The organism is Serratia sp. Ser99 (assembly GCF_024519545.1).
GTDB classification, from domain to species: domain Bacteria; phylum Pseudomonadota; class Gammaproteobacteria; order Enterobacterales; family Enterobacteriaceae; genus Serratia; species Serratia liquefaciens.
Map to the genome: position 1 here is coordinate 1 of NZ_JALJRT010000003.1, position 54,791 is coordinate 54,791.

Sequence of the window (54,791 nt, forward strand, 5' to 3'; positions counted from 1 at the left end):
ATGGTAGTGTGGGGTCTCCCCATGCGAGAGTAGGACACTGCCAGGCATCAAATAAACGTTATCAGCCTGACAACTGGTAATGAGCAGGATCGCCAAGCGCGGTTTTGCCCACATCGAAAGATGTGACGTAAAAGAATCGGTGGAGCGGTAGTTCAGTTGGTTAGAATACCTGCCTGTCACGCAGGGGGTCGCGGGTTCGAGCCCCGTCCGTTCCGCCACTTATTTGATAAGCCCTGAGTCTATGACTCAGGGCTTTTTCATATGCAAAATTCAAGAAAATCCAAATCACTGCATGATTTATGCGGTGAAAATCTGCTTTTATAAATCATTATCTGAATTGTGCACCAATATAAAGAATAATATACCCGGCAGTACTATTCCTGTCGGGTAATTACTTTTGCTATTTAATATTCTGACGAACCAGTTCCAGTTGAATATCTTTATCCAGGTTGGCGACCCAGCGGTTATAATTCGGGTGAATACTTCCGTCTTTGGCATCCATATTACTGCTGGCAATATACTTAATCTGATAACTATTCGAATTGTAATTGATGCGAATATCGGCGCTATGACCACGTAGTAAGATCTTGCCATCGATCACACCGTCACTGACTGGGTTCATGATCCAACCACGGTTAAGCCCTGCGGCGAGAATGGCCTGACGCACCTGCGCATTACTGTGGCTACCCGCAACGTTTTGACTGACGTTTTTTACTGGCGCAGTGCCTGCACAGCCACTGACCAGAATCGCTGCGAATACGCCCGTTAAAATGAGTTTTAAAGGTTTCATACTCTTTTCCATGAGTGTTCGTTATTAAGATGTGTAATATTCATACATGAGATGTTATGTATGCTTACCCTCAATAAGATACTCCTCCGGGAGATTTTCGACAAATATTGCTGCTTTTCATTGTGATAATTCCCTCTGCGCTCAAGTCTCACGGCGTTATGTCGATAAATAACTCTAATCGGTTAATCGAGCATTTCAGCTAAAAATAGGAATTTTGGGAATGCAATCCAGGATTAAATATAATAGATTTAGCCACGGAATTTTTCTGACCGGTAATACCATTAATGGCGGGCGACATGAATATACTCAGTTGGTGGGCAATGGCTCCCGATCGTGGAACGCGTGAAGCATGGCGTCAATGGTCATCAGATGACTTTCTTGCCTCCGATTATCAGGGCTCGTTGCCTGCCTGTTCTCATATCCCCATGATGTCGCTGCGCCGAATGAGCGCCGGAACGCGTTTGGCAGTAGAAAGCGGGCTGATCTTATTGAAGGACTATCGGGCAGATATGGCGATCTTCACCAGTCGGCATGGTGAGCTGGAGCGGACGCACAAGATTCTTCAACATCTGCATCAGGAACAACCGCTATCGCCAACGGATTTTGCCATGTCGGTGCATAACACGGCGGCGGGATGGTTAACGATTATAGCGAAGAATACCTTGCCAACCACCTCGTTGGCTGCCGGCGAGGACAGTTTTCAGCAGGGCATGATAGAGGCTCAGGCCTTGTTAGCTACGGGCAGTGCGCAGCGGGTGTTATTAATTGATTTCGACGGTACCGTACCGGATGTCTATCGGCCTTTCGCGCCAGAAAATACATTCCCTTATGCCGTCGCCCTGTTGCTGGAAAACGGTGGCTCGTTACACTGCAAGGTTGCTGAGTCGGCGCAGGTTCAGGCTTGCATTCAGGAACCACAGAGTCTGGCATTTTTGCGCGGTTGGCTTGGCGCTGATGAGGAATTCACTGTCCCCGGTCAACGGCATGACTGGGCGTGGGGACGCTGATGGAAAAGGCGATGCCTGCAGAAAATACGCCGGAACAATCCTCATGGTTTAACCGTTGTTGGCGGGTGATAGCTACGGGTTTTTGTTTCTCGTTGTTTGGCCTGGGCGGTCTGTTATTGTCCGGTGTTTGGTTTAATCTTATGCGTCTTGCAGTGCGTGATCCTGCTCGTCGCAACCAACTGACGCAAAGTTCTATCCGCCACAGTTTCCGTTTCTTCCTGGCTACCACGAGGTTTTTCGGCGTACTGGACTACCATTTCGACAATGCGGAACGCTTTCGCGAAGATCGCGGTTGTTTGGTGATCGCCAATCATCCCAGCCTGTTGGATTACGTGTTATTGGCTTCGCAAATGCCACGTTGCGACTGCATAGTGAAAGAGGCTTTGCTGAGCAATGTGTTTGTCAGCGGAGTGATCAAGGCCGCCGGGTATCTGGCCAATGCGCACTCGGATATATTGTTGGAACAGTGCGGACAAAGGCTGGCTGCCGGGGGGACAATCTTAATCTTCCCGGAAGGCACCCGCACCACACCAGGCAAGGCTCTGGCACTGCAGCGAGGAGCGGCTAATATTGCGCTGCGCGGTCAGTGTAGTATCCGTATTGTGCATATCCACTGTCACCCCCCCATGCTGACGAAGCAAGGCAAATGGTATAAGATCCCGGCGGTAAAACCGCAATTCCGGATCACCGTTCAGGATAAGATCGACACCCGCGCATTCATTCATGCAAATGATGTTTCGCCCGCCCTTGCGGCAAGAAGATTAACCCAGCATTTAACTGACGCTTTACAGTCAGAACCTATAAATAATGAGAAATAGCGTAATGAATTTATTGAGCACCGAAATCAAGCAATTGATCATTGATACGCTCAATCTTGAAGGTATGACACCGGAGGAGATTGACGCCGAAGCGCCGCTGTTTGGTGATGGACTGGGTCTGGACTCCATTGATGCATTGGAACTGGGGTTGGCTTTAAAGAACCGTTACGGCGTAGTGCTGTCGGCTGAAAGCCAGGATATGCGCCAACACTTTTATTCCGTGGAAACGCTGGCGAAGTTTGTTTCTGCACAGCGTAGCCAATAAGGGGTTTTCATGGATAAGCAAGAAATTTACCTGCAAATTCAGGCGCTGCTGGTCAAACTGTTCGAGCTGGACGCCGATGACATCAAGCCAGAGTCCCGTTTGTACGAAGAGCTGGAGCTAGACAGCATCGATGCGGTGGATCTGGTGGTGCACCTGCAGAAAACGACCGGCAAAAAGATCAAACCGGAAATGTTCAAGTCGGTGCGAACCGTACAAGACGTGGTTGACGCCATTGATGAACTGCTGAAGTCAGACAGCTAAGGCTGCGGGCTAAGGTGGAGAGTCGTTGGCTGACCCCGATGTTGCGGTTGCTGCAGGGCGCAGTATGGCTGGTGCTGTTGCTGTATCCGCTGGCGGTTTGGGTCGGCCTGACGCATTGGGGAACCGCTCTCCTGGCACCGTTGTTGGTGGGAGTCTTTAGCTTGCGCCTGCTGATGTTGCGCGGGAAACTGCGCCAACAGATGTGGTTGGGGAAAGCCTTGGCCATAGTGGGCATCTTGCTGGCGCTCGCCAGTTGGGCGTTAAAGCAGAGCCACTGGTTGCTGTACTACCCGGTGCTGGTCAACGCAATACTGCTGCTGCTGTTTGCCTATTCGCTGTTTGCCCCGCCTACGGTGGTTGAGCGATTGGCCCGTATAACGGAACCGCAGTTGGACGCTGCCGGCATTGCTTATACTCGCCGGGTGACTCAGGTGTGGTGCGGGTTCTTTATTGTTAACGGTGCGATAGCGCTGACAACCTGTCTGTCCGGTGATATCACACTCTGGACGCTGTATAACGGCGGCATCAGCTATCTGCTGATGGGGGCATTAATGGGTATTGAATGGATAGTCAGGAAAAGGATCCGGCACGCCTGAGTTTGCCAATGAACCGCTGGCTCAGCACGCAACGCGATGATTCGGTGCCGATCGCCTGGCGTGGCGATCAGCTATTCTGTCTCGGCCAATTTCGCCGTGACGTTGCCGCATTGGCCGCGATACTGGCGAGTAGGGAAGAGCACCGCTGGGCGCTGTGCTTTGATGATAGCTATCGCTTTGCCGTCGCCTTGCTGGCGTCGTTGTATGCCGGCAGGCTGCCGGTGATTTTTGGTCACCAGCGAGAAGCTATCCTCAAAGAGCAACGAGCGGATTACGATGCGCTACTGACCGATTTGCCTCTCGATCCTGGCGTGCCCGTTTTGGCTGTGCGCGAGGGCGGTTGTGAGGATATCGCGCTACCCGCCTGGCCTCAGGATCCTCGTTTTATTCTTTACACTTCCGGCTCGACCGGCCAACCGCAGGCTGTGTGCAAATCCGTCGCCTGCATGGACCGTGAAAGCGAACTGTTGGCTGCCGCTTTTGGTGACGTCTTGCGAGGATGCTGCGTCGTCGCATCGGTATCCCATCAGCATATGTATGGCCTGAGCTTCCGGCTGTTTCTACCGCTGGCTTTAGGGCTGCCGTTTGATGCGCAGTTGACGCAATACCAAGAGCAGTTGATTGCCCGACATCAGGGCCGACGTTTGGTGTTTGTCAGCAGTCCGGCATGGCTCAAGCGTTTGGATAATCGTTTGACGCTCGCTGAGTGCGTGGAGGTTTTTTCCGCCGGCGGCCCGTTATCCGAAGTGGAAGCACAGCTTGCCCGGCAAATGCTGGGGGTATTGCCATTGGAAATCTACGGTACCACGGAAACCGGTTCACTGGCCTGGCGCAGGCAAAATCGGGACATTGCCCTGTGGCAGCCGTTTGCTTGCGTCAGGTTAAGGGTGGATTCAGACCACCGGATTGAGGTTATGTCACCCCTGATACCTGACACGGGTAAAACGTTGCTGAGCGACATTATCGAACTGGCGCCGGATGGTCGACAATTCCAGTTAAATGGCCGCGCCGACCGCATTATCAAGCTGGAAGAGAAACGGTTGTCGTTAACCGAGGTGGAACGTCGCCTGGTGGCCTTGCCGGAGGTTGCCGATGCTGCCGTGCTAACGCAGCAGCAAAGAGGGCGCACGCTGCTGGTGGCCGTTGTCGTGCTATCTCCGTACGGCCAGCTCCGCCGACAAACCTTGTCCGAAGGGGCTTTTACCCGTGAACTGCACCAGGCGCTGCGAGGCTGGCTGGAGCCGGTGGCTCTGCCGCGCAGTTGGCGCATTATCGATGCCATTCCGCTTAATCCGCAGGGCAAGCGCGCCTATGCTGAGCTACAGGAGCTGTTCTTATGATGCAACCTGAGGTGCTGCAACAGCAGGTGAGCGATGCCACCCACGCCAGCCTGCAGCTGCATTTGCCCGCTGAACTGTTTTGGTTTCGCGGCCACTTTCCGCAACATCCGATCCTGCCGGGGGTCACGCAACTGAACTGGGTCATGCAGTATGCCCGTCAGTTGCTGGCTATCGAGGCCGGATTCAAAGGGATCGAGGTGGTCAAGTTTCAACAACCGTTACTGCCGGGGCAGAGGGTGTTACTGCAACTCGAATGGCAACCGGAACGACACAAGCTGTTGTTCAGCTATCGCGTCGGTGAGGCGATCGCCAGCAGCGGCAAGATCTCGTTATGTCAGTAAGCGCCCCTTTTTCCCCCTGTCTTCTTATCCCTTGTTTTAATCACGGGCAGATGATGGCCGCGGTACTGACATCGTTGGCGGGTTATGGCCTGCCTTGCCTGGTTGTGGACGACGGCAGCGCTGCTGCCACCGCCGAAACGCTACAGCGGCTGGCCGCCGAACTGCCCTGGGTTAGCCTGTTGCGGTTGGAAAAAAACCAGGGGAAGGGCGCAGCGGTCATCGCCGGTCTGCAATTGGCTCAGCGACAGGGCTACAGCCATGCTTTGCAGGTGGATGCCGACGGTCAGCATCAACTGAGTGATATACCGGCAATGATTGCCGAAGCGCGCGCTCATCCGGACTGTCTGATTTCCGGCCGGCCAGTCTATGACAGCTCGGTACCCAAAGCGCGCCTGTATGGGCGTTACGTCACCCACGTCTGGGTGTGGGTCGAAACCCTGTCGCTGTCATTAAAGGACAGCATGTGCGGTTTCCGCGTTTACCCGGTAGCGCCGACGCTGGCGTTGGCGGCGCGCCAACCGCTTGGCAAACGCATGGATTTCGATACCGAAGTGATGGTCCGGCTGTATTGGCAGGGGGTGCAAAGCCGTTTCTTGCCGACGCGGGTTACTTACCCGATCGATGGCGTTTCGCATTTCGATGCGCTGCGCGATAACTTGCGTATTTCCTGGATGCACACCCGGTTGTTTTTCGGCATGTTGCCGCGGATTCCGCGTTTACTGCGTCAACGCCAACGGGCGAAGAAAGCGCAGCATTGGTCAGCAACTCAGGAGCGTCATGGCCTGTGGGGGATCCGACTTATGCTGCAGGTCTACCGGATGTTTGGCCGCCGGGCATTTCAATGGCTGCTGTACCCGGTGATCGGCTACTTCTGGCTGACCGGGCGTGCCCAACGTGAAGCTTCGCGTGATTATCTGCAACGTCTGCGGCAGTTTGCCCACAATCGACAGCAACCATTACCCACGCCGCTCAACAGCTTTCGGCACTTTATGCGTTTTGGCGATGCGATGCTCGACAAGCTGGCGAGCTGGCGTGGTGAACTTCGTGACGTTCGGCTGGTAGATCCCGCAGCCTGTGAACGGCAGATCGCTTCCGGCAGAGGTACGCTGATCCTGGCCTCGCACTTGGGGGATATCGAGTCTTGCCGCGCTTTGGGTGAGTTGAATTCTGGCGTCAAGGTGAATGCTCTGGTGTTTACCGAGCATGCAGAGCGCTTCAATCAGGTGATGAAAGAGGTCAACCCTCGTGCCAACCTTAACCTGATACCGGTGACTTCATTGGGGCCTGAAACCGCCATGCGTCTGCAGGACAAACTCGATGCCGGCGAGTGGGTGGCTATCGTTGGCGATCGCACCTCGGCCGGAAAACATCAGCGCGGTGAGCAACCGAGGGTGGTCTGGAGCCGCTTTCTCGGTCAATCGGCACCTTTCCCTCAGGGGCCTTTTGTTCTGGCCGCTGCGCTGCGTTGTCCGGTATACCTGATGTTCGGTCTTAAACAGCAGGGGCGTCTGAACGTTTATTTCGAACCGTTTGCCGATCCGCTGTCATTACCTCGGCAGCAGCGCCAACAGGCGTTGCAGGATGCGGTGGACCGCTATGCCGCCCGGCTGGAGCATTATTGCCTGCTGGCGCCGCTCGACTGGTTTAATTTTTTCGATTTCTGGCAGTTGGCGGCACCGTCGCCAACGCAACAGGGGCCTGAGACATGAAGCTTAAAGACAATCCGCGATTCTCCGTCAGGGTTGAAATCACCATCCCTTTCCATGATACCGATGCCATGGGCGTGGTCTGGCACGGTAACTACTTCCGTTATTTCGAGATTGCCCGCGAAGCCTTGCTCAAACAGTTTAATTACGGATACCGGCAGATGCAGGCGTCGGGCTATGTTTGGCCGATCGTAGATACGCGGGTGAAATACATTGCGCCTGTCCTGTTTGAGCAGCGCATCATCGTCTGCGCAGAGCTGGAAGAGTATGAAAACCGCCTGCGCATCGGCTACCGCATTCTGGATGCAGAGAGCGGAATAACCACCACCCGCGGCCATACCATTCAGGTCGCGGTGGACGCCGACAGCAAAGAAATGTGCTTTGTCTCCCCGCAAGTACTGTTGGATAACATCGAGGGGGCACAATGAAATTTTGGATGCTGGCTGTTGTGACCTTCTTCAGTCTGGGCGTGCAGGCGGTAACGCTGCCGGAGCTGCAGCAGCGGTTTAGCCAACAGCCGGTGCTGCGCGCCGAATTTGAGCAGCAGCGCAGTATCAGCGGCATAGCAAAACCGTTAAAGTCCAGCGGTGAGCTGTTGATTTCTCAGCAGAAAGGATTGTGGTGGGCGCAACAGAAGCCTTTCCCGCTGACCCTGCTGCTGGATGATAAACGCATGGTGCAAACCCTGGCGGGCCAGCCGCCGCAGGTGGTAACGGCGGACAACAACCCGCAGATGTTCCAGTTCAATCACCTGCTGACCGCGCTGTTTCATGCCGACAGCCAGGCGCTGGAACAAAACTTTGCTCTGCAGTTCACCGATTTGGGGCATAACCACTGGCGGCTGGTACTGACGCCGAAAACCACGCCGCTCGACAAACTGTTCAAGCGCATCACCCTCAACGGCGAACAGTACCTGGAAACTATTGATATCGACGATATGCAAAGTGACGCCACCCATATTCGCTTCTTTAATCAACGTACGGTGCCGCAGGCGCTGACTGACGAGGAGCAACAGCGTTTTGCGTCCTGAACTGCATCGGCGGCTGGCATTTGGCTGGCTGGCGATTTGCCTGCTGCTGATTGCGGCCTTGTGTTGGCTGTTGCCGCGCAGTCAAATCAACAGCAGCGTCCTGGCGTTATTGCCGAAACAGCAACTGGTTGGCGTGCCGGATGAATTGGCCGACGGCTTCAGCCGCCGCCTGGATCGTCAACTGATGTGGCTCGTCAGCCCGCCGCCAGGGGCGGACAACGCCGCAGTGGATTGGTGGTGGCAGCAGCTACGTCAGATGCCTGAGCTGCAGCGGGTTGGCGGGCCTATGGATGCACAACGTCAGCAGCAGTGGGGGCGTTTTTTCTACCAGCATCGCAATGTGCTGCTGGATGATGCCACGCGGCAACGTTTGCAGAAGGGGGCAGACGCGCAGAGCCAGTGGATCCTCGGCCAGCTCTACTCTGCTTTCGCCGGCGTCAGCGGCAAAGAGCTGGCGAACGATCCGTTGATGCTGGTACGTGCCTCACAGTTGGCGCAGCAACAGAACGGCGGCTTGCTGAGCCTGTCCAAGGGTTGGCTGGTGGCGCGTGATGCACAGGGGCGCAGTTGGTATTTGTTGCACGCCGAGCTTAGCGCATCATCTTATGACATCAGCAGTGCCCGGCTAACGGTAGATAAACTGACAGCGTTGCAGCAACAGCTGCAGCAGCGCTGGCCGGGAGCCGAAGTGCTCAGCCGCGGCACGTTGTTTTACAGCAACTACGCCAGCCAACAGGCCGAAAAGGATATTTCCACGATTGGCCTGGCGTCGGTGGCGGGCGTGTTTTTATTGGTGTTGTTTATGTTCCGCTCACCTTTGCCGCTGTTGTTGTGCGCGCTGTCGGTGGGTATTGGCGCTCTGGCCGGCACCGTCGCTACGCTGCTGGCCTTTGGCGAAATACATTTGATGACGCTGGTGCTGAGCATCAGCATCGTCGGCATTTCGGCTGACTACACGCTCTATTTCCTGACCGAGCGAATGGTGCATGGTCGGCAGTCGACGCCATTAGCCAGTTTGCAAAAGCTGTTGCCGGCATTGTCGATGGCGTTGCTGACCACCGTAGTGGCCTACCTGGCGCTGTTGATTGCGCCGTTCCCCGGTTTGCAGCAGTTGGCGGTATTTGCCGCTGCCGGATTGAGCGCCGCCTGCATTACCGTTATTTGCTGGTACCCGCAATTGTCGCGACGGTTGCCGGTACGCCCAGCGCCGGGGTTAACGCTGATCCTGAATTGGCTGCATGCCTGGCGCCATCGGCCGCTGTTGCGTTATGGGTTGCCCGGCGCGGTGCTGTTGCTGGTGGTCGCGGGGTTCAACCAGTTGAAGGTAGATGACGACATTGGCCAACTGCAGGCATTACCTGCGGCGTTACAGCAGCAAGAGCAGCGCATCGCCGCACTGACGGGCCAACATAACGATCAGAAGTGGCTGGTGGTCTACGGCGCCAATGCCGAGCAGCTGTTGCAACGTATCGAGTTGTTGCAACCCAAACTGGCTGAGGCCAAACGGCAAGGCGTGCTGGCGGATTATCGTCTGTTGCCTCTGCCTTCTCTCCAACGCCAGCAAGAAAACATCGCTTTATTGCAGCGCGTGGCGCCGCAGGTGATGAACAACCTGCAGCAGGCAGAGTTGGTATTGAGTACACCAGATTTAACGCCTGAATGGGTCAGCCCGCAGCAGTGGCTGGGCAGCGTGGTTAGCGAGGGTTGGCGTCTGCTGTGGCTGACGTTGCCCGATGGGCGCAGTGCGGCGCTGGTGCCCGTTAACGGCGTGAAGAACAGTGCGATGATGAAGACACTGGCGGAGCAGGTTCCCGGCACCGGTTGGATCGATAGGAAAACCGAGTTCAGTGACCTGTTTGGTCAATATCGCCTGTATCTTTCTTATCTGTTGGCATTGTCAGTTGCAGCGATTGCGCTAATTTACCTGTGGCGTTTTGGTCTGCGTCATGGCTTGCGCTGCATGGTGCCGACGCTATTGTCACTGGGTAGCGGTATTGCGGTATTGGCACTGAGTGGCCATACGCTAAATCTGTTTTCACTGTTGGCGCTGGTGCTGGTTTTGGGGATCGGCATCAACTATACGTTGTTCTTTACCAATCCCCGGGGCACGCCGACCACCTCGATGTTCGCCATTTTTATGGCGGTATTCACCACCCAACTGACGTTCGGCATGCTGGTACTGAGCCACACTCAGGCTATCAGCAGTTTTGGTATCGTATTGAGCAGCGGAATTGCCGTGGCATTTTTATTGGCACCGCTGACGTTAGTATCGAAAAGAAAAAGAGGGAAAGCCTGATGCGCGGCTTACGAATGGTGCTGTTAATGTGGATTGTCGTGCTGGCCGGCTGCGCTGGTTCGCAGGATCCGACGCTGCCGCAGGCGTGGCTAAAACCCGGTACGCAGGTGACCTTACCACCTCCAGCGCTGGCTCAGCCGATTAATCAGCAACAGTTGCTGACCGCCGAAGTCAAAGGGCAACAGCATTCGATGCTGGTGCTGCTCAATGCCGACGGCCAGCGTTTGCAACTGGTGGGCATGTCGCCGCTCGGTATCCGTCTGTTTAACCTGACCTACGATCGTCAGGGGATCCACACCGAACAATTGATCAAGGTGGGGGAACTGCCGCCAGCCGGCCAGGTGCTGGCGGATATCATGTTGAGCTACTGGCCGGAGAAGGACTGGCAACCCTTGCTGCCAGCAGGGTGGCGACTGGAAGACCAGGCGCTGGTCCGTCGCTTGTATGACGAGCATGGGGCGGTGATCAATGAAATCCGTTACCAGCAGATGGACGGAAGGCGAGAGCCGGTGTCGATCGCGCAATCCGCCTTCCATTACCGCATCATCATTCAAACGCTGGGGAACGAATAATGATCTATTTCTCCGCCGTAGGGATGGTGAATGCGCTGGGCAATGATCTGCCCCAGATTGCGCAAAACCTGACGCGCGGTATTTCGCCCGGCATGCAGCAGCAGACGCAGTGGCTGACGGGCGGCGCGCCATCCTGGTTTGGCAACGTACAGGGTGATTTACCCGCGATCCCCGAGTCGCTCAAGCGGCATAATTCTCGCAATAATCGCCTGCTGTTGGCCGCTTTTGCGCAGATCGAGACGCCGGTACGCGAGGCCATTGCCCGTTACGGCGCCGATCGTGTCGCGGTGATTATGGGCACCAGCACTTCCGGCATTCACGAAGGAGAACTGGCGCTGCAACAGTATCAGGCGGGGCAGTGGCCACCGGGTTACCATTATCACCAGCAGGAGCTGGGCGATCCGAGCCAGTTTCTCAGCGCTTTTCTCTCGACCCGCGGTCCGGCCTATACCCTGTCGACGGCATGCTCCTCAAGCGCACGCGCCATCATCAGCGGTAAACGTCTGATTGACGCCGGGTTAGTGGACGCGGCGATTGTAGGCGGGGCAGACAGCCTGTGCCAAATGCCGATTAACGGTTTCCACAGCCTGGAGTCACTGTCCGCGGAGCGTTGCACGCCTTTTGCAACAGGACGCAGCGGGATTAATATCGGCGAGGCGGCGGCGTTAATGCTGTTGACGCGGGAACCTGCGCCGGTGGCGTTGTTGGGCGTTGGCGAGTCTTCGGATGCCTGGCACATGTCGGCACCGCATCCAGCCGGTGAAGGCGCCGAGCGTGCAATGACCATGGCATTGCAGCAGGCCGGTTTGAGTACCGACCAAGTTGGTTATATTAATTTGCACGGCACGGCCACGCGGCTTAACGATCAGGTTGAAGCCCTGGTGGTGAATCGCCTGTTTGGCGAACAAACGCCGTGCAGTTCGACCAAGCATCTTACCGGCCATACGCTGGGGGCGGCTGGAGCGGTGGAGGCAGCGCTGAGCTGGCTGTTGTTGACCCAGTCATTGCCGCTGCCGCAGCAAGATTTCAGTGCAGTTTCCCGCGATGCCGAACTGGCGCCGATCGGTCTGGTGTGTGAGCCCCAGACGTTGGGAGCGCGCGCTATCCTCTCCAATTCATTTGCCTTCGGCGGCAACAATGCCTGCCTGTTATTGGGAGATGCTCCATGAATGCTTACCGGACGGCAGAATATTACTTACCTCATGCCTCACCGATGGTGCTGCTGGAACGGGTGCTGGAAGTGGGTGAAGAGCATGCACGCTGCGCGGTCAACGTCAGTGCGAATAGCGTGCTGGCGCCGTTTCTCGACGAGCAGGGGGCACTTCCTGGTTGGTACGGCATTGAGCTGATGGCGCAGGCGATTGGGGTTTGGAGTGGCTGGCACGGTCGCCAGAGTGCCAAGCCGCCGCAGCTGGGTATGCTGCTCGGCGGGCGGGCCATTCACTGCGAATTGTCCGCTTTTCCTGCCGGCAGCGAGCTGGTGGTTAGCGTGCAGCAGTTGTTGAAAGACGAGAAATTAGCCAGTTTTGAGTGTGAAATCAGTATCGATAATGTGCCGATCGCACAGGGCAGGCTGAACACCTATCAACCTGATCAACAAGAAATTATTCAATTGACGACCTTAAGGGGAGACGCATGATGCGTTCCGTTTTAGTCACCGGCGCCAGTAAAGGGATCGGTCAGGCCATAGCCTGCCGCCTGGCTGCGGATGGCTTTTTGATTGTAGTTCACTACCACAGCGATAAGATCGGGGCAGAACACACCTTGCAGCAAATTGTCAGTGCCGGCGGGCAAGGGCGATTGATGCAGTTTGATATCAGCAACCGCATTCAGTGCCGTGAGGTGTTGGAGCAGGATATTGAAACCCACGGCGCCTACTACGGCGTGGTGAATAATGCAGGGATCACCCGCGACGGCGCTTTCCCGGCGTTAAGCGAGGAGGATTGGGATGGGGTGATCCATACCAATCTCGACAGCTTCTACAACGTGCTTCACCCCTGTGTCATGCCAATGATTGGCCTGCGCAAAGGCGGGCGGATCATCGCGCTGTCGTCGGTGTCGGGCGTCATGGGCAACCGTGGACAGGTAAACTACAGTGCGGCCAAGGCAGGCGTGATCGGTGCCTGTAAGGCGTTGGCTATCGAACTGGCGAAACGTAAAATTACCGTTAACTGCATCGCCCCGGGTTTGATCGACACTGGTATGATCGACATCGAGCCGGCGGCGCTGGATGAAGCGATGCGGGCAATCCCGCTTAAGCGTATGGGTTCGGCGGAAGAGGTGGCGGGGTTGGCCAGCTACCTGATGTCGGATATCGCCGGCTATGTAACGCGGCAGGTCATTTCCATTAATGGAGGAATGGTATGACGCAACGAGTGGTCGTCACCGGCATGGCGGGCGTTACGGCGTTCGGCAATAGCTGGGCAGAGGTGTCCAGCCGGTTGAAGCAGGGCAAGAATGCGGTGCGTTACATGACGCAATGGGAAGAATATCAGGGGTTGAACACCCACCTCGGTGCCCCGATCGAGAATTTCATACTGCCGGATCACTATACGCGCAAGCGTATTCGCTCCATGGGCCGTGTTTCGCTGTTGGCGACCCGAGCGACGGAACTGGCGCTCGAACAGGCCGGGTTGCTGGGCGAGAAGGTGCTGACTAACGGTGAGACCGGTATCGCCTACGGTTCTTCGACCGGCAGCACCAAGCCGGTCAGTGAATTCGCCACCATGCTCACCGAGAAACACACCGGCAATATTACCGGCACCACCTATGTGCAGATGATGCCTCATACCGCGGCGGTAAACACTGGCCTGTTCTTCGGCCTGCGAGGCCGGGTGATCCCGACATCCAGTGCCTGTACCTCCGGCAGTCAGGCGATTGGTTATGCCTATGAGAGCATCCGCCACGGTTATCAGACGGTGATGGTGGCCGGCGGGGCCGAAGAGCTGTGCCCTTCGGAAGCGGCGGTGTTCGATACGCTGTTTGCAACCAGCCAGCAGAACGATCGCCCCGAGTTTTCGCCACGGCCCTTTGACCGTCAGCGAGATGGGTTAGTGATTGGCGAAGGGGCAGGTACGCTGATCCTGGAGTCGCTGGAACATGCACAGGCGCGTGGTGCGACCATTTACGGCGAGGTTATCAGCTTTGCCACCAACTGTGATGCGGCACATATCACTCAACCGCAGCAGGAAACCATGCAGATTTGCATGCAGCAGGCGCTGAAGGCTTCCGGGTTGGCAATCGGTGATATTGGCTATATCAGTGCCCACGGCACGGCGACCGATCGTGGCGATATCGCGGAAAGTCAGGCAACGGCGGCGATTTTCGGCAATCGAACGCCGATCTCCTCGCTGAAAAGTTATTTTGGCCATACGTTGGGCGCCTGTGGTGCGTTGGAAGCCTGGATGACGTTGGAGATGATGCGCGAAGGCAGCTTCGCCCCTACCATCAACCTCAGCGAACCGGACAGCGCCTGTGGCGACCTGGACTACATCATGGGCGGCTATCGTCAGATTGATACCGAGTTTGTGCAGTCGAATAACTTCGCTTTCGGTGGCATCAATACTTCACTGATCCTGCGCCGCTGGGCGTAATCTTGCACTGCCGGAGGTTTTCCTCCGGCAATTGTTGCTATCTAATCAAAAGTCTTATGCACAATAGGGCGTTTTTGATCAACAAAACAGTTGCCATAATCCTCCCATATCGCTTCAACATCCTAATGAGAGAATAAAATTATGAGCATCCCTGCATTTGGTTTAGGCACCTTCCGTCTCCAGGATCAGGTGGTGATCGACTCGGTCACTACGGCACTCGAGCTGGGATACCGCGCGATCGATACGGCGCAAATCTATGAAAACGAAGCGGCGGTGGGGCAGGCGATTGCCGCCAGCGGCGTACCGCGTGAAGAGCTGTTTATCACCACCAAGATCTGGATCGCCAATTTGGCGAAAGGCAAGCTGATCCCGAGCCTGCAAGAGAGCCTGAGCAAGTTGCAAACCGGCTATGTTGATCTGACCCTGATTCACTGGCCTTCGCCGAACGACGAAGTTCCTGTTGCCGAGTTTATGGCCGAACTGGCGGAGGCGAAAAAATTAGGCCTGACGCGCCAAATTGGCGTTTCCAACTTCACTCTGGATCTGATGCAGCAAGCGATTGACGCCGTTGGGGCAGAGCAGATCGCCACAAACCAGATTGAGCTCTCGCCCTACCTGCAAAACCGCAAAGTGGTGGAGTTTGCCCAGCAGCACGGCATTGCCATCACTTCCTACATGACGCTGGCCTATGGTCAGGCGCTGAAGGATGAGACCATCAAGGCGATTGCGGCACGCCGCAATGCTACTCCGGCACAGGTTATTCTGGCCTGGGCGCTGCAGCTGGGTTACGCGGTGATCCCATCATCGACCAAACGTGAAAACCTGGCGAGCAACCTGTTGGCGCAGCAGTTGACGTTAAGCAGTGAGGAAATGGCAGAAATTGCCAAGCTGGAAAGCAATGGCCGTTTGGTCAGCCCGGAAGGTCTGGCACCGAACTGGGATTAATTTTCCGTATCTTTGCATCAGAGAGGCGCCCAGACGGGCGCCTTTTTTATTGTCCCAGATGTTTGCTGAGAAAGTCGATAAAGCTGCGCAGGCGGTTGCTGACGGCACTGTCGCTGTAATACACCGCATTGATTGGCATGGCGACCGGCAGCGTCTCCTCCACCAAAACAGGCACCAGATCGCCGCGCTCGATGTCTGCGCTAATCATAAAATCGGACAGGCAGGCAATGCCGTTGCCATGCAGGCACAGGTGACGCTGGGTTTCACCACTGTTGGTGGTCAGGCCTGGGGTGATTTCCAACTGCCGACCGTCGGCGCAGGCCAGTGGCCAGCGATTCAAACTGGGCAGATCGTTAAAACCGATGCAGCAGTGTTGCGCTAAGTCTTCCACCTTTTGTGGCATGCCATATTGTGCCAAATAGGCAGGGGAGGCCAGCACGCGTCGATAGCTGGTCATCAGTTTGCGTGCCTTCAGGCTGGAGTCGGTCAACTCACCGACGCGGATGGCAATATCCACCTTACGCTCAATCAGGTTAATAAAGTTCTCTGACGACACCAGTGACAGCGACATTTCCGGATACAGGCCCCTAAATTCCGCCACTAGCGGCGTTAATACGTGCAGCACGACTGGCGTGGCAGCATCGACGCGCAACAGCCCCTGTGGACGCTGACGGCTTTCCATCAGCGCATTCTCCGCCGCGGCCATATCACTCAGTACCTTCTGCACCTGGCGGAAATAGTTTTCCCCTTCCTGCGTCAGGCTGATCTGACGCGTCGTGCGGTTGAGCAGCGTGACTCCGAGCTTGGTTTCCAGTTTTTTGACGGTGCGGCTAACTACCGAATTGGCCTGATCCAGTCGTTCGGCCGCGCGGCTGAAACTGCCGCTTTCCACCACGGTCACGAAAGTAATCAATTCATCGGAATTCGCTTTCACTGTTGCTCCATTGGCAAAATTCATTTGATATTTTGAGCATTTTTATCATTTAAGCACAGGCCGATAATAGTCGCCATCAACCTGAACGCTATTTGGAGTAAAAAAGATGCCTCTCGCATTACTTGCATTGACCATCAGCGCCTTTGCTATTGGTACTACCGAGTTTGTGATCGTTGGGCTAATCCCGACTATCGCGGAACAACTGGGGGTGACAGTACCGTCCGCCGGGCTGCTGGTTACCATTTATGCTATCGGCGTGGCGATTGGCGCGCCGGTACTGACGGCTTTAACCGGCCGCGTACCGCGCAAGCTGCTGCTGATCAGCCTGATGGTGCTGTTTACCCTCGGCAACCTGCTGGCCTGGCAGTCGCCGAGCTACGAGTCGTTGGTCGTGGCCCGCTTGTTGACCGGCTTGGCCCACGGGGTATTCTTCTCCATCGGCTCTACTATCGCTACCAGCTTGGTTGCGAAAGAGAAAGCCGCCTCGGCGATCGCCATTATGTTCGGCGGCTTGACCGTGGCGTTGGTGACAGGGGTACCCTTGGGGACCTTTATCGGCCAGCATTTTGGCTGGCGTGAAACCTTCCTGGCGGTATCGCTTATTGGCGTGATTGCCACGGTGGCCAGCGTCATCCTGGTACCCAACAACATTAAAAATCAGGCCAGCGCCAGCATTGGCGAGCAGTTTAAAGTGCTGACTCATCCACGCCTGCTGCTGATTTACGCCATCACCGCGCTGGGTTACGGTGGCGTATTCACCACCTTCACCTTCCTGGCGCCAATGATGCAGGAACTGGCGGGGTTCTCCGCCCCCGCGGTCAGTTGGATCCTGCTGGCCTACGGCATTGCGGTAGCGATTGGCAACATTTGGGGCGGAAAATTGGCTGACCGCCATGGTGCCGTCCGTGCCCTCAGCTTTATCTTTGCCGCGCTGGCCGTTTTGCTGCTGGTGTTCCAGTTCACCGCCAGCCATAGCATCGCAGCGCTGATGACGGTGGTGGTGATGGGCGTATTCGCCTTCGGTAACGTACCGGGGCTGCAGGTTTACGTGGTGCAGAAAGCCGAACAGTACACGCCGAATGCGGTAGATGTCGCTTCCGGGCTGAACATCGCAGCTTTCAACGTGGGTATTGCTCTGGGCTCGGTCATCGGCGGTCAGACCGTATCCACGCTGGGCCTGGCGCAAACGCCGTGGATTGGTGCGCTGATCGTGCTGGTGGCTCTGCTGCTGGTGGGGGTTAGCGGGCGTCTGGATAAGAAGTACCGGCAGCAATTGGCTTGATAGCAGCACCTTCCCCTTATCTGGCCCGCAAAATGCGGGCCTTTTCGCATTTATCATCGATCACCGCTAACCTTTACACACATATACTGTCAGAAGATTGAAATCCCTACCTCACGCCCCTATAACTGGAAAGGATATACCCCGTAAAAGCCATGCCGTCAGGTGAGGGCAGGCGTATAATCGATTCAATGTTGGCGGGAATGTCACCGCCAGTTTCATCCTAATGGGAAATAGGCGAATAGCGTGCCGAAACGAACTTATGCAATGAGGTATGTTGCAGGTCAGCCAGTTGAGCGAATTTTCCCTGGCGCCATCAATCAACCGCTGCCGCCCGGGGCTGCATTGCCTACGTCCGGCGCGTTGCGAGTGATGGTGTGGAACATCTTTAAACAGCAACGGGCAGACTGGCTCTCGGTGTTGAAAAGCTATGGCAAGGATGCGCAACTGGTCCTGCTGCAGGAGGCGCAAACCACGCCTGAACTGGTGAGCTTTGCCACGTCAAACTATCTGGCTGCCGATCAGGTGCCGGCTTTTGTATTGCCGCAACACCCTTCGGGCGTGATGACTTTGGCGGCAGCGCATCCGGTGTATTGCTGCCCATTACGCGAACGCGAACCACTGCTGCGGCTGGCCAAATCGGCGTTAATCACCGTCTACCCGTTGTTTAACGGACAGCTTTTGATGGTCGTAAATATTCATGCGGTGAACTTCAGCCTGGGCGTGGACGTCTACAGTAAGCAACTGGGGCCGATTGGCGAGCAGATTGCCAACCACCACGGGCCGGTGATTATGGCCGGGGATTTTAATGCCTGGAGCCGCAAACGAATCAATGCGCTGTATCAGTTCGCCAGCGATATGGCACTGCGTGAGGTGAACTTCACGGACGATCATCGTCGTAAGGCGTTTGGCCGCCCGCTGGACTTTGTGTTTTATCGCAATATGGGCGTGGCGGAGGCTTCGGTGCTGGTGACCAGCGCGTCAGACCATAATCCGCTGTTGGTGGAGTTTCATCCCGAGGCTGACAAACCACACTGGTGATTATCGTCCGTATTCAGACAATAAAAAAGCACCCCGCAGGGTGCTTTTTTTGTGCCGAAAATTTAGGTATCCGGCGACGACTTATCACTGACAAACAGGGTCAATTTCAGACCCGGTTGCAGATTGTTAGCCTTGGCTAGCGTTGAGTTCCAACGCATCACGTCGTTAATATCGACGCCGTGACGACGTGCAATACTGGCCAGCGAATCACCTTTGCGAACCTGATAGGTGATACTGCTGTTACTGCCGGTGTTGCTGGCCACTTGCAGGGTTTGCCCAACTTTTAAGGTGCTCTTGGCACGTAAGTTGTTCCAACTCTGCAAATCGCTGGACTTAATATTCAACCGCTTGGCAATGCCCGATACCGTGTCGCCAGAGCGAACCTTATACGAGCTACCGCCTGTCAAACCGCTGTTCTTCGCCAACTGAGTGGTTGGCTGAGTCACTGCGATCTGGCCATCGGCCAACGAGTCTTTCAGCTGATCGGCATGACCTTTGGGAACCATAATGTAATGGGGCCCGTTGGGTGCCGTAACGCCTTTTTTGTAGCCTGGGTTATAAGCTTTCATCTTGGTGATTGAAAGCCCAGCCATCTCAGCCGCCTGAGTTAACTGTATTTGCTGCCCAACATCGATACGCGCCAGTGCACGGGTATTATCAGTCTTCGGAAGATTGATACCGTACTTCTTGCTGTTTTTAATGATGTCGCTCAGCGCCAGCATTTTCGGAACATAAATTGACGTTTCACGCGGAAGCGACAATGCCCAGAAATTGGTTGGCTTACCCTGGCGTTTATTCGCCTTAACCGCTTGCATGACACGGCCTTCACCACTGTTATAAGCGGCAACGGTCAGTAACCAGTCACCGTTAAACATGCGGTTCAAATACTGCATCATATCAAGCGCAGCAGTCGTCGAGGCGACGACATCGCGTCGCCCGTCATACCACTGGTTGTTTTTCAAACCATAATTGCGACCCGTTTGCGGCACGATTTGCCATAGCCCTGCGGCGTTGGCACTTGACGTGGCGTGTGGGTCAAAAGCGCTCTCCACTATGGGTAGCAGTACCAGTTCCATCGGCATATTGCGTTTCTTAATCTGCCCGACTATCCAGTACATGTACGGCTCTGCCCGTAATGTTACATCGTGGAGATAGCTCTTACTTTTTAGGTACTTTCTTTTTTGATCACGGATCCGGGAATTTTCCGGAACCTCCATCTTCAGCTCGTCGCTAATGAAGTTCCACAGGTTCTGTTGCGCGGCACCACTATTGTTATCTAGCCACCGCGCCGAGCTCGCTCGACCATTCGCTGTGTACTCTCCTGCTTCACTCTCTTGACCTGCCGAAGACAAACTCTGTGCATGCTGTTCTGGGGCCGGTGCGTCCTGCCTGGACGACTGGCACCCCACTAGCAAGACTGAGGCGAGAAATATCGCTTTAGCCTTCATGTGTGTGTCAATGTAGTTGCTTAAAAGACGAGCAATCATACTTTGCTTCGTCAAATAACACAACTAAAAGCTCAGAAGTTGTCTTTTCGCAGGCGTAATTCGGAAAAAACCGAATGAAGGTGCTGTGGTGGCGAGTGAAAGCCTAATTTTCTTTGTAAATCAGTGTCATGACAGCGTAAAAATAGGTTAATTTTACGCTCTAATTGTAGCTGAGTAGGGACACTAGGCAGGCCTTTTGCCCGTAACGCTTCAACTTGTTGCTGATATGTTTCAATTCCTCGATCTTCCGGCAAAATAGCCCGCGCAAACTTAAGATTTGAAAGTGTATATTCATGCGCGCAACAAATTAAGGTGTTATCGGGAAGTTGCGCGAGTTGTTGAAATGAGTCGTACATTTGTTCTGCGGTCCCTTCAAACAGCCTGCCGCAGCCGGCAGAAAAAATAGTGTCTCCGCAGAAAAGATAAGGGGCGCTATAGAATGCAATATGGCCCAAGGTATGTCCGGGAACCGCGATTACGGCGAATTTTCGGCCATCGATCTCGAGGGTTTCTCCGTCATGAACGATGTGGTTAGCGCCTTTGTCGGCAGTTTCCTGTGGCCCATAGACCTTCAGCCCAGGATAGCGTGCCACAATTTGCGCTACGCCACCGACGTGATCGTGATGATGGTGGGTCAACAGAATCGCGTCAGGCGTCAAATTCAGGCGTTCCAGCGTATCAAGCACCGGCTGTGCCTCACCGGGATCGACAATGATGCCGTGCCCCTGCTGGTTATCTAACAACCAAATGTAATTGTCCTGGAAGGCGGGAATACTGATAAGATTCATCTTGGACCTCTCGTTGGCAACGGCTTGAAAGAAGATAATAAATCATGAAACCAGCCCATACTCTACAAAAGCTCGCCAGCCCACAGTCTTGGGGCGAGTTGCCGTGGGGGGAATACTATCGTGAGGCGCTAGAGCGGCAGTTGCAACCCTGGTGGCCGAAGCTGTTTGGTTTCCACCTGCTTAAAATCGGTAATCTCAGCGCCAGTCTGGCAACGGATAAATGCGCCATTTCCCACCAGGTCAACGTCAGCCTGGAAGGCGATAACCTGCAGGTGGTCGCAGATGCTTACCAATTGCCCTTCGCCGCCAAGTCGGTAGATGCCTGTTTGCTGGCACACACGCTATCCTATGCTGACGATCCGCACCGCATGCTGCGTGAAGTCGATCGCGTGTTGATCGACGACGGCTGGCTGGTGATCAGCAGCTTCAACCCGTTCAGTCTGTTGGGGTTGGGGAAACTGGTGCCAGGGTTACGTCGCCGCCAGCCTTACGTGAGCCGGATGTTTACTCAAATGCGCCTGCTGGACTGGCTGAGCCTGTTGAATTATGAGGTGTTGCATCAGTCGCGTTTTCACGTGCTGCCGTGGCAGCGTAAGGGCGGGAAGTTTTTGTGCACCCATTTACCGGCGCTGGGGTGTATGAGCGTGATTGTGGCGCGTAAGCGCACTTTGCCGTTGACGCCAACGCCGATGAAGTTCGGAGCGCGAAAGCCTTCTCTCAGCCGCGCCGTCGGCGCGACCAAGAGTTATCGCAAGCAGCCTTAGTTTTCCGGTTTGTAACCCACGTCTTCCTGCGTTGGATTGCCGGCCGCCTCGCGTGCCAGTACGTCGCAGCGTTCGTTTTCCGGATGGCCGGCGTGGCCCTTGACCCATTCCCATTTGACGGTGTGGCGCTGAATGGCCAGGTCCAGACGCTGCCAAAGATCGACATTCTTGACCGGCTTTTTGTCGGCAGTCTTCCAGCCACGCTTTTTCCAGTTATGGATCCAACTGGTAATGCCCTGGCGTACATATTGGCTGTCGGTGCTGAGGATCACTTCGCAAGGCGTGGTCAGCGCTTCCAATGCGACAATCGCCGCCATCATCTCCATGCGATTGTTGGTGGTCAGGCGGAAGCCCGCGCTAAAGGTTTTTTCCGTCTGCTTATAGCGCAGTATGGCGCCGTAACCACCGGGACCCGGGTTGCCAAGGCAGGAGCCGTCGGTGAAAATTTCTACCTGTTTAAGCATCTCTGGTAGACTCTTCCTATCAGTTTTATAAAAGCCAAGTCTGACATAAACGAACGCTGTGAGCACTGCAATATGATCACTACAACCACCAGACAGATTGTCCTCGATACCGAAACCACCGGTATGAACAAGCTCGGGGTGCATTACGAAGGCCATCGCATCATTGAAATCGGTGCGGTCGAGGTCATTAACCGTCGCCCGACCGGTCGCCACTACCACGTCTACATCAAGCCGGATCGGCTGGTGGATCCGGAGGCCTATGGGGTTCACGGCATCAGCGACGAGTTCCTGGCGGATAAACCGACGTTCGACCAAATTGCCGATGAGTTTATCGACTTTATCCGCGGCGGTGAGTTAGTTATCCATAACGCGGCGTTCGACATCGGCTTTATGGATCACGAATTCCGCATGCTGCAGCAGGGCATTCCGAAGACCGATACCTTCTGCACCATCACCGACAGCCTGTTAATGGCGCGTCGCCTGTTCCCGGGCAAGCGCAACAACCTCGATGCCCTGTGCAGTCGTTATGAGATAGACAACAGCAAGCGTACGCTGCACGGCGCATTGCTCGATGCCGAGATCCTGGCGGAAGTCTATCTGGCGATGACCGGCGGTCAGACGTCAATGGCCTTCCAGATGGAAGGGGATACGCAAAACAACAATTCGACGCAGGACATTCAGCGCATTGTGCGTCCGGCAACGGCAATGAAAGTGGTTTACGCCAGCGATGAAGAAGTGATGGCCCATGAGGCGCGTCTGGATTTGGTGGCGAAAAAGGGCGGCAGTTGCCTGTGGCGTACGGAAGCGGAATAACGGTATTTTCGCCGTAAATAAACCGGGCGTTATCACCTTTGGGTTCCGTTAGCTGAAAAACTGTGCAAACGGTTCATTTGGTAAGAAAAAGGCATTGACGACATAGTGGCTCAACCGTAATATGCGCCTCGTTCCTCTCGCAAGAGAAGAACGGCGCGGAGCGGTAGTTCAGTTGGTTAGAATACCTGCCTGTCACGCAGGGGGTCGCGGGTTCGAGCCCCGTCCGTTCCGCCAACATTTAGAAGCCCTGAGTTAGCAATAACTCAGGGCTTCGTTGTTTTTAATCTTTGCTCAATTGCGTTTTGGCGAAGGTTACCGCCTGATTGGCTGCCCACTCCCGGCGAGCAATGATGCGATAACAGCCCCCACCCAACGCTGCCCCGATAAACCAACTGAAGTTAGCCACCTGATGCAAACTCGGTGTGAAGCTGATCGCCAACCCGATAATCACTGAGGGTACCAGTGCCCAAATCGCATTCGGATTGAAGCCGTTTTTATACCAGTAACGGCCTCCTGGCGTGGCATTGTACAGGTCGTCGACGTGCAGTTCACCGCGTTTGATAATGTAGAAATCCACCAACAGAATGCCGAACAACGGGCCGATAAAGGCCGCTAATACGTCCAGCGTGTAGTGAATCAGCTCGGGTGACTGGAACAGGTTCCAGGGGGTCAACAGGAACGAGCCGACGGCGGCAATCATTCCGCCGGTACGGAAGCTGATCTTCTGCGGCGAACAGTTGGAAAAATCAAAGGCCGGCGAGACAAAGTTGGCCACGATATTGATGCCGATGGTGGCGACGATCATCGTCAGCAACCCAAGGGCCACGGCGATATCGCTGTCGAGGCGGGTGACGGTTTCGATCGGATCGGTGATCAGCTGCCCGAAAAGCGGCAGGGTGCCGGAAACGATCACGACGGTGACCAACGAAAACAGCAGGTAGTTGAAGGGTAAACCCCAGCGATTGCCGCGCTGTACCTCAGCAAAACTTTTGCCGTAGCGGGTAAAGTCGCCGAAGTTAAGCAGCGGGCCGGAGAAGTAAGAGACCACCAGCGCGGTGGCGGTCAGCATCAGCCAGCCTTGCTCACCGGCACTCAGGTTTTTGCTCGCCAGAGTAAGAGAGAGATTAGAGAAACCGACTCGGTATACAATCCAGCCTGCCAGCGCGAACATCACCACGTAAACCGCTGGCCCGGCGATGTCGATAAAACGCTTAATTGCCTGCATACCGTGCCAAAACACCATCGCCTGCAGCAGCCACATGGTGATGTAACAAACCCAGCCAAGCTGCGACAGCCCCAGAAAATGCGGCTGGGTCATTGGTTCCAGCGACGGGAAGAATTTCAGTAGTGTGAGCATCAGCGCGTTGGAGGCCAGATAGGTTTGGATGCCATACCAGGCGAAGGCGATCATGCCGCGGATCACCGCCGGGATATTGGCGCCGAACACGCCAAACGCCTGGCGGCTTAATACGGCGTAAGGCACGCCGCCGAGCTGGCTGGGCTTGGCCACCAGGTTAGCGCAAAACTGCACGATGCAAATCCCCACCAGCAGGCAAATCAGGACCTGCCAGCTCGACAGGCCGAGGGCGAAGAAGCTGGCGGCCACCACATAGCCGCCCATGCTGTGTACATCGGACATCCAGAAAGAAAAAATGTTGTACCAGCTCCAGTTCTGGTCACGCGTTGGTGCCAGATCGTCGTTGCACAGCTTGGGACTGTAGTTTTCATTAGGGTTTGGCATAAATCGTGCTCCTCTCAAGAACGTCACCCGGATGTTGTTATCTGTTTTTTGGCAAAGGTTGCTGAGAGGGCTTTTGCAGGATCCAGGCCAGACTTTTCTTTTTTGTATACAAAATATCTTCATCTTGTATACGATTTGACTATTCAAGGGGACGGGGAGCAGAAAAATGGTCGGCACGACGATCGGTACCAACGCCGCGTGGCATGGGCAACAGGCCACTTATTTCATTGAAGATAAAGACGATCATATTTACAACTCGTTGGTAAAAGCCATTGTCGAACATCGGTTGCTGCCCGGCAGCAAATTGCCGGAAGAAGCCTTGGCCGAGACCTTCGGCGTAAGCCGAACCGGGATCCGTCGGGTGCTGCAGCGCCTTGCCGCAGTGCAATTGGTGACCCAACTGCCCAAACGTGGTGCACAGGTGGCTACGCCCGGGCAGGACGAGGCAACCCAGGTATTCCAGACGCGCAAGATGCTGGAATGCACCAACCTGCCGCAGGTGCTTGCCCACTGCGACGAAAATCATCTGCTGGCGATGGAAGAGATCGTGGCGCAGGAACAGCAGGCGCACCGCGATCAGGACGGCGCTGCGGCGATCCGCCTGTCCGCCGCGTTCCACGTTCAACTGCAGGCTATCGCCGGTAATCAGGTGCTGACCGAAATGGTGTCGCAGCTCACTTTGCGATCGTCGCTGGCGATTGCCGTTTATGGTTCACCCTGGCAGCAGGGGTGTCGCTGCCACGATCACAGCGATTTGCTGGCGTTGTTGAGGGGGAAAGACAGCGCGGCGCTGGCAGATCATATGGTCCGCCATTTTGACGATATTGTGGCGAATTTACGGTTTAACCACGACGCGAATGAAACGCCGGATTTCGCCCATATTTTTGCCGACGCCGATCCGCGGGAGACGCTATGACAACTCGCTGCATTATTCAGGTCATCAATCCGAACACCAGCCAGGCAATGACCGAAACCATCGCCGCTGCGGCGCGTGCGGTGGCTGCGCCGGGCACCGAAATCCTGGCGGTCTGCCCGCAGGAAGGGGCGCCATCGATAGAGGGACATTTTGACGAAGCCATTGCTGCCATTGGCGTTTTGCAGCAGGTGAAAGCCGGCCGAGAAGCCGGCGTGAGCGGTCATGTCATTGCTTGCTTTGGCGATCCGGGTTTGCTGGCCGCGCGTGAGCTGGCCGACAAGCCGGTGGTCGGCATCGCCGAGGCGGCAATGCACATGGCGACGCTGGTGGCGACGCGTTTTTCCATTGTTACCACGCTGCCGCGCACGTTGGTCATTGCAAGGCATTTACTGCATCAATACGGTTTTGAGCGGCACTGTGCGGCGCTGCATGCGATAGATCTGCCGGTGTTGGCGCTGGAGGACGGTAGCGGTCGGGCTCAGCAAAAAGTGCGTGAGCAGTGCATCCGGGCTAAGCAACAGGATGGCAGCGGGGCGATTGTGCTTGGCTGCGGCGGCATGGCCGATTTGGCGCGCGAACTGACGCTGGAATTGGGGATCCCGGTAATCGACGGCGTCAGCGCTGCGGTAAAAATGATCGAATCGCTAAGCGCGCTCGGTCTGAGCACCAGCAAGCACGGCGATCTGGATTTTCCGCGGGCAAAACCTTTGTCCGGCATGTTCAGTCATTTTAACGGGTGATCGGTAAGGGGAAACAACGATGAGTGATTTCGCGTTCAATAAAGATTATCCCCGTGATTTGATCGGCTACGCCGGTCGTCCGCCGCATGCTCGTTGGCCTGGTCAGGCGCGCATCGCGGTGCAGTTTGTCCTCAATTATGAGGAAGGGGCTGAAAACAACGTGCTGCATGGCGACGCCGGCTCCGAACAGTTTCTTTCCGATATCATCGGCGCGGCCAGCTATCCAGAACGGCATCTGTCGATGGATTCCCTTTACGAATATGGTTCACGCGCCGGGTTCTGGCGCATCCACGATGAGTTTCAGCGTCGCGGCCTGCCCTTGACGGTGTTTGGCGTGGCGATGGCGCTGGCGCGTAACCCGCAGGTGGTCGAAGCGATTAAAAACGCCGGTTACGATGTGGTCAGCCACGGCTGGCGCTGGATCCACTATCAGCAGATGGATGAAGTGACCGAACGGCAGCACATGCAGCAGGCGATGACGGTATTGCGGGATCTGTTCGGCCAGGCACCGCTCGGTTGGTATACCGGGCGGGACAGTCCCAATACCCGTCGTTTGGTGGTAGAGCACGGTGGCTTGCAATACGACAGCGACTATTACGGAGACGATTTACCGTTCTGGACCGAGGTGCAGTGCGCCAATGGTGAAACAAAGCCGCACCTGATCGTACCCTATACCCTCGAGGCCAACGATATGCGCTTTGCCTCGCCACAGGGGTTTAACACCGGCGAGCAGTTCTTTACCTATCTGAAAGACAGCTTCGACGTGCTGTATGCCGAAGGCGAGGAGTCGCCGAAGATGCTGTCGATCGGCATGCACTGCCGTTTATTGGGCCGTCCGGGCAAGTTTCGCGCGCTGCAGCGATTCCTGGACTATATCGAGCAATACGATCGGGTTTGGGTATGTCGACGCCAGGATATTGCTGACCACTGGCTGGCACAGCATCCTTTTAAGAAGTAAAAAAGGGCCGATGTGGCCCTTTTCGTTATGTTTGAGCGCAGGATTGCGCTCGGGCATGGATCAGAACAGTACGGAGTAGTTCAGACCAAAGGTACGGCCGCGGCCTTTATAGCTGTAAAGCTCGGGTGAGCCGTAGGTCGGGCTATAGAGAATGGGTGCGCGCTGGCCCCAAACGGTGGTGTATTCCTTATCCAGCAGGTTTTCCACGCTGAAGCTGAGTTTACCCACCGGCAACGCGTAGCTGCCGAGGAAATCGATGGTGTTGTAGCCATCAATTTTACGTCCCTGGGTAGAGCCGGCCTTGGTGTAATCGCCGTCATCCGAGACGTCGAAAGTCTGCTGTGACTGTAGGCGCAGGTTCCAGTCGCCCGGCGCCCAGCCGACATAGGCAGTCACTTTGGATGGGCTGGCGGTATCCACTACCAGCTTTTTCCATTCGCCGTTGACCTTGGTCTCGGAGCGGATGAAGTTAAAGTTGGTGCCCGCACTCCAGTCGCTGTCTTCGAAGAAGTAATCGACCGCGCCTTCCATCCCGTAAATACGGCGTTTGTCCGAGTTGACGTTAATGGTCATGTCGGTTTTGTTGATCGAAATACTCTTATCGGACAGGGAGTAGTAGCCGGCAATCTGCGTGCGCAGGTTATCGCCGGTGTAACGCCAGCCAAGTTCGTAGGAGTTAACCTTAATGCCTTCCAGCTTGGAGTCGCCAACGTTGACGCTTTTGTTCAACTGGTAGTGGCCGTTGTTCAGCGCATAGGTACCGTTGCCGTAATATTTGCCCGGATCCGGGATCTCGTAACCCTGCGAGAAGTTGATCCAGGTCTGCTGGCGTTCGGTCAGGTGTGCCAACAGGCCGGCGTTGAACAGGGCGTTGTTGTAGTCCGTTTTCCCGCCCGGAATTGCATCAGCCGAGGTGGCGGCGCCGGTAGCGATAGCCTGCTGCTGGCTGTAGCCGACGAAGTCATCAATCTTGTTTTCAGTGTACTGGTAGCGCACGCCGCCGCTCAGGGTAAAGATAGGGTTGATGTCGTAGCTGGCCTGCAGGAAGGAGGCCAGGTTGGTGGTGCTGTAGCCTGGGTAGCGCCCGGTGTTATAGGCGTTTTGCAGGTCCATACCGCCAGACTGCTGCGCTTTTGCCAGATCGAAGAACTGCTGGTTGGAGTTGAACGTCTCATGCTCGGCGTCGATGCCGTAGGTTAACGTCAGGGCCTCGATCGGCTTACTGTTCAGCGTCAGCTTGCCGCCGTAAAAGTCGGTCTTTTGCTGGGAAGCGCCGATGCTGCTGACGTAATAATTCGGGGCTTTGCCTGCCAGCGTCGGGAACGGATAGAAGGTCAGCGACTCATCGCGATAGTAGACCTGCGCCACCAGATCCTGGCCGAGGAAATCGGTGTTGGAGTACTGCAGGTTGATCAGGTGGCGTTCGGTGCCTGGAATACGATCCGAATTGAGATTACCGCTGTTGTACGCCTTGGCGCTGCCGGTCACCGCGGCGAAATTTTCCCCCAGGAACAGGCCGTGGTCGCCATCGGACTGGCTTTTGTAATACTGAGTGGTCAACTGCAACTGCTGGTGGTCATCGATATTGATAGTGCCGGTGCCCATCACGTCGAGGCGATCGGAATATTGCAGGCCGGTCTGAGTATTATCAATCAGGACTTCGTTGCCCTTGCCGTCATACCAGCCACCGTAGCGCTGATAGGAGACCGACAACCGGCCCGAGGCGTTGTCGTTGCCGCCGCTGACTGCTGCCGCTACGTTCTCGTCGTGGTCGGTGTGGCCGCCAAAGCCGGTTTTACCGCCGATCTGCAGTTCAACCTGCTGCTCTTTCTGGCCTTTTTTGGTAACGATGTTGATCAAGCCACCGGTGCTGCCGCCGCCGTACAGCGAGGTAGCACCGGAGATCACTTCAATGTGATCGATATTAAAGGGATCGATCGAATCCAACTGGCGACTGTCGCTGCGCGATGAGTTCAAACGTACGCCGTCGATCATCACCATCATTGAACGGCCGCGCAGGTTCATGCCGTAGTTGGTACGCCCCTGACCGCTGACGTCCATGCCCGGGATCAACTGCGCCAGCATGTCCTTGATCTCTTTGCCGCCCTGAACTTGCTGCTCAATTTCCTGGCTCTCAATCACCCAGGTGGTCTGCGCCATTTCTGCCACTGTACGGTGCGTACGGCTGGCGGAAACCACCATTTGCTCTTCGCTTTTTTGTTCTTCTGCCCAGGCCGTAGGGGCGAGCATCGCCAGCAGGCAAGGGTTTAATACCCAGAGGTGTTTGCGTTTCATCGTTATTTTCCAGAGTGTCCCATATTGGTGTGTAGTTAAAACTCGGTGTAATTGAGCATGACGTGCTCGGCGCGGGACGGAATACCCGGCTGCCGACTACGCCATTGGATCACAGCCGGGGTGGACGTTAAATCGAACTGGTCGCGTCCTAAAGCCCGGTTGAGAATGCGTGCCGAACGCCAGGCCATCAGGCTGAGTTGGGGTTCGGCGATGCCGTGGCTGTGCATGCCGGCATTTACGGCAAACAGGCAGTTTTCCTTGGGGCCTTCCCACTCCAGGCTGAAGTCGGGGGCTACGCGGAACTGGTCATCGGCGGTGGTCAGCAGGCGATTGGCCAGCGGTTCGAGGAACGCCGGACGATCCTGCTGATAGCCGGTGGCGAAAATCACCACGTCGGTGTCGAAGGTTTCTTTACCCTGATCAAGATGGTGATGGGTAACCAACTGCCAGCCATCGCCTGCGGCCTGGATTGCCGCCAGCGAGCGGCTTGGCAGCAGGTGCGCCCAGGGCTTTTCGCGCAACACTTCAAACTGGTGATACATCGCGCGGTAAATAGCCAGCAGCGAATCGCTGGTGATGCCGTCAGAGGTCATCTTCTGCTCGGTCAGCATGCGCTGCTTGGCACCGTCGTTCAGGCCATAGAAGCTGTCAACGTAGTCCGGCGTGAAGTACTCGTTGGCGAAGGCGGCTTCATCCAGCGCGTTATAGTTATTGCGGCGCGAGATCCAATTCAGTTGCGCAGGCTGCCCCCATTCGGCGCGGAAGATGTTCAGGAACAGGTCTGCACCGCTCTGGCCGCCACCGACGATGGTGACGCGTTTTCCGGCCAGGTTCGGGTTGCGCATCGTCATTTCGCTGGCATGGAAGCAGCGATCGTTTTGCTCGGTAACGCAGTCCGGCAGTTTGATGCGTTTGCCTATGCCCAGGCAGACGTGGCGCGCCCGGTAAGTCGCACGCTGGGTAGTGACGACGAATTGGCGCTGCTGGTCGTCAAAATCGACGCTCTGAATATCCTGACTGAACTCCAGCGACTTCAGCCCGTTGGCGGCCCAGTCGAGGTAGTCGGCGAACTCTTCGCGCGACACCGTACGCAGCTCGGTGGTCAGGAATCGATAAAACTTCTTCCTTTTCACCAGGTAGTTAAGAAAGCTGTAGGGATTGGTGGGCGATACCGCACTGACCAGATCTTTCAGGAAGCTGGTCTGCATATGGCAATCCGGCACCATCATGCCGGGATGCCAGGAAAAGTGCGGCTTGCGTTCGAGGAATTTACTGTTAAAACCGGCAACTTCACTGCCGAGTGCGGCAATGCTGAGGTTGAACGGGCCGATACCAATGCCGATGAAATCCAGGGGCTGATTCATTGGGCAAACTCCTTGGTGACCAAGTAAAGAGGGTTATCCAGATCCTGCAGATAGTTTGGCAACATGCGGCTGCCGCCATCCTGCTCTGAGTAGGTGAGTTTTACCGGGTTGAGCACCACGCGAATAATTTGTGGTTTGAAAAGATCAAACAACGCAAAGCGTTCCGCCATGTCCGGATGCTGTGCCATATAGCCTTTCAGTACCTGTGCCAGCAGTTGATAGAAGCGGGTTTCACTGACCCCACAGGCCTTCATCAGCGGCGAGATAAAGCGCAGCACGGTAACGAAATGCCCGGTTTGCAAATCATGGATCAGATAGTCGGCGGACAGGCGCACGGTGACGTCTCTCACCACTTTCGGCAGTGATGTCGCTTCGGGGAAGTCCTGATCCACCAGACGCATATCGCCCTGGAAGTCTTTCAACAGCACGCGCTGCGGCACATGATCTTTCATCACCAGCGTGATGTTTTGCCCATGGGCGATCAGCGCTACGCCGTAGCGGCACATCAGGTGGTACATCGGCACCACCACCACCCTGAACATCTGCTGCAGCCAGGCTTCAGCGCTCAGGCCGGAACGGGCGATATAGGCGGCAATCAGCGGTTGGCCGTGGTTGTCGGTTTCCATCAGCGTCGCCATCAAGATGGCCTGTTCGCCTTCCTGCAGGTAGCAAGAGGGGTTTTCACGCCAGATCACCCCCAGCATTTCCTGGTAGCGATAAGGCGCTTTGGCCAAAGAGGCGTAGGTCGGGTGGGTCATATAGCCTGCCGCCGGCTCGCCGAGGATCTCGGCACCGCTGGCGCTCAGCGTATCGTCCTCGGTAAAAATCTGCTGCAGCCAACGGGAAGCGGCCGGCCCGGCGCTGATGTACTTGCCCGGAATGCCGCGATAGCACGAGGTGTTGTAAATGGTCAGCGGTAGCTTGATGTCGAAAGCGGAACGGCGGCTGATGTTGGTCAGCGTGCGCAACGATTGCTGCGCCAGATAGCTGTCGCCGAATTCACCCAATTCCACCAGATCCCCTTCGGCCAACTGCGGCAGGAAGTGCAAAGCGATCTTTTGCTGCCACTGCCACGGGTGCAGCGGGACCGGGATCCAGTCATGGGTCAGTTTCAGCTCGCGCCAGCGGCGGTCGAAGCGTTGGCGTTCGGCACTGTCCATCGCGCTGTTAAGCAGGTTATCCAGTGAATATTCTTCGTCGGCGCACCAGACAAAGCTGCCGCGTTTGGCCGCTACCCAGTGCAGTTGGAACTGCCCCTGGTATTCGGGCGCGTACTGATGCAGCGCGGTCAGGCCCCAGCCACGACGGCCTTTATTGAAGATAAACTTGGGGTGTCCGGCCAACAGGCACTGCAGCGCGTCAGCATCCAGGGCAATCAAATCCTGTGCGCTCATGCCGTGACGGGCGGACAGCAACTGCATATCGCCGCGCAGCGTGGCGTACAAATCCTCCAGATGCTCGGCGACCTGCGCATCGTCCATTTTCAACACCTGAGCCAGTTGGCGCAGCGTTTGGTCGGCGGCTAACGGCGATTGATCGCAGGTCAGCGTTGCCGGGTCGATGTGCAGCCAACCCCAAATGCCGCGTTCGGCGCTGAAGCTATACTGAGCGTCGCCCAGCAGAATGCGCCATTGTTCGCCGTGTTGTTCGGCCTGCAGCGTGCGTTCATATTCCAGCTCTGCGAGGATCTTGGCGATCATTTGGCGGTTTACGCGCTGCCAGTCGGCGTAATCTACGGTGTTCATACTGAAGCCCCCCGGAAGAATTCATCACGCTGATTCATGATCAAACGCGAGCGCTTATGCGGGAAATCGAACTCTTTGACTGTGTGGTAGCCGGCTGTCGGCAGGTGACGGAACAGTCGCTGGTTATCCGCGCGCGGTTCGGCGACCACGCGCGTGGTGCGCGGTTCATCCAGATACAGATAATGCGTCAGGCCGCGTAGCCAACTGCGGATGTATTGCGCGCCGCGGCAGTCTTCTTCACCGACCAGCATGTGCAGCCCGCGGTCGAACGGCTGCCAACGGTAGTGGCGACCGATGCGATCTTCCGGAGCCCAATAGACTTCGAAATAGCCGAACGGGCGATCGTCAAAGCACCCCAGCAACGGATAGCAGTAGCTGGAGTCCAACTGACGCTGCAGGTAGGCGGCCTGGGTTTCGAGCGGGCCACTCATTTCCCAGAAGGCATCCACGCGCGGTGAATTCATCCAGCGGGTGAACTGCTCGGCGTCGTGTGCCACTTCCGGCAGGCGGAAGCTCAGGGTTCGCTTGAGCTGCGGATCGTAACGGCGATACACCTGGCCGCTGGGGCGTGCGGGGCGCTGTGGGAACCACAGGCTACGCTCGGCGTCATACTGCATTTTCCCGGACGCGGAGTGGCGCTCGGCACCGAGCCACAGCGGTAACTGATAAAAGGTTTCGCGCGCCAGATAGTCACTGCTGGCTAACGCGAACAGCGCCTGTGCCTGCGGTTCTTCGCACCATTGCGCATAGGGCAAGGTGACACCGCTGAGCTGCGGTGCCGCCACCAGCAACTGGTCCAGCGCCTGCACCAGCCAGTCCTGCGGCAGTGGCCCCGGATAGTGCAACACCGCGCTACCGTCCAGGCCCAGACTGAGTTGCAGCGCCTTTCCCAGCTGCTCGCAGCAAAAACCGTTGCCGGCATGCGTCAGTTTGGCTTGCGGCATCATTGAGCGGCTCCCTGGCGCAGCGGGTTGACGAAGTCGAAATAAATCACCGCCGGATCGACGATGGTGTTTTCGTTGTGGTCATGCAGATAACAGAAGAAGTTGCCTTTGCAGTTCCAGTGGCTGCTGTCGAGGACGTAGTCCAGACACAGGGTGTTTTTGGCGTTGGCACGCAGACCACTCAGCGCATCGCGCACCCGGGCCATCAGCTGTTCTTCAGTGTCGAAGCCGGCCGCGGCTAACGCCGCAGTGACCGCCAGGCTGGAGTTCACCAGCAGGTAGTAAGGGAAGTAACGCAGTAACTGCTGTTCGCTGAAGCGGTTTTCCGCCTCGGCCTCGCCAATTTCTTCTAACCACGGCCCGGCATCGCGGGTAAAGCCGCTGCCCTGACAGTCGCGATACAGCATGCCGATCGGCAGATCCTGCTGCATTTCCACCAGAATATTTTGTTGGTGGGCCAGCAGCACCAGCCCGTAATCGGCTTCGGTGCTGAACAGCGGCAGTAAGACGTGTTGGCAGTAAGCATCCAGCCAGGTATGAGCGGCCTGTTGAACCGGCAGATTCAGTCGGGCGGCTAAACGCCGCACCGCCGCTGCCAGCAGGCTGTCACCGCCGTCCGGTGCGGCCTGGGTCAGGGTCACCAGCACATTGGTCTGGCTTTCCGGCTGCTCAAACAGCAGGTTATCGCGCAGTGCCATCAGGCTTTCTTCCTGAATCGTCCCGTCCGCAGAACGCAGCCCGGCCCAGCCGTCTTCCTGCATCACGCGGAAGGTGGGATAACGTGCCTGCAGTTGCTGCCAACGTGGCGTTTGCGCCAAACGAGCCAAACGGATGCCGCGCTTCACTTCTTTTACCGACAGGGTACGCACCGAGTTGGTCAGGCGCACGCTGAGGGAGAATTTAATCATGTCGCGATTGCTGGCGCTGTACAGCGAGCGGGAAGAGCTGGTTGGCAGCCAGCGCTCGCCGGCTTCGCCCAGATCGCTGAGCAATCCCTGGGTCACCAGTTCCTGGCACCAGGTCTGCGTCAGCAAATGGTCGGCCTGCCACGGATGCATCGGCAACAGCCAGACGTCATCGGTAAAATGCGCCAGCAGTTGCGGTGCGCTTTCGGCGGCAAAACGCTGCAGGCGCTGCTGCAACGTCAGGTTCAGGCTGTCGCCGCACAGGTGATTTTTATCGACGGCAAACCAGCGCAGCGGGAAACGGGCACCAAAATCTGGCAGGTAACGGCGCGCCTGCTGTTCGTCGAAAGGTTCATGGGATTTGGGCGCCGGGTGGAAGGCGTGGCCTACCAACAGACCCTGTTCCGCCTGAGCGAAGTTGAGCGGCTTGTCGCGCAGCGTCGGCCAGTCCAGGCGAACCGCGATCGCCTGTTGGGTATTGTCATGACTCTCCAGTACGCGCTGGCGGAAACGGGTAACGACCTCATCCGACAGTTCCCCCTTCACCGACGGTTTTTCCAGCAACAGGGTCACCAGTTGCTCCACGCTCAGCGCAACACCAGCGCCGTCGTCTTGCTGATGCAAGCGGGCAGGGAACAGATACTGGTGATGTTGGGTGGGAGAGGTGTGACGTAAAGTGATGCGGATAGCCTGAGAAGGCGAAAGTGGAATATGAAGCTGCGGATACTGTTGGTTGTTGGCCGCCGGAACGATTTGCCAGTCCCGGGTTTCACGCATCAACGCGTTGAGAAAACATTGCGCAGCCACGTCGGTCGTCGCGGTTTCAAACTGGATTGTCATGATCCCATTTCACTATTGAATCAATTGAGAATGATTCTTATATCAATAATATTTATTGTTATCAATCGTCGTATGATACAATTTTTCAATGAATTGAACATAACCTTATAATTTTATTAACGGTAAATTTACGTTTGATGCATATTTCATCTTCCCCTAAATCACCGCCAATAGCGAATACGTCTCCTTCCAACTGGCCGCTGGCGTTGTGCGCCGGGCTGCTGGGTATCGGGCAAAACGGCCTGCTGGTGGCGTTACCGGTGCTGGTCAGCATGACCCAGCTGTCGCTTTCAGTCTGGGCCGGGCTATTGACGCTCGGCTCGATGCTGTTTTTGGTGGGGTCACCCTGGTGGGGCAGGCAGTCTGAAATTCGCGGCTGCAAGTTCGTGGTAACCATGGCGTTAGCAGGGTATTTGTTCAGTTTTGCTTTACTGGCATTGGCGGTTTGGGGGTTGGCGGCTGGCTGGCTTTCATCGACGCTGGGGCTGGTCGGCCTGATTGCGGCACGCATTATCTACGGGCTGACGGTGTCCGGCATGGTGCCAGCGAGCCAGACCTGGGCGCTACAGCGTGCCGGCTATGAACAGCGTATGTCGGCGCTGGCGACCATCAGTTCCGGGCTGAGCTGCGGGCGACTGTTGGGGCCGCTGTGCGCCGCGCTGGCGTTGTCGATTCATCCGATGGCGCCGCTGTGGTTGATGGCGCTTGCGCCATTGATCGCCCTATTGGTGGTGTGCCGCCAGCATAACGATCCACCGCTGCCGCCGGTTGCCCATCAGCAAAACCGACTTCGCCTCAATATGGTGCCTTACCTGCTGTGCGCACTGTTGCTGGCCGCGTCGGTCAGCTTGATGCAATTGGGATTGGCACCGCATTTGACCGGTTTATTCAGTCATTCCGCCACCACTGTCAGTCATCACGTGGCGGTGTTGCTGAGCGTGGCGGCGGCCTGTACGCTGTTGGCTCAGTTTCTGGTGGTGCGCCCGCAGCATTTTAGCGCGTCGCAGCTGCTGCTGATTGCCGCAGTGCTGATGATAGTGGGACTGGGCCTGATGTGCGCTCAGCCTTTGGCGCTATTCTATGTTGGTTGCGCACTGGCCTCTTTTGGCGCTGCCATGGCGACGCCGGGTTATCAACTGATGTTGAACGATAAATTGTCTACCGGCAAAGGGTCGGGGGCCATTGCTACCAGCCATACGCTGGGTTACGGCCTGAGCGCATTGATGGTGCCGGTGGTGGCCAAATTTTATGGTGAGTCGCAGCTGATTGCGGCGGCTTTGACGATGGCGGTTCTGCTGGGGGGTATCAGCGGCTGGCTGTGGCGCCAGCACCGCATCAGTGCAAATTCTGCGGGAGAGTAACAAGTATGTCCGGCGCATCAAGCTACAGAATTTTTGATATCACACTGAAAATAAAAGAAAACGTATCACCTTCCTTGCTGCGTTGCGTTTTCGAGGGGCCGGATGTCCATCGCATGAAGCTGGAGGCGCCGGATCAGCGCATCAAACTGTTGTTCCCGGCCGAAGAGGGGCAGATCCTGCGTCTGGAAAACAGCGACGACTGGTATCGTGACTATATGGCGATACCGAAAGATCAACGCCCGGTGATGCGCACCTATACGCTGCGGGCGCTGCGTGCCGAACAGAATCAAATGGACGTCGAGTTTGTGCTGCATGGCGTGAACGGCCCGGCCTCGGCGTGGGCGACCCATGCCAAACCGGGGGATGTTATTCAAACCGTAGCCCCCAATGCCGATTTTGACGGTGACAGCGGTGGTTACGAATGGGTTCCCCCGAGCGAGCTGCAGCAGGCGCTGTTGATCGCCGACGAGACGGCGGTACCGGCGGCGGTAGGCATTCTGGAACAGCTGGCGCAGCGGGCCAATCCGCCGCGGGTACAGGCTTTCTTCGAGGTTCCTGTGGCGGGCGACTGCCTGAACATGGATCGCTTCCCATTCGCCGAGGTCTATTGGCTGCCGCGTGACGTCGGGCATCAGCAGATGCACGGTACGCTGCTGGTGGAGTCGGTGCGCCAACGGGTAAATATTCCCGAATCGGCGCGGACGCAAGCGCAGTCGCTGGCGGAAAACAGTTTGGGCGGCGATCTGCTGTGGGAACGAGCCGAAGGGGCGAAAAGCTTCTACGCCTGGGTTGCGGCAGAGTCTTCCGCGGTGAAGGCGCTACGCCGTTATCTGATTGGCGAACGCGATCTCGATCGCTCCACCGTTAACTTTATGGCGTACTGGTGTTGAGGGACCCGGTCAGTTACCGGCTTCACTTTGATGGCGCACTGCCAGCAGTACAGCGGTGCTGCCATCAAAATGATACAGGGCAATACAGCCGCTGTTGCCGAAATCGATCGGCCATTCCCTAAATTCAATTGCCATATCTTCAATGGGCCGACCGGCCTGAGGATGATGGGCCAGGATATTGATGCTGCTACGAATGGATGCCACGGCCTTTTGCCCAGCCTGGCGATCTTTGGCTGCCAGAAATTGGTACAGTCGCTGAATATCGAGCAGTGCGGCAGGCGTCCATATCAGTTGTGGCACTCCGGTATCTCCGTATCATCACCTTTTTCCAGATTAGCGAGCCAATGATCAGCCTCGTCTTGGGTCAGATGTTTACCATTGGTCTGATACGTTTCCCAGGCTTGCAGTGCGTCTTTGCGCAGCGCTTCGCGCTTTTCTTCTCGCTCGACGTATTCACGGATAGCCTCGCGCATAATCCAGTGCGCACTTCGCTGACGCGTGGCCGCGATTTGTTGCACCCGTTGCTTGAGCTCATCATCAATTTTTATCGATGCAGCCGTAGTCATAAGTAGCCTCAGTTAGCTAAAGGTAATACCTCTGCCGACTATAAGGCTCAACATGCCAGACTATCCATTTTTTGTGCGCCGGGTTTGCCTTAAGCCATCAAGCTCACGTGCGCGGCGACGATGCGCCAACCGCAGGGCAACTTGACCCAGGTTTGCATCTGGCGGCCAACGCTTTCGCTGCCGGGGCGGCGGAATTCGGTACTGGCGACGGCCATATCGTCACCGTAGGTGGTGATAACGGTGTTCTCCAATAGGCGATCCAACCCTTTGCAAGGACGCTGTTGGCGGAAGTCACGGATCTGATCGATGCCGTACAAATTCTCCGTCGCGCCGTAACGGACGGTACGACCATCGTGCCAAAACAACTCATCCAGCACCTCAATATCATTGCCGATCAGCGCCTGTTCGTAACGGTAAAAGGCGGCGTTCACCTCTGCCAGCACCGCCGGACGATCGATATACTCACTTTTCATCATTTAGTCCTGTTTTCCCGGTATAACACATCTTGCCACGCCACGTTGTTCCAGCGCATAGGCGGCACGCAGTGCCAGATCCTCTCGCCAGGGGGGGGCAATCAGCTGCAGGCCTATCGGCAGGCCAGAGTCGGTTTTCAGCGGCACCGTCACTACCGGCAGGCCGAGGAAAGAGACCGGCTGCGTCAGCATGCCCATACTGGCGCGGATCGGCAGATCCGTGCCGTTGATATGCATGGTTTCCTGGCCGATCGGCGTGGCGCTGCAGGGCGTCGCCGGGGCGATGAGGATGTCCCAGCGTTCGAACAGCGGCAGCACCTGTTGCTGAAAATGGGTACGAAAGCGCTGCGCCTGCACATACCAGGCGGAGGGCAGCATGGCACCGGCCAGCAGGCGTTCACGCGACAGCGGCTCAAAGCGGTTTGGCTGGCTGCGCAACAGCGGCAGATACTGATTGCCCCCCTCGGCGGCGCTGATGATGAACGCTGCCGACCGGGCCAATTCGGCCTGCGGAAATTCAACTTCAGCCACGGCCTCCAGTGCCTGCGCAGCCTGTCTTACAGCGGTTTTAGCATCATCGTTGCACCATTGCTGAAAATACCCGCCCAGCACCGCGCAGCGCAGGCCTTGTTGGCCACGGGGCAACAGCGATTCGGTTTGCGTGACCGGTTTATCCGCCTGAAAACGGTCTTCAATATCCGTGCCCTGCATCACGTCATACACCGTTGCCAGATCTCGCACCCGGCGGGCAAAGGGGCCGAGATGATCCAGACTGGCGACGAAAGGCTGACTACCGCTGCGCGACAGACGGCCAAAGGTTGGCTTCAGCCCAAAGATGCCGCACAGCGACGCGGGTACGCGTATTGATCCATTGGTGTCGCTGCCGAGGGAAAATGTCACCAGCCCGGCGGCGACCGCCGCTGCCGAACCGCCTGAGGAGCCACCGGCAATACGCGTGGTGTCGTGCGGGTTACGCGTCGCGCCGTAGTGGCTGTTTTCGGTGGTAAAACCGTACGCATAGGCGTCCATATTCAGCATGCCGGACAGCAAGGCACCTTGGCCGGCCAGTTTGCCGATCGCCCAGGCGTCTTGTTTGGCCGGCGGGTTATCGCTGAACAGACTGGCCCCCGCCAGGGTGGTTTCACCGGTGACGTCGAACAGGTTTTTTACCGCGTAAGGGATCGCCGCCAGGCTCGGCATTGGAAGACCTTTGGCACGTGCGCGATCGAGGTGATCGGCTTCGCTCAACATGCGTTCGCGCGTGATGTGGGTATAGGCGTTCAGCGCCGGATCCCGTGCGTCAATATTCTCTAACGTCTGTTGGGCAATCTCACGTGCAGAAATCGCACCTTGCTTCAGGGCCGCGCGGATCTCGGCGATCGATAGGGCACTTAACGAATTCATGCGCGATACACTCCTGCGATCTCCAGGCGTGGATCGAGCGGGAAGGCCATCAAGGGTTCCGCCAGTGCAGCAATGCGATTGAACTGGGTCAGCAGTTCCTGACGGCGCGCGTCATCCATTTCCAGCGCCAGTATCGCTTCCATTTGGCTGATATAGGCCGCCCAGTCGACGACAGGTTGGTTTTTCATTTTACTTCTCCCCAATAAAAATGGCGGCTAGAAGCCGGCGGCACTGCCGTTGCTGCGGGGATCGAAAGCCCCTTCAAGCATGCCGTTAGTATGGCGAACAATGGCGCCGGCATGGCCGACCGCTTCGCTAAAGTCCGGTAACAACTCCACGTCGTGGCCCCGTTGGCGCAGGTAGTCGACGGTTTCCGCGCTAAAGCGACCTTCCAGCTTCAGTGAGTCAGAGCTTTCACCCCAGGTGCGGCCCAGCAGCCAGCGCGGCGCACTGATCGCCTGCTGCAGCGGCAGGCCCTGCACCACATGGCGAACAAACACCGCCGCCTGGGTTTGCGGCTGGCCGTCGCCGCCCATGGAGCCATACACCAACGTGCGTCCGTCATACAGGCGAGCCGCCGCGGGGTTCAGAGTGTGGAAAGGCTGTTTGCCTGGCGCCAGTGCCAGCAGATGGGCGGCATCCAGGCTGAAGGACGCTCCGCGGTTTTGCCACAGCACGCCACTTTGCGGCAATACCACACCGCTGCCGAATTCGTGGTAAATGCTTTGGATAAAGGACACCGCCAGACCGCTGCTGTCCATCACGCCCATCCACACGGTATCGCCCGGCCCCTTGCCTTTGCCCCAGGCCGCGGCATGCTCAGGATCGATATGCTTGGCCAGCGCATCCAGGCGTTCTGTCGTCAGGAGTGCCTGCGGATCCTGCGTCATTTGGCGTGGATCGGTGATGAATTGGTCACGCAGACCGAAAGCCAGCTTGGTGGCCTCGACGATGCCATGCACCACTGCGCCTTCGCTTTTGCTGGCCAGGGGCAGGCGATCGGTCAAACCGAGGATTGCCAGCGACACCAGGCCCTGAGTGGGTGGGGTGAGGTTGAAGACTTCACCTTTCTGATGCTCAAGTCGCAAAGGCGTGCGCCGACGCGGCCGATAATCCGCCAGATCTTGGGCGGTGAGCGGCATGCCCAGCCGGGCCATATCGGCCGCCATGCTTTGCGCCAGTGGGCCGCGATAGAAGCTGTCCAATCCCTCTTCGGCCAGGGCAATCAGGGTATCCGCTAACTGTGGCTGGCAGAAACGCTGTCCGGCAAGGGGGATTTCCCCCTGCGGTAAATAAGTGCGGGCAAAATGTTCCACATCCGCCAGTTCATGATATTTGCTGCGTGTGGCGGCCTCCTGCGAGGCGGTAACCGGAATGCCGTCCGCCGCATAGCGAATGGCATCGGCCAGCAGACGCGGTAGCGGCAGCTGTTCGCCGCCCAGCTCGCCGGAATAGTCTAGCGCTTCACGCCAGCCGCCAACGGTGCCGGCAACGGTCAGCGCCGCCCTGGGTCCGCGATGCGGGATGTGGCTTTCACCGGCGTAAAAATCCAGCGTGGCTAAGGAACCGGCAGCGCCGCTGGCGTCGATCGCCACCGGATCGCCCTGTGGCGGCACAATCAGCCAGAAACCGTCACCGCCCAGGCCATTCATGTGCGGATAAACCACGGCGATAGTCGCGGCGGCGGCGACCATGGCTTCGATGGCGTTACCCCCTTCACGCAGAACCGCCAGCGCGCTTTCGCTGGCGAGGTGGTGAGGCGTGACGGCCATGCCCAATGGCGCGGTATTACTGTTAATCATTTCTTGGCCCTTGTTTGAGGTCAGCTTCTGTCTCAAAGACAAGCAAGAGGCGTTCCATGTTTTCTTCGGCGGTAATAAACGCTTGCCAGCGGGTAGATTGGCCGTGCTATGTTCCGCTGAAACAAAGGTTACAAGCAGGAGCAGCAATGAAGCAGATCGATGAACGCCTGCGCGGGGAATATTCGCAGCTTACGCCGCAGGAACAGCGGGTAGCCGATTTTATTTTCGATCACTTTGACGACCTGATCAGCTACAACAGCGCCGAGTTGGCGCGCCTGAGCGGCGTATCCAAAGCTACCGTCAGCCGCCTGTTCAAACGCCTGGGCTACCCAAGCTACCGTGCAATGCGTGATGAACTGCGCACCCTGCGCCAGAGCGGCATGCCGCTGACCGATAATCGTGACGCGGTGCAGGGCAACACCTTGTTGGCGCGGCACTACAAGCAGGAAATGGCCAACCTTACTCAGTGGGTGAACCATATTGACGCCGGCCAGTTCAATGCGGTGATCGCCGCCCTGGTGCAGGCTCGGCGTGTGGTACTGATGGGGTTTCGCAACAGTTATCCGATTGCCATGCACCTGCGCCAGCAACTGATGCAGGTACGTGAGCAGGTGTTATTGATGCCGCAGCCCGGGCAAACGCTGGCGGAAGAGCTGGTCGATTTGGACCACGGGGACGTGGCCGTAGTTGTGGCTTTTCGCCGCCGGCCGCGTCAGTTGCGGGCCTTGCTGACGCAGTTGCAGATTCAGCAGGTTCCGACGCTGCTGGTGTGCGAACCGCAGGCGCAGTCGCTGATCCCACTGGCGAACTGGCATCTGGCGGCACCGCTGGATAGCGTTTCCGCCTTTGACAGCTATTCTGCCGCCATGAGCCTGGCCAATCTGCTCAGCAATGCCTTGCTGCATGAGACGCTGACGCAAGGACGCCAACGGATCCATCAGATCGCCGATCTGTATGGCGATCTGGATGAGTTGGAACAGCGCTAATTTCCGCGCCATTTTGGTGCCTTCGCACTTTGATGGTGCGCATTTTTCTCCGTGATATCCCTTCCTCCTGCCACAGTCATGGCAGGGGAGTTTCCTCTTAGCCCCCTAACTCAAAGACAGCAAAGGTTAAGCTGGTTGACGCTCTTGATTGGCACATTAGTTGCAAAGTGATAATCAAAGAATCTTTTGTTTCATCATTTCACCATCGGGGATAGTCTATGAACTTCAAGAAAATCGGGGTAGCGGCGTTAGGGGCGGTGCTGTTGATGGCGCAGGCCACGTCGGTGATGGCGGATCAACTACAAGAAATCCAGCAGCGTGGCGTGTTGCGGGTAGCGGTACCGCAAGACTTCCCGCCGTTTGGCTCGGTAGGCACCGATCTGCAGCCGCAGGGTTATGACATCGATATGGCGCAGTATCTGGCCGACAAGATGAAACTTAAGTTGCAGCTGGTGCCGGTCACCAGTGCCAACCGCGTCCCTTATCTACAGACTAACAAAGTGGATTTGGTGATTTCCAGCCTGGGCAAAAACCCTGAACGCGAAAAGGCTATCGCTTTCAGCCGTGCCTATGCGCCGTTCTTCTTGGGGGTGTTTGGCCCTAAAGACACCGCGTTGAGCGATGCCGCTCAATTGGAAGGCAAGACCGTTGGCGTGACGCGCGGGGCGGTTGAAGACATGGTGTTGAGCGACACTGCGCCGAAGGGCGCGCAGATCAAACGCTACGAAGACAACAACACCACGCTGTCGGCCTACCTGTCCGGTCAGGTGCAATACATTGCTACCGGCAATCTGGTGGTGAGCGCTCTGGCGCGACAGAACCCGACCAAAGCGCCGGTGGCCAAGTTTATGTTGAAGGATTCGCCATGCTTCGTCGGCCTGCGTCTGGGCGAACCGGCGCTGAAAGCCAAAGTGGATGAATTGATTGAACAAGCGCTGAAAGACAACACCCTGAATGGGCTGTCGGAAAAATGGCTGAAAGCGCCGCTGCCCGCCCATCTTGGCGCGTAATGGGAGCACCCGATGACCTATCAGCTAAATTTTCCCGCGCTGTGGCCCTATCTGCCGGAGCTGTTGGCCGGTTTGCTAACCACGATTGAGTTGACGGCACTGGCCACCCTGATGGGCGTTGCGCTGGGGATTTTCGGGGCGGCGATCCGCAGCGGCAAAGCCAACCTGTTTAGCCGTGCCTGGGGGATTTACGTCGAGGTGGTGCGCAACACGCCGTTCGTGGTGCAGCTGTTCTTCATTGTCTTTGGTCTGCCGAGCCTGGGGTGGAAGCTGACCGCCGGGCAGGCGGCTCTGTTGGCGATGGTGATTAATCTGGGCGCCTACAGCACTGAAATTATACGCGCAGGCATTCAGGTGACGCCGAAAGGGCAGTGGGAGGCCGGGCGGGTGCTGGGCTTTAGCCGCAGCCAGACATTTTTGCGCATCGTGTTACCGCCTTCGCTGCAGCGCATTTACCCGGCGTTGGTCAGCCAGTGCATTATCGTCATGCTGGGCTCGTCGGTGGTGTCGCAGGTGTCGTTCGAAGAATTGACCTTTGCCGCCAACCTGATCCAGTCGCGCACCTTCCTCAGTTTTGAGGTGTATTTAGTGACGGCGTTGTTCTACCTGCTGCTATCGATACTGATGCGCCAACTGTTGCTGGCCGCCGGCCGCCGCTTTTTAGGGAGCCAGAACTGATGCTGACTTTTACCGACTGGGACATTGTGCGCAACCTGCTGCTGGCCGCGCGCTGGACGCTGTTGCTGTCGCTGACGGCGTTCTTTGGCGGCACACTGGTGACGCTGCCGCTGTTATTGCTGCGCCTGAGCAAGCGCCGGTGGGCGCTGCGTTTTGTCCGCTGTTATTCAGAGCTGTTTCAAGGCACGCCACTGCTGATGCAGCTGTTCCTGGCCTTCTTTGGGCTGGCGCTGTTCGGCATTGATGTTAGCCCCTGGGCCGCTGCGGCACTGGCACTGACGCTGTTTACCAGCGCTTTTCTGGTGGATATCTGGTCCGGCAGCATCGCCGCGTTGCCCAAAGGCCAATGGGAAGCGTCGCGCTGTCTTGGGCTGAGCTTCGGCCAGACCCTGGTGCGGGTAGTGGTGCCACAGGCGGTTCGCATTGCCATTGCGCCGACCGTCGGTTTTTCAGTTCAGGTGATCAAGGGCACCGCGTTGGCGTCGATCATTGGTTTTGTCGAACTGACCAAGGCAGGCACCATGTTAAACAACGTCACTTATCAACCCTTTAAAGTGTTCGGCCTGGTCGCGCTGGGCTATTTCCTGATGTGTTACCCGCTGTCGCGCTACAGCCATTATCTGGAGAGGAAGTTCCATGCCGCTCATCACAATTAATCAGGTTCAAAAATATTACGGCCAGAACCACGTGCTGAAGGGCGTGGATCTGGATATCGATATGGGCCAGGTGATTTCGATTATCGGCCGTAGCGGGTCGGGCAAGAGCACCCTGTTGCGCTGCATCAACGGGCTCGAGGGGTACCAGGAAGGCAGCATCAAACTGGGTGGCATGACCATCACCGACCGTGATTCGCAGGCGCGTGAGATCAGTCGCTCCATTGGCATGGTGTTCCAGAACTTCAATCTATTTCCCCATATGACCGCGTTGGAAAACGTGATGTTGGCACCGCGTCGGGTGCTGAAGAAAAGCCCGGCGGAATGCCGCGAGCTGGCGGAAGAGATGCTGAACAAGGTTGGGCTGGGTGAGCGGATGCATTATTCCCCGGCTAACCTTTCCGGAGGGCAGCAGCAGCGGGTGGCGATTGCCCGTGCGCTGGCGATGAACCCGAAGGTGTTGCTGTGCGACGAAATCACCTCGGCGCTGGATCCTGAGCTGGTGGGCGAGGTGCTGAAAGTCCTGGAGCAGTTGGCCAAAGAGGGTATGACGCTGATTCTGGTGACCCATGAAATGAACTTTGCCCGTGAGGTCGGTGACCGGGTGGTGTTTATGCACCAGGGCAAAGTGTGGGAGCAAGGCGACAGCCGCACGCTGTTCGCCAATCCGCAAACGCAGGAATTGAAACAGTTTATTGCTTCAGTTCGCGGCCTGTCCGAGGCGTGATATGCCATGGGACGCGTGCTGAGTTCTGAGTTCTGAGTTTACTGAGTTATTAAGCTGGTAAGGAATTAACATGTTGGATATTACCCAGTTCGATCAGATTAACCCGCCTGCCCGTCTGCTGATGGGGCCAGGGCCGATCAACGCCGATCCGCGCGTGCTGCGTGCCATGTCTAGCCAGTTGATTGGGCAGTATGATCCGGCGATGACCGGCTATATGAATCAGGTTATGGAGCTGTATCGCGCGCTGTTTCGTACCGAAAACCGCTGGACGATGCTGATCGACGGCACCTCCCGTTCGGGCATCGAAGCGATGCTGGTCTCCTCCATCCGCCCCGGCGACAAAGTGCTGGTGCCGGTGTTTGGCCGCTTTGGCCATTTGCTGTGTGAAATTGCCCGCCGCTGTCGTGCCGAAGTGCACACCCTCGAGGCGCCGTGGGGGGAAGTGTTCAGTGCCGATCAGATTGAAGATGCGATCAAGAAGGTACGTCCGCGTCTGCTGTTGACGGTGCAGGGAGACACTTCGACCACCATGCTGCAGCCGCTGGATCAACTGGGGGATATCTGCCGCCGCCACGGCGTACTGTTTTATACCGACGCGACTGCATCCTTCGCCGGTAACCCGCTGGAAACCGATGCCTGGGGGCTGGATGCGGTATCCGCAGGCCTGCAGAAATGTCTGGGTGGTCCGTCCGGCAGTTCGCCGGTCACCCTAAGCCCGCAGTTCGAAGAGATCGTCCGCCGTCGTAAGTGCGTGGAGCAGGGGATCCGCACTGCCGATCATGCCGACGGTGACGATGAGATGATCTACTCCAACTATTTTGATCTCGGCATGATCATGGATTACTGGGGCCCCGAGCGTCTGAATCACCACACCGAAGCCACCAGCATGTTGTTCGCCGCGCGCGAATGTGCCCGGGTGATCCTGGAAGAGGGGCTGGATAACACCATCGCTCGCCACAAGCTGCACGGCGCGGCGATGCTGGCCGGCATTCAGGGCATGGGGCTTGAGGTATTCGGCGATCTCGATAACCGCATGAACAACGTGTTGGGGGTGGTGATCCCGCCGCAGGTGCATGGCGAACAGGTGCGGCAGATGATGCTCAATGATTTTGCCATCGAGATCGGCACTTCGTTCGGCCCGCTGCAGGGCAAGATTTGGCGCATCGGTACCATGGGCTACAACGCGCGTAAAGACTGTGTGCTGCAAACCTTGACTGCGCTGGAAGCGGTGCTGAACCGTCTGGGTTTCGCCAGCAAGCAGGGGGAAGCGCTGCAGGCAGCCTGGAACACCTACGACGACGGGAGCCGGTGATGGCGTTGCGGTTAACCGTCCAGGAGGCGGAACAGGCGGCCGCACGGGTGATGGCGCGTTGCGACGCGCTGGCGGCGATCAGCGCTACGCCAGGCCAGCTGACGCGGGTTTATCTGTCGCCGGAGCATCGGCGCGCCAACCTGTTGGTAGGCGACTGGATGCGCAGTATCGGTATGCGGGTCTGGCAGGACGCCGTTGGCAATGTTTGTGGCCGCTACGAAGGTCAAACGCCAGGTGCGCCTGCGCTGTTACTCGGTTCGCATTTGGATACGGTGCGCAATGCCGGTCGTTATGACGGTATGCTCGGCGTATTGACCGCCTTGGAGGTGGTGGCGCATTTGCATCAGCAGCAGCGGCGTCTGCCGGTGGCGGTTGAAGTGATTGGCTTTGCCGATGAAGAAGGGACGCGATTTAGCGTCGCCCTGCTGGGCAGCCGGGGCATTACCAGCCAGTGGCCAGCCGAGTGGTTGGCGCGGACTGATGCCGAGGGCATCAGCGTGGCGCAGGCGTTGCGCGAGTTTGGCCTGGATCCGGCGGCGGTGGTTGAGGCGCGGCGAGCACCAGGTGATATCTGCGCTTATCTGGAATTGCACATTGAACAAGGGCCTTGTCTGGAGGCCGCCGATCTGGCTCTGGGCGTGGTGACGGCGATTAACGGCGCGCGTCGACTCCATTGCACCTTTAGCGGCGAGGCAGGCCATGCAGGCACCGTGCCGATGGGGCAACGCAAAGACGCCTTGGCGGCCGCGGCGGAGTGGATGGTGGCGGTTGAAGCAATAACCCGTACCCGCGATGAACATTTGGTGGCGACTGTCGGCTGTATCGAAAGTCTTCCGGGGGCGGTCAACGTCATTCCCGGTGAGGTGAAACTGTCGCTGGACGTTCGCGGCCCGCAAGATGGCCCGCTGGCGGCATTGCTTACGCAGCTGTTGGAACGGGCACAGGAGATCTGCGCACGTCGCGGATTAGGTTTTGCCAGCGAGGAGTTTTATCGCATAAACGCAACGGAATGTGATGCAGATTTGCAGCAGCGTTGGCAGCAGAGCGTGGCGGCGGTGCAGGGGCGCAGCATGGCTTTGCCCAGCGGTGCCGGGCATGACGCGATTGCCGTGGCGGCTTGCTGGCCGGTGGGCATGCTGTTTGTCCGTTGCGATCGCGGCATCAGCCATCATCCGGCCGAAGCCGTAAGCCAGGCCGATGTGGCGCTGGCTATTCAGGCCTACTGCCAGACGGTGGCCAGTTGGGAGAACACCGATGAATCTGCAGCAGTTTAATCAATTACCCGTGGCGGAAGCCGAGCGATTGCTGCAGCCCTGCGTGAACATTCCGAGCTGGATAGCTTCAGTGATTGCGGCCCGGCCGTTCAGCAGCAGCGATGCCGCGTTGGCGGTGGCCTGGCAGGCGGCGCAGCGTTGGCGACCTGAAGAGGTCAGCCAGGCATTGGCGCAGCACCCGCGCATTGGCGAACGTGCCGCAGGCCAGGGGAAAGAGGCGCAGTTCTCCAAGCGTGAACAGTCGGCGGTCAATGCCCGGGATCCGGAATTGGCTCAAGCGCTGCTGGTGGGCAACCGGCGTTATGAACAGCAATTTGGCCAGGTGTTTTTGATCCGTGCCGCCGGCCGAGATGGGCGAGCCATTCTGAGTGAGCTGGAACGACGCTTGAGCAACGACGTGGAGCAGGAGCGGCAGGAAACCGCCGAACAGCTGCGCGAAATCGTGATGCTGCGTTTTAAGGAGTTACTGAGCGATGAGTAATATCAGCACCCATATTTTGGATACCTCTCTGGGTAAACCGGCGGCAAAGGTGCGAGTCTGGCTGGAGTGGGAACAGCAGGGGCAATGGCGGGCGATAGCCGAAGGCACCACCGATGCCGATGGCCGCGCCCGTGAGCTAACGCCGGATGAGCTGCCCGCGGGGCATTACCGCCTGCATGCCGACGTGGGCGGTTACTTTACCGCAGACAATCGTGAAACGTTATACGCCACGGCGATCATCGATTTTGTCATCAAGGATGCGGCGCAGCATTACCATTTACCGCTGCTCATCAGCCCGTATTCCTATTCAACCTACCGGGGCAGCTAAACGCCCTTAGCGGTTAACCCGCATTGACGAGGTATCTATGGCTCTGTCTCAGGATAAGGGCGCGGCTTCGTGCTGCCCGGAAGATGAAAAACTGCCGCTGGTAAAAACCTTCGCCTACGGCCTGCAGCATATTCTGACCATGTATGGCGGCATCATAGCGCCGCCATTGATCATAGGTTCTGCCGCAGGGTTAGACGCCGCGCAAATTGGCCTGCTGGTGACGGCAGCGCTGTTTGTCAGCGGTTTGGCGACGTTATTGCAAACGCTTGGTGCGCCGGGTTTCGGCTCTCGTTTGCCGTTGGTGCAGGGCGTTTCCTTTGCGGGGGTCGCGACCATGGTGACCATAGTCACTGGCGACGGCGGGTTGCCTGCGGTGTTTGGTGCGGTGATCGCTGCGTCGTTGATTGGGTTACTGATCGCGCCGTTTTTCTCGCAGATTATTCGCTATTTCCCGCCGGTGGTGACCGGCACCGTGGTGACGGTGATTGGGCTGTCGCTGATGCCGGTGGCGGTACGCTGGGCGATGGGGGGCAACGCCAAGGCTGCAGATTGGGGATCAATCGGAAATATTGGCCTGGCGGCTTTCACACTTGCGGTTATTTTGTTGCTGAACAAGGTGGGTTCCCCGGCGTTAAAACGGTTATCGGTGCTGCTGGCGATGGCTGTCGGCTGTGTGGTGGCCGCGTGGGTGGGTAAGCTGAGCTTCGCTGCCGTAGACCACGGGCCTTGGCTGGCATTCCCTGCGCCTTTTGCTTATGGCTGGCCAACCTTCGAACTGAGCGCGGTGCTATCCATGCTGTTGATCGTACTGGTATTACTCACGGAAACCACCGCCGGGCTGATGGCCGTCGGAGAAATTGTCGGTTCGCCGGTGAATGCGCGCCGTATCGCCAACGGGTTGCGTGCCGATATGTTGTCCAGCGCCCTGTCACCGGTATTCAATTCGTTTCCGCAAAGCTCGTTTGCCCAGAATATCGGGCTGGTGGCGATCACCGGCGTGAAGAGCCGCTTTGTGGTCAGCGCCGGCGGGGCGATTCTGGTGCTGCTGGGGCTGTTGCCGGTCCTGGGGCGACTGGTGGCCTGCATTCCGCTGCCGGTCTTGGGCGGCGCGGGTGTGGTGCTGTTCGGCTCGGTGGCCGCCAGCGGCATCCGCACTCTGGCCAAGGTTGAGTATAAGGACAACATGAATCTGGTGGTGGTAGCAACGGCGATTGCCTTCGGCATGATCCCTATCGTGATGCCGACCTTTTACGATCAGTTTCCGAACTGGGTGCGTACTTTGCTGCATTCAGGCATCAGTGCCTCGTGCCTGGTGGCGCTGTTGCTGAACCTGTTGTTTAACCGCATTGGGGGGACAGAAGAAAAAGCGGCGGAAGAAGAGCTTTCCTGAAGCAACGGGCGCGGTGTACCGGTACCGCGCCCGAAATGCTTAATCGTGGCGCAGGAAACTGTCGGCATCCCGCCAGGCCGGGAAGGCACTGCGATAGCTTTGCAGGGTTTCCAGCGACAGTTCCGCGTCAAGCCTTGCGGCAATGCCGGGTTCCGCCTGCGCCAGCGTTTCGCCCTGCGGGCTAAGGATCAGGCTGTCACCGCTGTAGTTCAGACCGTTGCCGTCTTCGCCGACGCGGTTGCAACCGGCCACGTAGACCTGATTCTCAATGGCCCGTGCCGCCAGCAACGTTTGCCAGTGTTTGCTGCGCGGTGCCGGCCAGTTGGCGACGTACAGCGCCAGATCGTAATCCTGCTGGTAGCGAGACCAGACCGGAAAACGCAGGTCGTAACAGATTTGCGGCAGGATGCGCCAGCCGCGCCATTCGAAGATTTCACGCCGTTTGCCTGCCTGATAGTGCAGGTGTTCACCCGCCATGCGGAACAGGTGGCGCTTATCGTAGGCATGCACCCGGCCGTTGGGCTCCACCAGCAGGAAACGGTTAACCGCGCCCTCGGCGGTTTTCAGCGCCACGCTGCCGCCAACCAGCGCGTTGTTTTTGTTCGCCCAACAGTGCAGCCAGTCAATCACCTGCTGTTCCGGCAGCGCACTTTCCCCGGCATCCATGGCAAAACCGGTAGTAAACATCTCCGGCAATACGATCAGATCGCGGCCGCTTAAGGGGGCCAGCAAGGCGTCAAAATGTTGCAGATTGGCTTGGCCATCTCGCCACACCAGGGGTTGCTGCAACAGGGTAATTTTTAAAGTCGACATAACCGCTCCGCAGCTGCATCCAGTGTGGCATCCTGTTTAGCGAAGCACAGCCGGATCAATTTATGAGGGAAAGGATCGGCACAGAAGACCGACAGCGGGATCGCCGCCACGCCTACGTGCTCGGTTAACCAATGACAGAATGCCACGTCGTCCAGATCCGAGACCGCGCTGTAATCCGCCAGTAAGAAGTATGTCCCTTCGCAGGGTAAAATTTCCAGTCGGCTACTGGACAGCGCCTGCACGAAACGGTCGCGCTTGGCGCGGTAAAACGCAGATAGCTGCTGCCAGTGTTCCGGTTCGCTGCGCAGCATATCGGCCAGCGCCAACTGTGCCGGGGTGTTAACCGAGAAGGTCAGGTACTGGTGTACCTTGCGCACTTCCGCACTCAGCGCTGCCGGGGCGACGCAATAACCCACTTTCCAGCCGGTCATGTGGAAGGTTTTGCCGAAGGATGACACCGCAATGGCGCGTTGGCGCAGCTGCGGGTGGGCCAGCACGCTGGCATGCCCCCCTTTGGCGAAACAAATGTGCTCATAGACTTCATCGCTGAGCACATAGATTTCACGCTCGCTAATGGCATGCCACAGCTGTTGCATATCTTCCGCCTGCCAGGCGGTGGCGGAAGGGTTGTGCGGCGTATTGAGGATCACCAGGCGGGTGCGTGGCGACAATAATTCTTCGAACTGTCGCCAATCGACGCTAAAGGCCGGCGGCTGCAGTGCAATGCGTTTCAGCGTACCGCCGGACAAGGTGACCGCCGGCGCATAGCTGTCATAGCTGGGATCGAAGCAAATTACTTCATCTCCCGGACGCACCAACGCGCTGATGGCGGCGAACAGCGCTTCGGTAGCCCCAGCAGTGACGGTAACTTCGGTGGTCGCGTCCGGCAGCCAGCCATACAGCGCCGCCGTTTTCTCGGCGATGGCTTCGCGCAGGGGCGCGACGCCGGTCATCGGTGCATATTGGTTTGCGCCCTGGCTGACATGCCAGGTCAGACGCTCTTTCAGGTAGTCCGGGCCATCGAAATCGGGGAAACCCTGAGACAGGTTGATTGCCTGATGCTGCGCTGCCAGCGCGCTCATCTGGGTGAAAATGGTGGTGCCCAGAGCGGGCAGTTTGCTTTCGGGAATCAATGCTGAAGTGCTCATAGCAGGCTAATACTCCTGGCGCTTATGTTGCCGTCAATATAACACGATGTTAGTATTTGGCAATCAAGACGCTTAGATGGCTAAATGAAGAAAAAATCTAATCATTAATCAAATCATTCTAAGCTTCACCTGCTGGACGACCTTACTACCGGGAAACGATAATGACCGAAAATCCGCAACTTACAGCGCTGTTGTCTGCCTGTCACTGGATTGGCGAAAAGGGCTGGTGCCCGGCGACCGGCGGCAACATGTCGCTGCGCCTTGATGACCGACACTGTCTGGTGAGCGAATCCGGCAAGGATAAAGGCAGCCTGAGCGAATCGGATTTCCTGCTGGTGGAAACCGCCACCAACCATGTGCCGAGTGGCCGCACACCCTCGGCGGAAACCGGCCTGCATACCTTGATTTACCGGCTGTACCCACAGATTGGCGCGGTGTTGCATACGCATTCGGTGAATGCGACAGTGTTGTCACGCGTTGAATCCAGCGAGCGTTTGGTGTTGCAGGGCTATGAGATGCAAAAATCTCTCGCCGGGCAGAGCTCTCATCTGGATACCGTAGCGATCCCCATTTTCGACAACGATCAGGACATTCCGCGCTTGGCCGCGCGCGTCGCGGCCTATGCCGAAGTGACGCCATTGCAGTACGGTTTTCTGGTGCGGGGTCACGGCCTGTATTGTTGGGGCCGCCAGGTTGCGGAGGCTCGTCGTCACCTTGAAGGGCTGGAATTCCTGTTCCAGTGCGAACTGCAACGCCGTTTACTGGAGGCAAAATGATCCGCGCCATCGTCACTGACATTGAAGGTACCACCAGCGATATCCGCTTTGTTCATCAGGTGCTGTTTCCCTATGCGCGTGAACGTTTGGCACCGTTTATCCGTCAGCACCAGGCAGAGGCTGAGGTGGCTGCGCCGCTGGCTGCCCTGCGTCATGAGATTGACCAACCGCAGGCGGATATTGAGCAACTTATTGCCGCGCTCTACCGTTTTATGGACGAAGATCGCAAATCCACCGCGCTGAAGGCACTGCAAGGCATCATCTGGCGCAGTGGCTACCACAACGGTGATTTCCGCGGGCATTTATACCCTGAAGTGGCCGGGCAGCTAAGCGCCTGGCAGCAGCAGGGGCTGAAGCTATACGTTTACTCTTCCGGCTCGGTGGAAGCGCAGAAACTGCTGTTCGGCAACAGTGATGCCGGCGATCTGCAGCCATTGTTCAGCGGGTATTTCGATACCCACGTCGGGGCCAAGCGTGAAACCGCCTCGTACCGCAATATTGCCAATGAAATCGGTATCGCCGCCGACGAGCTGCTGTTCCTTTCCGATATTCATCAAGAGCTGGATGCCGCGCGAGCCGCCGGTTGGCATACCTGTCAGCTGATCCGCGACGACGCCGATGCGCAGAGCCGGCACCCGCAGGTTAACCGTTTTGATCACATCGATTTAGGGGAGTTTGCCTCATGAGTGGATTGACGATTTTCAGCGATAAAGAGCCGCAGCAGCCGCTGTGGCAGAGCCGCGACGCCGAAGCTATTCAGCAGCAACTGGCACAAATCGGCGTGCGTTTTGAACGCTGGCAGGCCGATCGTGAACTGGGTGACAACCCGGAACCGGCGGCGGTGATTGCCGCTTACCAGCATGAAATTGATCGTCTGGTGGCGGAAAAAGGCTACCAGAGTTGGGATGTGATCAGCATGCGTCCGGACAACGCCCAGCGCGAAGTGCTGCGCGAAAAGTTTCTTTCCGAACACACCCATGGTGAAGACGAAGTGCGGTTTTTTGTCGAAGGCGCGGGGCTGTTCTGTCTGCATCTGAACGGCAAGATCTACCAGATCCTGTGCGAGAAGAACGATCTGATTTCCGTGCCGGCAGACACTCGCCATTGGTTTGACATGGGATCGGCGCCGAATTTCACGGCG

Annotated in this window: 58 protein-coding genes and 2 tRNA genes (1 of these 60 running past the window's edge); 41 read left to right on the forward strand and 19 right to left on the reverse strand. The window is 57.1% G+C overall.

The genetic code is table 11. The features are described from left to right. Positions 1-141: 141 nt before the first annotated feature. Positions 142-218 (forward strand) — tRNA-Asp (locus NR114_RS07665). A gap of 182 nt (positions 219-400) precedes the next feature. Here NR114_RS07665 and NR114_RS07670 read toward each other — a convergent pair. Further along, a complete protein-coding gene (locus NR114_RS07670) occupies positions 401-790 on the reverse strand; it encodes a hypothetical protein (protein ID WP_234529297.1) in 390 nt (129 codons plus the stop codon). A gap of 284 nt (positions 791-1,074) precedes the next feature. Here NR114_RS07670 and NR114_RS07675 point away from each other — a divergent pair, with 284 nt between their 5' ends. From NR114_RS07675 to dkgB, 17 genes are all read left to right on the forward strand, one after another. Then, positions 1,075-1,797, forward strand: a complete 723-nt coding sequence (locus NR114_RS07675) for a beta-ketoacyl synthase chain length factor (RefSeq protein ID WP_020825304.1) — start codon at positions 1,075-1,077, stop codon at positions 1,795-1,797. Further along, the gene (locus NR114_RS07680; RefSeq protein WP_020825305.1) at positions 1,797-2,615 is read left to right on the forward strand and encodes a 1-acyl-sn-glycerol-3-phosphate acyltransferase; all 819 of its coding nucleotides are present in this window, start codon (positions 1,797-1,799) and stop codon (positions 2,613-2,615) included. Before NR114_RS07675 ends, NR114_RS07680 begins: the two co-directional genes overlap by 1 nt. 4 nt (positions 2,616-2,619) lie before the next feature. Continuing rightward, entirely contained in the window at positions 2,620-2,880 is a 261-nt protein-coding gene (locus NR114_RS07685; RefSeq protein ID WP_044548404.1) for a phosphopantetheine-binding protein, read from the forward strand. A gap of 9 nt (positions 2,881-2,889) precedes the next feature. After that, complete coding sequence (locus NR114_RS07690) at positions 2,890-3,141, forward strand: acyl carrier protein (RefSeq protein WP_012005336.1); 252 nt, start codon at positions 2,890-2,892, stop codon at positions 3,139-3,141. 38 nt (positions 3,142-3,179) lie between these two features. After that, on the forward strand, positions 3,180-3,737 hold the full coding sequence (locus NR114_RS07695) for a hypothetical protein (protein ID WP_046374463.1): 558 nt from the start codon (positions 3,180-3,182) through the stop codon (positions 3,735-3,737). After that, complete coding sequence (locus NR114_RS07700) at positions 3,704-5,077, forward strand: AMP-binding protein (RefSeq protein WP_129941149.1); 1,374 nt, start codon at positions 3,704-3,706, stop codon at positions 5,075-5,077. Before NR114_RS07695 ends, NR114_RS07700 begins: the two co-directional genes overlap by 34 nt. Further along, positions 5,074-5,418 carry a 3-hydroxyacyl-ACP dehydratase FabZ family protein gene (locus NR114_RS07705; RefSeq protein WP_020825309.1) on the forward strand — a complete coding sequence of 115 codons (345 nt, stop codon included), beginning with the start codon at positions 5,074-5,076 and terminating at the stop codon, positions 5,416-5,418. Before NR114_RS07700 ends, NR114_RS07705 begins: the two co-directional genes overlap by 4 nt. Next, the gene (locus NR114_RS07710) at positions 5,409-7,127 is read left to right on the forward strand and encodes a glycosyltransferase (protein ID WP_234529298.1); all 1,719 of its coding nucleotides are present in this window, start codon (positions 5,409-5,411) and stop codon (positions 7,125-7,127) included. Before NR114_RS07705 ends, NR114_RS07710 begins: the two co-directional genes overlap by 10 nt. Further along, positions 7,124-7,552 (forward strand): thioesterase family protein, encoded by a 429-nt coding sequence (locus NR114_RS07715; protein WP_046374459.1) that lies wholly within the window; start codon positions 7,124-7,126, stop codon positions 7,550-7,552. The genes NR114_RS07710 and NR114_RS07715 overlap by 4 nt, the downstream gene beginning before the upstream one ends. Continuing rightward, entirely contained in the window at positions 7,549-8,154 is a 606-nt protein-coding gene (locus NR114_RS07720) for an outer membrane lipoprotein carrier protein LolA (RefSeq protein ID WP_116691254.1), read from the forward strand. Before NR114_RS07715 ends, NR114_RS07720 begins: the two co-directional genes overlap by 4 nt. Next, a complete protein-coding gene (locus NR114_RS07725; protein WP_234529299.1) occupies positions 8,144-10,450 on the forward strand; it encodes an MMPL family transporter in 2,307 nt (768 codons plus the stop codon). Before NR114_RS07720 ends, NR114_RS07725 begins: the two co-directional genes overlap by 11 nt. Continuing rightward, entirely contained in the window at positions 10,450-11,022 is a 573-nt protein-coding gene (locus NR114_RS07730; protein ID WP_149573542.1) for a DUF3261 domain-containing protein, read from the forward strand. The genes NR114_RS07725 and NR114_RS07730 overlap by 1 nt, the downstream gene beginning before the upstream one ends. Continuing rightward, complete coding sequence (locus NR114_RS07735; RefSeq protein ID WP_234529300.1) at positions 11,022-12,191, forward strand: beta-ketoacyl-[acyl-carrier-protein] synthase family protein; 1,170 nt, start codon at positions 11,022-11,024, stop codon at positions 12,189-12,191. Before NR114_RS07730 ends, NR114_RS07735 begins: the two co-directional genes overlap by 1 nt. Next, positions 12,188-12,661: a hotdog family protein gene (locus NR114_RS07740; protein ID WP_041414239.1), complete on the forward strand. Its 474-nt coding sequence runs from the start codon at positions 12,188-12,190 to the stop codon at positions 12,659-12,661. Before NR114_RS07735 ends, NR114_RS07740 begins: the two co-directional genes overlap by 4 nt. Further along, the gene (locus NR114_RS07745) at positions 12,658-13,389 is read left to right on the forward strand and encodes a 3-ketoacyl-ACP reductase FabG2 (RefSeq protein ID WP_234529301.1); all 732 of its coding nucleotides are present in this window, start codon (positions 12,658-12,660) and stop codon (positions 13,387-13,389) included. Before NR114_RS07740 ends, NR114_RS07745 begins: the two co-directional genes overlap by 4 nt. Next, entirely contained in the window at positions 13,386-14,615 is a 1,230-nt protein-coding gene (locus tag NR114_RS07750) for a beta-ketoacyl-ACP synthase (protein WP_234529302.1), read from the forward strand. The genes NR114_RS07745 and NR114_RS07750 overlap by 4 nt, the downstream gene beginning before the upstream one ends. 141 nt (positions 14,616-14,756) lie before the next feature. Continuing rightward, complete coding sequence (gene dkgB / locus NR114_RS07755) at positions 14,757-15,560, forward strand: 2,5-didehydrogluconate reductase DkgB (RefSeq protein ID WP_020825319.1); 804 nt, start codon at positions 14,757-14,759, stop codon at positions 15,558-15,560. A gap of 46 nt (positions 15,561-15,606) precedes the next feature. On the opposite strand, the gene yafC is transcribed toward dkgB, so the two are convergent. Further along, positions 15,607-16,494, reverse strand: coding sequence for a DNA-binding transcriptional regulator YafC (gene yafC / locus NR114_RS07760; protein WP_129941143.1), 888 nt, complete (start codon positions 16,492-16,494; stop codon positions 15,607-15,609). Between the two features lie 106 nt (positions 16,495-16,600). Here yafC and NR114_RS07765 point away from each other — a divergent pair, with 106 nt between their 5' ends. Continuing rightward, positions 16,601-17,776, forward strand: a complete 1,176-nt coding sequence (locus tag NR114_RS07765) for an MFS transporter (RefSeq protein ID WP_020825321.1) — start codon at positions 16,601-16,603, stop codon at positions 17,774-17,776. Between the two features lie 243 nt (positions 17,777-18,019). Further along, positions 18,020-18,814 carry an endonuclease/exonuclease/phosphatase family protein gene (locus NR114_RS07770; RefSeq protein ID WP_071844577.1) on the forward strand — a complete coding sequence of 265 codons (795 nt, stop codon included), beginning with the start codon at positions 18,020-18,022 and terminating at the stop codon, positions 18,812-18,814. 62 nt (positions 18,815-18,876) lie between these two features. Here NR114_RS07770 and mltD read toward each other — a convergent pair whose 3' ends face one another. After that, a complete protein-coding gene (gene mltD, locus NR114_RS07775) occupies positions 18,877-20,262 on the reverse strand; it encodes a murein transglycosylase D (RefSeq protein WP_170868526.1) in 1,386 nt (461 codons plus the stop codon). A 71-nt stretch (positions 20,263-20,333) separates the two neighbouring features. Further along, positions 20,334-21,089, reverse strand: coding sequence for a hydroxyacylglutathione hydrolase (gene gloB, locus NR114_RS07780; RefSeq protein WP_234529303.1), 756 nt, complete (start codon positions 21,087-21,089; stop codon positions 20,334-20,336). 44 nt (positions 21,090-21,133) lie between these two features. Here gloB and NR114_RS07785 point away from each other — a divergent pair, with 44 nt between their 5' ends. Beyond that, positions 21,134-21,853: a class I SAM-dependent methyltransferase gene (locus NR114_RS07785; protein WP_234529304.1), complete on the forward strand. Its 720-nt coding sequence runs from the start codon at positions 21,134-21,136 to the stop codon at positions 21,851-21,853. Here the strand turns inward: NR114_RS07785 and rnhA are convergent. Next, on the reverse strand, positions 21,850-22,317 hold the full coding sequence (gene rnhA / locus NR114_RS07790) for a ribonuclease HI (RefSeq protein WP_020825327.1): 468 nt from the start codon (positions 22,315-22,317) through the stop codon (positions 21,850-21,852). The two genes, NR114_RS07785 and rnhA, sit on opposite strands and share 4 nt — an antisense overlap. A gap of 72 nt (positions 22,318-22,389) precedes the next feature. Here rnhA and dnaQ point away from each other — a divergent pair, with 72 nt between their 5' ends. Together dnaQ and NR114_RS07800 are read left to right on the forward strand one after the other, a co-directional pair. Then, positions 22,390-23,130 (forward strand): DNA polymerase III subunit epsilon, encoded by a 741-nt coding sequence (gene dnaQ / locus NR114_RS07795; RefSeq protein WP_020825328.1) that lies wholly within the window; start codon positions 22,390-22,392, stop codon positions 23,128-23,130. Positions 23,131-23,287: 157 nt separating this feature from the next. Then, positions 23,288-23,364: transfer RNA gene (locus NR114_RS07800), tRNA-Asp, on the forward strand. Positions 23,365-23,410: 46 nt separating this feature from the next. Here NR114_RS07800 and NR114_RS07805 read toward each other — a convergent pair. Next, positions 23,411-24,871: an NCS1 family nucleobase:cation symporter-1 gene (locus tag NR114_RS07805; RefSeq protein ID WP_020825329.1), complete on the reverse strand. Its 1,461-nt coding sequence runs from the start codon at positions 24,869-24,871 to the stop codon at positions 23,411-23,413. A 166-nt stretch (positions 24,872-25,037) separates the two neighbouring features. Between NR114_RS07805 and NR114_RS07810 the strand changes: the two genes are divergently transcribed. Genes NR114_RS07810 through puuE form a run of 3 tightly spaced genes read left to right on the forward strand, consistent with a single transcriptional unit; the run spans position 25,038 to position 27,485 of the window. After that, complete coding sequence (locus tag NR114_RS07810; protein ID WP_020825330.1) at positions 25,038-25,787, forward strand: GntR family transcriptional regulator; 750 nt, start codon at positions 25,038-25,040, stop codon at positions 25,785-25,787. Further along, positions 25,784-26,527, forward strand: coding sequence for an allantoin racemase (gene hpxA, locus NR114_RS07815; RefSeq protein ID WP_046374450.1), 744 nt, complete (start codon positions 25,784-25,786; stop codon positions 26,525-26,527). Before NR114_RS07810 ends, hpxA begins: the two co-directional genes overlap by 4 nt. Before the next feature lie 19 nt (positions 26,528-26,546). Next, positions 26,547-27,485: an allantoinase PuuE gene (gene puuE, locus NR114_RS07820; RefSeq protein ID WP_149573547.1), complete on the forward strand. Its 939-nt coding sequence runs from the start codon at positions 26,547-26,549 to the stop codon at positions 27,483-27,485. A 60-nt stretch (positions 27,486-27,545) separates the two neighbouring features. Here puuE and NR114_RS07825 read toward each other — a convergent pair whose 3' ends face one another. Genes NR114_RS07825 through NR114_RS07845 form a run of 5 tightly spaced genes read right to left on the reverse strand, consistent with a single transcriptional unit; the run spans position 27,546 to position 35,578 of the window. Next, the gene (locus NR114_RS07825; RefSeq protein ID WP_046374449.1) at positions 27,546-29,780 is read right to left on the reverse strand and encodes a TonB-dependent siderophore receptor; all 2,235 of its coding nucleotides are present in this window, start codon (positions 29,778-29,780) and stop codon (positions 27,546-27,548) included. Positions 29,781-29,815: 35 nt separating this feature from the next. Next, positions 29,816-31,144 (reverse strand): lysine N(6)-hydroxylase/L-ornithine N(5)-oxygenase family protein, encoded by a 1,329-nt coding sequence (locus NR114_RS07830; protein WP_020825334.1) that lies wholly within the window; start codon positions 31,142-31,144, stop codon positions 29,816-29,818. Next, positions 31,141-32,889 (reverse strand): IucA/IucC family siderophore biosynthesis protein, encoded by a 1,749-nt coding sequence (iucC, locus tag NR114_RS07835; protein WP_020825335.1) that lies wholly within the window; start codon positions 32,887-32,889, stop codon positions 31,141-31,143. Before iucC ends, NR114_RS07830 begins: the two co-directional genes overlap by 4 nt. Further along, positions 32,886-33,836, reverse strand: a complete 951-nt coding sequence (locus NR114_RS07840; RefSeq protein ID WP_256814094.1) for a GNAT family N-acetyltransferase — start codon at positions 33,834-33,836, stop codon at positions 32,886-32,888. Before NR114_RS07840 ends, iucC begins: the two co-directional genes overlap by 4 nt. Continuing rightward, on the reverse strand, positions 33,833-35,578 hold the full coding sequence (locus NR114_RS07845; protein ID WP_048759744.1) for an IucA/IucC family siderophore biosynthesis protein: 1,746 nt from the start codon (positions 35,576-35,578) through the stop codon (positions 33,833-33,835). Before NR114_RS07845 ends, NR114_RS07840 begins: the two co-directional genes overlap by 4 nt. A gap of 137 nt (positions 35,579-35,715) precedes the next feature. Between NR114_RS07845 and NR114_RS07850 the strand changes: the two genes are divergently transcribed. Together NR114_RS07850 and NR114_RS07855 are read left to right on the forward strand one after the other, a co-directional pair. Continuing rightward, on the forward strand, positions 35,716-36,939 hold the full coding sequence (locus tag NR114_RS07850; protein ID WP_256814093.1) for an MFS transporter: 1,224 nt from the start codon (positions 35,716-35,718) through the stop codon (positions 36,937-36,939). A 5-nt stretch (positions 36,940-36,944) separates the two neighbouring features. Further along, positions 36,945-37,829 (forward strand): siderophore-interacting protein, encoded by an 885-nt coding sequence (locus tag NR114_RS07855; protein WP_041414248.1) that lies wholly within the window; start codon positions 36,945-36,947, stop codon positions 37,827-37,829. Positions 37,830-37,838: 9 nt separating this feature from the next. Here the strand turns inward: NR114_RS07855 and NR114_RS07860 are convergent, their stop codons facing one another. From NR114_RS07860 to NR114_RS07885, 6 genes are all read right to left on the reverse strand, one after another. After that, the gene (locus tag NR114_RS07860; RefSeq protein WP_256814092.1) at positions 37,839-38,129 is read right to left on the reverse strand and encodes a type II toxin-antitoxin system RelE/ParE family toxin; all 291 of its coding nucleotides are present in this window, start codon (positions 38,127-38,129) and stop codon (positions 37,839-37,841) included. Then, complete coding sequence (locus tag NR114_RS07865; protein ID WP_256814091.1) at positions 38,117-38,395, reverse strand: CopG family ribbon-helix-helix protein; 279 nt, start codon at positions 38,393-38,395, stop codon at positions 38,117-38,119. Before NR114_RS07865 ends, NR114_RS07860 begins: the two co-directional genes overlap by 13 nt. Before the next feature lie 89 nt (positions 38,396-38,484). Beyond that, the gene (gene hpxZ, locus NR114_RS07870; protein ID WP_256814090.1) at positions 38,485-38,868 is read right to left on the reverse strand and encodes an oxalurate catabolism protein HpxZ; all 384 of its coding nucleotides are present in this window, start codon (positions 38,866-38,868) and stop codon (positions 38,485-38,487) included. Positions 38,869-38,871: 3 nt separating this feature from the next. Further along, positions 38,872-40,272: an AtzE family amidohydrolase gene (locus NR114_RS07875; protein WP_256814089.1), complete on the reverse strand. Its 1,401-nt coding sequence runs from the start codon at positions 40,270-40,272 to the stop codon at positions 38,872-38,874. Next, complete coding sequence (gene hpxX / locus NR114_RS07880) at positions 40,269-40,460, reverse strand: oxalurate catabolism protein HpxX (RefSeq protein WP_115059989.1); 192 nt, start codon at positions 40,458-40,460, stop codon at positions 40,269-40,271. The genes NR114_RS07875 and hpxX overlap by 4 nt, the downstream gene beginning before the upstream one ends. 27 nt (positions 40,461-40,487) lie before the next feature. Beyond that, positions 40,488-42,074 (reverse strand): gamma-glutamyltransferase family protein, encoded by a 1,587-nt coding sequence (locus NR114_RS07885; protein WP_256814087.1) that lies wholly within the window; start codon positions 42,072-42,074, stop codon positions 40,488-40,490. Between the two features lie 146 nt (positions 42,075-42,220). Between NR114_RS07885 and NR114_RS07890 the strand changes: the two genes are divergently transcribed. The 10 genes from NR114_RS07890 to NR114_RS07935 all read left to right on the forward strand — a co-directional run bounded on the left by NR114_RS07890 (position 42,221) and on the right by NR114_RS07935 (position 50,913). Further along, on the forward strand, positions 42,221-43,060 hold the full coding sequence (locus tag NR114_RS07890) for a MurR/RpiR family transcriptional regulator (protein ID WP_020825346.1): 840 nt from the start codon (positions 42,221-42,223) through the stop codon (positions 43,058-43,060). 218 nt (positions 43,061-43,278) lie between these two features. Continuing rightward, positions 43,279-44,070: a transporter substrate-binding domain-containing protein gene (locus tag NR114_RS07895; protein ID WP_044548462.1), complete on the forward strand. Its 792-nt coding sequence runs from the start codon at positions 43,279-43,281 to the stop codon at positions 44,068-44,070. 12 nt (positions 44,071-44,082) lie between these two features. Continuing rightward, the gene (locus NR114_RS07900) at positions 44,083-44,748 is read left to right on the forward strand and encodes an amino acid ABC transporter permease (protein ID WP_020825348.1); all 666 of its coding nucleotides are present in this window, start codon (positions 44,083-44,085) and stop codon (positions 44,746-44,748) included. Further along, the gene (locus tag NR114_RS07905; protein ID WP_046374437.1) at positions 44,748-45,404 is read left to right on the forward strand and encodes an amino acid ABC transporter permease; all 657 of its coding nucleotides are present in this window, start codon (positions 44,748-44,750) and stop codon (positions 45,402-45,404) included. Before NR114_RS07900 ends, NR114_RS07905 begins: the two co-directional genes overlap by 1 nt. Continuing rightward, on the forward strand, positions 45,385-46,128 hold the full coding sequence (locus NR114_RS07910; protein ID WP_044548464.1) for an amino acid ABC transporter ATP-binding protein: 744 nt from the start codon (positions 45,385-45,387) through the stop codon (positions 46,126-46,128). The genes NR114_RS07905 and NR114_RS07910 overlap by 20 nt, the downstream gene beginning before the upstream one ends. A 70-nt stretch (positions 46,129-46,198) precedes the next feature. Continuing rightward, positions 46,199-47,440: an alanine--glyoxylate aminotransferase family protein gene (locus tag NR114_RS07915; RefSeq protein ID WP_020825351.1), complete on the forward strand. Its 1,242-nt coding sequence runs from the start codon at positions 46,199-46,201 to the stop codon at positions 47,438-47,440. After that, positions 47,440-48,714 (forward strand): allantoate amidohydrolase, encoded by a 1,275-nt coding sequence (gene hpxK, locus NR114_RS07920; protein WP_256814085.1) that lies wholly within the window; start codon positions 47,440-47,442, stop codon positions 48,712-48,714. Before NR114_RS07915 ends, hpxK begins: the two co-directional genes overlap by 1 nt. Then, on the forward strand, positions 48,695-49,195 hold the full coding sequence (gene uraD / locus NR114_RS07925; protein WP_256814084.1) for a 2-oxo-4-hydroxy-4-carboxy-5-ureidoimidazoline decarboxylase: 501 nt from the start codon (positions 48,695-48,697) through the stop codon (positions 49,193-49,195). The genes hpxK and uraD overlap by 20 nt, the downstream gene beginning before the upstream one ends. Further along, on the forward strand, positions 49,188-49,523 hold the full coding sequence (gene uraH, locus NR114_RS07930; RefSeq protein WP_020825354.1) for a hydroxyisourate hydrolase: 336 nt from the start codon (positions 49,188-49,190) through the stop codon (positions 49,521-49,523). The genes uraD and uraH overlap by 8 nt, the downstream gene beginning before the upstream one ends. A gap of 37 nt (positions 49,524-49,560) precedes the next feature. Then, entirely contained in the window at positions 49,561-50,913 is a 1,353-nt protein-coding gene (locus tag NR114_RS07935; RefSeq protein ID WP_256814083.1) for a nucleobase:cation symporter-2 family protein, read from the forward strand. A 39-nt stretch (positions 50,914-50,952) separates the two neighbouring features. Here the strand turns inward: NR114_RS07935 and NR114_RS07940 are convergent, their stop codons facing one another. Then, positions 50,953-51,726, reverse strand: a complete 774-nt coding sequence (locus tag NR114_RS07940; protein ID WP_256814082.1) for an amidohydrolase — start codon at positions 51,724-51,726, stop codon at positions 50,953-50,955. Continuing rightward, positions 51,714-52,874, reverse strand: a complete 1,161-nt coding sequence (locus tag NR114_RS07945) for a pyridoxal phosphate-dependent aminotransferase (protein WP_048759722.1) — start codon at positions 52,872-52,874, stop codon at positions 51,714-51,716. The genes NR114_RS07940 and NR114_RS07945 overlap by 13 nt, the downstream gene beginning before the upstream one ends. Positions 52,875-53,035: 161 nt before the next feature. Between NR114_RS07945 and NR114_RS07950 the strand changes: the two genes are divergently transcribed. The 3 genes in view from NR114_RS07950 to NR114_RS07960 are tightly spaced (each overlapping or abutting the next) and all read left to right on the forward strand, a layout consistent with a single transcriptional unit that may run on beyond the window. After that, complete coding sequence (locus NR114_RS07950) at positions 53,036-53,650, forward strand: methylthioribulose 1-phosphate dehydratase (RefSeq protein WP_020825358.1); 615 nt, start codon at positions 53,036-53,038, stop codon at positions 53,648-53,650. Further along, positions 53,647-54,336: an acireductone synthase gene (mtnC, locus tag NR114_RS07955; RefSeq protein ID WP_020825359.1), complete on the forward strand. Its 690-nt coding sequence runs from the start codon at positions 53,647-53,649 to the stop codon at positions 54,334-54,336. Before NR114_RS07950 ends, mtnC begins: the two co-directional genes overlap by 4 nt. Beyond that, positions 54,333-54,791, forward strand: the 5' portion of a protein-coding gene (locus NR114_RS07960) for an acireductone dioxygenase (RefSeq protein ID WP_044548476.1). Its footprint extends 84 nt past the window's final position; the window shows 459 of its 543 coding nt (coding positions 1-459); its start codon is at positions 54,333-54,335; its stop codon lies off the right edge, out of view. Before mtnC ends, NR114_RS07960 begins: the two co-directional genes overlap by 4 nt.

What these genes read in the sequence shown, in the direction of transcription:
- NR114_RS07670 (WP_234529297.1), bottom strand. Translation starts at nt 790, where the DNA reads ATGAAACCTTTAAAACTCATTTTAACGGGCGTATTCGCAGCGATTCTG.
- NR114_RS07675 (WP_020825304.1), top strand. Translation starts at nt 1,075, where the DNA reads ATGGCGGGCGACATGAATATACTCAGTTGGTGGGCAATGGCTCCCGAT.
- NR114_RS07680 (WP_020825305.1), top strand. Translation starts at nt 1,797, where the DNA reads ATGGAAAAGGCGATGCCTGCAGAAAATACGCCGGAACAATCCTCATGG.
- NR114_RS07685 (WP_044548404.1), top strand. Translation starts at nt 2,620, where the DNA reads ATGAATTTATTGAGCACCGAAATCAAGCAATTGATCATTGATACGCTC.
- NR114_RS07690 (WP_012005336.1), top strand. Translation starts at nt 2,890, where the DNA reads ATGGATAAGCAAGAAATTTACCTGCAAATTCAGGCGCTGCTGGTCAAA.
- NR114_RS07695 (WP_046374463.1), top strand. Translation starts at nt 3,180, where the DNA reads ATGTTGCGGTTGCTGCAGGGCGCAGTATGGCTGGTGCTGTTGCTGTAT.
- NR114_RS07700 (WP_129941149.1), top strand. Translation starts at nt 3,704, where the DNA reads ATGGATAGTCAGGAAAAGGATCCGGCACGCCTGAGTTTGCCAATGAAC.
- NR114_RS07705 (WP_020825309.1), top strand. Translation starts at nt 5,074, where the DNA reads ATGATGCAACCTGAGGTGCTGCAACAGCAGGTGAGCGATGCCACCCAC.
- NR114_RS07710 (WP_234529298.1), top strand. Translation starts at nt 5,409, where the DNA reads ATGTCAGTAAGCGCCCCTTTTTCCCCCTGTCTTCTTATCCCTTGTTTT.
- NR114_RS07715 (WP_046374459.1), top strand. Translation starts at nt 7,124, where the DNA reads ATGAAGCTTAAAGACAATCCGCGATTCTCCGTCAGGGTTGAAATCACC.
- NR114_RS07720 (WP_116691254.1), top strand. Translation starts at nt 7,549, where the DNA reads ATGAAATTTTGGATGCTGGCTGTTGTGACCTTCTTCAGTCTGGGCGTG.
- NR114_RS07730 (WP_149573542.1), top strand. Translation starts at nt 10,450, where the DNA reads ATGCGCGGCTTACGAATGGTGCTGTTAATGTGGATTGTCGTGCTGGCC.
- NR114_RS07735 (WP_234529300.1), top strand. Translation starts at nt 11,022, where the DNA reads ATGATCTATTTCTCCGCCGTAGGGATGGTGAATGCGCTGGGCAATGAT.
- NR114_RS07740 (WP_041414239.1), top strand. Translation starts at nt 12,188, where the DNA reads ATGAATGCTTACCGGACGGCAGAATATTACTTACCTCATGCCTCACCG.
- NR114_RS07745 (WP_234529301.1), top strand. Translation starts at nt 12,658, where the DNA reads ATGATGCGTTCCGTTTTAGTCACCGGCGCCAGTAAAGGGATCGGTCAG.
- NR114_RS07750 (WP_234529302.1), top strand. Translation starts at nt 13,386, where the DNA reads ATGACGCAACGAGTGGTCGTCACCGGCATGGCGGGCGTTACGGCGTTC.
- dkgB (WP_020825319.1), top strand. Translation starts at nt 14,757, where the DNA reads ATGAGCATCCCTGCATTTGGTTTAGGCACCTTCCGTCTCCAGGATCAG.
- NR114_RS07765 (WP_020825321.1), top strand. Translation starts at nt 16,601, where the DNA reads ATGCCTCTCGCATTACTTGCATTGACCATCAGCGCCTTTGCTATTGGT.
- mltD (WP_170868526.1), bottom strand. Translation starts at nt 20,262, where the DNA reads ATGAAGGCTAAAGCGATATTTCTCGCCTCAGTCTTGCTAGTGGGGTGC.
- gloB (WP_234529303.1), bottom strand. Translation starts at nt 21,089, where the DNA reads ATGAATCTTATCAGTATTCCCGCCTTCCAGGACAATTACATTTGGTTG.
- NR114_RS07785 (WP_234529304.1), top strand. Translation starts at nt 21,134, where the DNA reads ATGAAACCAGCCCATACTCTACAAAAGCTCGCCAGCCCACAGTCTTGG.
- rnhA (WP_020825327.1), bottom strand. Translation starts at nt 22,317, where the DNA reads ATGCTTAAACAGGTAGAAATTTTCACCGACGGCTCCTGCCTTGGCAAC.
- dnaQ (WP_020825328.1), top strand. Translation starts at nt 22,390, where the DNA reads ATGATCACTACAACCACCAGACAGATTGTCCTCGATACCGAAACCACC.
- NR114_RS07805 (WP_020825329.1), bottom strand. Translation starts at nt 24,871, where the DNA reads ATGCCAAACCCTAATGAAAACTACAGTCCCAAGCTGTGCAACGACGAT.
- NR114_RS07810 (WP_020825330.1), top strand. Translation starts at nt 25,038, where the DNA reads ATGGTCGGCACGACGATCGGTACCAACGCCGCGTGGCATGGGCAACAG.
- hpxA (WP_046374450.1), top strand. Translation starts at nt 25,784, where the DNA reads ATGACAACTCGCTGCATTATTCAGGTCATCAATCCGAACACCAGCCAG.
- puuE (WP_149573547.1), top strand. Translation starts at nt 26,547, where the DNA reads ATGAGTGATTTCGCGTTCAATAAAGATTATCCCCGTGATTTGATCGGC.
- NR114_RS07825 (WP_046374449.1), bottom strand. Translation starts at nt 29,780, where the DNA reads ATGAAACGCAAACACCTCTGGGTATTAAACCCTTGCCTGCTGGCGATG.
- NR114_RS07830 (WP_020825334.1), bottom strand. Translation starts at nt 31,144, where the DNA reads ATGAATCAGCCCCTGGATTTCATCGGCATTGGTATCGGCCCGTTCAAC.
- iucC (WP_020825335.1), bottom strand. Translation starts at nt 32,889, where the DNA reads ATGAACACCGTAGATTACGCCGACTGGCAGCGCGTAAACCGCCAAATG.
- NR114_RS07840 (WP_256814094.1), bottom strand. Translation starts at nt 33,836, where the DNA reads ATGATGCCGCAAGCCAAACTGACGCATGCCGGCAACGGTTTTTGCTGC.
- NR114_RS07845 (WP_048759744.1), bottom strand. Translation starts at nt 35,578, where the DNA reads ATGACAATCCAGTTTGAAACCGCGACGACCGACGTGGCTGCGCAATGT.
- NR114_RS07850 (WP_256814093.1), top strand. Translation starts at nt 35,716, where the DNA reads ATGCATATTTCATCTTCCCCTAAATCACCGCCAATAGCGAATACGTCT.
- NR114_RS07855 (WP_041414248.1), top strand. Translation starts at nt 36,945, where the DNA reads ATGTCCGGCGCATCAAGCTACAGAATTTTTGATATCACACTGAAAATA.
- NR114_RS07865 (WP_256814091.1), bottom strand. Translation starts at nt 38,395, where the DNA reads ATGACTACGGCTGCATCGATAAAAATTGATGATGAGCTCAAGCAACGG.
- hpxZ (WP_256814090.1), bottom strand. Translation starts at nt 38,868, where the DNA reads ATGAAAAGTGAGTATATCGATCGTCCGGCGGTGCTGGCAGAGGTGAAC.
- NR114_RS07875 (WP_256814089.1), bottom strand. Translation starts at nt 40,272, where the DNA reads ATGAATTCGTTAAGTGCCCTATCGATCGCCGAGATCCGCGCGGCCCTG.
- hpxX (WP_115059989.1), bottom strand. Translation starts at nt 40,460, where the DNA reads ATGAAAAACCAACCTGTCGTCGACTGGGCGGCCTATATCAGCCAAATG.
- NR114_RS07885 (WP_256814087.1), bottom strand. Translation starts at nt 42,074, where the DNA reads ATGATTAACAGTAATACCGCGCCATTGGGCATGGCCGTCACGCCTCAC.
- NR114_RS07890 (WP_020825346.1), top strand. Translation starts at nt 42,221, where the DNA reads ATGAAGCAGATCGATGAACGCCTGCGCGGGGAATATTCGCAGCTTACG.
- NR114_RS07895 (WP_044548462.1), top strand. Translation starts at nt 43,279, where the DNA reads ATGAACTTCAAGAAAATCGGGGTAGCGGCGTTAGGGGCGGTGCTGTTG.
- NR114_RS07900 (WP_020825348.1), top strand. Translation starts at nt 44,083, where the DNA reads ATGACCTATCAGCTAAATTTTCCCGCGCTGTGGCCCTATCTGCCGGAG.
- NR114_RS07905 (WP_046374437.1), top strand. Translation starts at nt 44,748, where the DNA reads ATGCTGACTTTTACCGACTGGGACATTGTGCGCAACCTGCTGCTGGCC.
- NR114_RS07910 (WP_044548464.1), top strand. Translation starts at nt 45,385, where the DNA reads ATGCCGCTCATCACAATTAATCAGGTTCAAAAATATTACGGCCAGAAC.
- NR114_RS07915 (WP_020825351.1), top strand. Translation starts at nt 46,199, where the DNA reads ATGTTGGATATTACCCAGTTCGATCAGATTAACCCGCCTGCCCGTCTG.
- hpxK (WP_256814085.1), top strand. Translation starts at nt 47,440, where the DNA reads ATGGCGTTGCGGTTAACCGTCCAGGAGGCGGAACAGGCGGCCGCACGG.
- uraD (WP_256814084.1), top strand. Translation starts at nt 48,695, where the DNA reads ATGAATCTGCAGCAGTTTAATCAATTACCCGTGGCGGAAGCCGAGCGA.
- uraH (WP_020825354.1), top strand. Translation starts at nt 49,188, where the DNA reads ATGAGTAATATCAGCACCCATATTTTGGATACCTCTCTGGGTAAACCG.
- NR114_RS07935 (WP_256814083.1), top strand. Translation starts at nt 49,561, where the DNA reads ATGGCTCTGTCTCAGGATAAGGGCGCGGCTTCGTGCTGCCCGGAAGAT.
- NR114_RS07940 (WP_256814082.1), bottom strand. Translation starts at nt 51,726, where the DNA reads ATGTCGACTTTAAAAATTACCCTGTTGCAGCAACCCCTGGTGTGGCGA.
- NR114_RS07945 (WP_048759722.1), bottom strand. Translation starts at nt 52,874, where the DNA reads ATGAGCACTTCAGCATTGATTCCCGAAAGCAAACTGCCCGCTCTGGGC.
- NR114_RS07950 (WP_020825358.1), top strand. Translation starts at nt 53,036, where the DNA reads ATGACCGAAAATCCGCAACTTACAGCGCTGTTGTCTGCCTGTCACTGG.
- mtnC (WP_020825359.1), top strand. Translation starts at nt 53,647, where the DNA reads ATGATCCGCGCCATCGTCACTGACATTGAAGGTACCACCAGCGATATC.